This is a genomic window from Eisenbergiella massiliensis, from assembly GCF_003435485.1.
Genome location: NZ_QVLV01000004.1, coordinates 346,539 through 393,724 on the forward strand (window position 1 = coordinate 346,539; position 47,186 = coordinate 393,724).

Sequence of the window (47,186 nt, forward strand, 5' to 3'; positions counted from 1 at the left end):
CTGAAACGGATTTGGCATATTACCCTGCCGGGAATAAAGGGGGCGATTGTCACCGTCCTGATTTTATCCATTGGAAGCTTCCTGGGAGGCGGTATGGTGGGATCCAACTTTGAACAGTCATTTTTGATGGGGAATACGGTGAATAACGCTGCCTCTGAAATTATCCAGACCTATGCCTTTAAAATGGGAATGGCGCAGGGACGCTTCTCTTATGCAACAGCAGTAGATCTGATACAGTCACTTATTTCAATTATCCTGGTGATCATCAGCAATCAGGTAGCCAAAAAAGTATCAGGTGAAGGCCTGTTTTAGGAGGTGGGAGTATGAAGGGCAAAATAAATGAAGATAAAGTGGTAAATGTGATAGTATACATACTTCTTGCTTTTATCGGGATTGTTACATTATATCCTTTTTATTACACAATCATATGCTCCTTTAATGACGGGCTTGATTTAATGAAAGGCGGCGTTTACCTGTGGCCCAGAAAATTTACGCTGTCCAATTATGAACTGTTTATCGGAGATGAAGGATGGAGGCATGCTTTTTTTATCTCCGTGGCGAGGACGGTAGTGGGAACTGTATTATGTACGGGCTTTACCAGTATGTTCAGCTATGCGCTGTCGAGAAATAATCTGATGTTTAAAAAGGGGTACAGGTTCCTTGTCATATTCACCATGTATTTTTCCGGCGGACTGATTCCTTATTATGTGCTGCTCAGAAGTCTGGGGCTTCTGAATACCTTTTGGGTATATGTGGTTCCCGGGATGGTGAATACTTTTTTTGTCATGACAGGTATTAATTTTTTCGCATCCATTCCGGAATCTATGATTGAGGCGGCCAAGATTGACGGGGCAAGGGAAATTAAGGTGCTTACGAAGATCGTGCTCCCCGTTTCCAAACCCTTTCTGGCTACGCTGGCTTTGTTCGCCGCAGTGGGCCAGTGGAACAGCTGGCTGGACTCGGCGTACTATGTGAGGGATGCAAGTCTGCAGACGCTTTCCTTTAAAATGATGACCACAATTAACCAGACGCTGGCAACAGCGGCCAATGCAGATGTGGCCGGACAGATGTCACAGGCGAATACAGCTACGTCATTTACCGTACAGGCCACGGCTATGGCAGTATCAATGATTCCCATCATGTGTGTATATCCGTTTTTACAGAAATATTTTGTACAGGGTATGATGATTGGGGCGGTCAAGGAATAGACTGGTTAGTTTTTGAAATTTCATGGAGGAAAATTCTCTGCGCAGACAGAGTTTGTATTTTACTCCGTAAAACAAGATGGGTAGCATCCTGACCGGGTGTCAGGAAAATTAACCATAAATATATTGTAGCAGGAGGATGAGTGTATGAAATGTAAAAAAGTATTAGCAGTTCTGCTGACTGCTGCCATGACAATGTCTTTGGCGGCATGCGGCGGTTCACAGGAGACGCAAAACGAGGTGAGTACCACGGGGGGAGGGAAGGAAACCACAGCGGCCGAAGCATCGGTTCAGGAGACGGATGGCCGGGCGGATGCCGGAGATGTTCCCACATTAACCTTATTTGTGGACGAAACATGGTGGCCTTATGATAAGTGGGAAGGTGCGGTGCCCGAAGAATTTGAAAAGAGACTGGGGGTAAATATTGAAGTAACCAGGGCGGCAGATAACAATCAGCTGTCATTAATGGTGGCTTCCGGGGATATGCCTGATATTATCTGCTCCGGCCGGTATCAGTATCTTGCGGATTCCCAGGTATGCTATCCTTTGGATGAGCTTCATGAAACTTATCCTGAGGTTGCATTTGAAGTAGATCCGGTATATCAGTTTGTAAATAAGGCGGCTGATGACCATTATTATACCATTGGATGTGGTTTTTCCCCCAGCGGCGCTTATTCGGAATATGATAAAATTTTGACGGAAGGCCCTGGTTTCATGTACAGGACGGATATTGCAGAAGAACTGGGACTGGAATTCAAGACACTGGACGATTTGGATGCAGCGTTTGAAAAGGTGGCGCAGTCTTATCCCGATTATACGGTATGCTCTTTTAACTGCGCACATAAATTTAACTGGCTGATGCAGCAGATGGGAGTGAAAAACGGCGGCTTCTATGAAGCGGAGGACGGCAGCCTGAAATGGTGGCTTCGTCAGGATAAGCTGCTGGACTTTTATAAAAAGGTAAATGAGTGGTACAGAAAAGGTTATTTGAGTGCGGAAAATTTTGCATATCAGTCCGAAGACGAAACAAAGGAAATCTGTGTAGGCGGTAAGGTATTTGCTAATTTTGGATATGATAACCATGCAGATAATTACAATACGGCAATTGCCGCCAACGGAGATGATTTTACATTTTCTCTGGTTACCTCGGAACTGAGTGATGATTGTGTGGCCTATGATACCGGCTGTGGCGGCCGCGGTCTTTATATCACTCGTTCCTGCAAGGATGTGGAGGCTGCATATAAATTATTGGCCTATGCCTATGGCGAAGAAGGAATGAAGCTATTAATGTGGGGAATTGAAGGGGAAGACTATACTGTTGACAGTGAAGGTTATCCTGATTTTACATATGATTTTCAGGGGGACAACACAGTTCTTCAGCCCAGAGGTCTGAAATACTGGGGATGGCTGGTACACAATGCGATTGTAACCAGTATTGCGGAAGCAAACTCCGAATCACAGACAGCGCAGGACAGAAAAAATCTGACTGCATATGTCAAGAGGAATCCCGTTATCGGAATGATCCGGTTTGTAACAGATTCCGATGAGGCAAATATCAATGCCAAGCTGGATGAGATGGTAAAGAATCAGCAGACCAATATTTTTATGGCGGAAACCGAAGAGGCCTGTGAAGAAGCATTCCGGGAAATGGTTCAGCAGGCGGAGCAGATTGGTATGGACAGGCTGGAGGAGTTTGGCAATCAGAACTATCCGGAACTGAAGAAGCAGTATGATGAAATAATTGCAAAAGCAGAATAGTAAAAAGTATCAGGGAAGCAGAAACCAAGCTGCTTTCCTGATATTTTGGTCTTTAAGTATGATTATTGATGTTTTGCGCATTTACCCTGGTCACAATAAGGCCCTCAATAATTTCTTCCGCCCGCTTGTGTGGTGGATTCTTTTATCCAGCCATAGGCTTGTTTCACTTTTCGGGAAAAACAAGACTGTCGTTATCTTTCTCTATGAATGAATTGGTTTCCGCAATATATTTCATCCTTTTCCTGTATTGGTATGTCTGTTCAATGACTGCAGTTAATTGCATTTCGCAGGCGGCTAATACCTCTGTCATCCTATAAGATATACCGCAGCCAACGTCATTTCCGCACTGTCATCATCTGCATCAGCAAAAAGAGCCCTTTCAAATCTGAGCCCCTCATGCGCCAGGCATAGTTCAAGAAACAACAGGAAAATCCCCATATCAATCCTGTTATAATACGCCACCTTGGCGGCAGGCATAATTCCCCGCTTTCCCGGCTGCTTATACCGGTATACGGTCAGTTTGTTTTCCTCTGCCACAACCTTCCAGGGCTGCGTATTGCAGGCGCTTGGCGCAAATCTTACAATATTGCCAATTTCCTGATAGCAGTTTCCTTCCCATATCTGTTCCAGGGGTTTCCTTTTGCTCTTAAACATATCCTTCCGGAATTTGCTTTCCTCCACTCTGGCAATTGCTATCATAATAACAAAATCCAGCCCGTTGTAATTCCCGGCATCTGTTTTGCCGATCCCAAACCACAGGGCGCCGATGTTAAGAGAGGCCAGGTATAAATCAAGCTGCTCCCCGATATAACCGATATTGCGGAGATAATCCCCTTTCTTTTCACTGTAAAGCAGGATACAATACTCCTCTCCACGCTTACAGGACGTTTTCCCTGCGGGCACAATCTGGAAAGCTGTTTTTATACCTTCATCCAATGACTTAAAATTTTTAATATTTTCTTCGATATTTCTTAACTCTATATCCGATATGGTCTGTCTGTCCTTAAAAATATGAAACGACTTTCTTTTAAATATCATCTGATACCATAAATCATCCATCCTTTTACCCTCCTGAAACCAGAATAGTTTAATTTAAAATTATTTACAAGAACAATTATAAAAATTAATTATTGTATTTCAGCCTGAAATTGTTCAGATGATAATCGATCAGTCCATCCCGTTTCATATTAGACAACTCCCTGGAAAGTGCGCTGCGTTCAATATTCAGATATTCGGACATCGCATTCCGGTTGAGCGGAATTTGAAAGGAGGTACTTTTTTGTTCATGTGATATGCGCAATAGATAGGTCATAATTTTTTCGCGGACTGTGGACTTCAGAAGACAGTCAATACGCTCATGTAGAACAAGTCCCTTTTGGGCGACGATGGAAATGTAATTTCTCAACAGTCTGTCATGCTTTGGACATGCCTTTATACAAGGGGCAAGGACACGGTCATACGGGATCATCAGCACGGAAACATCGTCCTGCGCCTGTATGGAAACAGGGCTTTCCTTTTCCGGCTGTGCAGCCAGAAGTACACCGATTTCACTCCCCTTTTCAAGCAGGGTCAGTATAATTACCCGGCCTGAGGTGTCCCATTTTATGGAGCGGGCGTGCCCGGATAAAATAATGCCGAACTTGCGGACCCGGCTGCCTTCCTCCAAGATCATTTCACCGCTGGCATATTGGATGCGCCTAGCCTGAAGGCAGTTGAGAAGCTTCGCTATTTCTCCCGGCTCAATACCGGAAAATAAGTTCATCTGCGCTAAATCTTCCAAATATTCATTCACTGCTTTACCTCTTCCTTCTTCTTCATTTGTTGCAGGTGCAACAGGTGATTTGACTGAATTATAGTATAGTAATTACAAACAAACAAGGAAAAGGTGAAAAATATGGAACAGAAAAACAGAATATTCCGGATTACGCGTACGGCGGTTTTAATCGCTTTGCTGGTCGTATTGCAGGCGGCTTTGATGCCGTTGAACAATTCCCTGATTACCGGTTCAATCGTTAACCTGCTGCTTATCATTTCAGTAATGACCTGCGGCCTTTCATCGGGGCTGTGCGTTGCGGCAGTTTCACCGGTGATTGCACGGCTTTTCGGGATCGGGCCGCTTTGGAGTCTGATTCCGTTTATTGCGGCGGGAAATGCAGCGCTTGTGGTGCTTTGGCATTTCATAGGAAACCGCAGCATAGGCGGGAAAAAGTATAAAGCCCGTCTGGCTGCGCTGTTCACCGCTGCATTTGCCAAATTTCTGGTATTGTATGTGGGAATCGTACGCATTGCCATACCTGTATTTTTAGGCCTGCCGGAAAAACAGGCGGCGGTCATTTCAAATATGTTTTCAATTCCGCAGCTTATCACAGCTTTGACAGGCGGGACATTCGCGTTCTTCCTGATTCCGCGGTTAAAAAAAGCGATTGGGGGAGAAAAAGGATAAAAATGGACAATTTATTTACTTATTCCCTGTACGGCGTGACAGCTGTTTTGCTTGCAATATCTTATGTAAAAGACAGGAATAAAACCATGCTATCCCTCAAAAGAGCCTGGAAAATGTTTATCAATGTGCTGCCGCAATTTATTTCGATTCTCTTTCTGGCAGGGCTTTTGCTGGCGGCAGTTTCACCTGAAACAATTCAATACGTCATAGGCACACAAAGCGGCTTTCGCGGTATGCTGACCGCAGCGTTGCTTGGCGCGGTAACGCTGGTGCCTGTCTTGGTGGCCTTCCCTGTCGCCGCCAGGCTGTTGCAAAACGGTGCAGGGGTCACACAGACAGCGGTTTTTATTTCCACGCTCACCATGGTTGGGTTTGTGACTCTGCCGATGGAAATCAAATATCTGGGAAAAAAGGCCGCGGTGCTTCGTAATGCGCTTGCATTTTTATTTTCTTTTGCCGCAGCCTTTCTTATTGGAGTGCTGCTGACATGAAAAAACTTCTGAAAAAGAATTGGCTGCTCTCCGTGGTGGCCGTCATTAATATAATCATGCTGGTTTGGCAGCCGCAGAGAGAAATTTCCGTCCTGCGTTTCACCGGCAAAAACTTTTTGAACTTCCTGTTCATGCTCACTCCCATTTTTATCTGTATCGGACTGATGGACGTCTGGATCGAGAGGGATTCCATGGTAAAAATCATGGGAGTAAGGTCCGGCTTCAGAGGGGCGCTTACTGCGTTACTGTCAGGGATGGTGACGGCCGTTCCTCTGTATGCGCTTTTGCCTGTGGCAGGCGTTTTACTCAAAAAGGGAAGCAGGGTTTCTAATGTGATTCTGTTCCTGTGCGCCAGTTCAAGTATCCGTATACCGTTGCTGTTGTTCGAAATTTCCTCTTTTGGCTGGCGTTTTACCTTTGTGCGGTTTGGGCTGAATATCCTTGTGGTGGCCGCGATTGCTTTTATCACGGAAAAGCTGTTGACGGACGCAGATAAAAATGAAATTTTCAGAAAAAACGAGGAACTATGAAGCAAAACGAGTTCCTCTTTGCCTCTGCCGATTAACACCCCGCATATCATGCTCAGGAGGATGTAATAAATGTAATAAACCGCGATGGCCCCAAGCAGCGGAAGAGGCGTACAGCCATCTGGCAGCCAGCTTAAAACCGGCATAAACCGGATTGATTCCCAGACCCTGGCAAAGAGATACGGTTCTCCGGAAAGCCAGATCATTCTGACGCAGATGTAGTGCCGGATGTCCGCTAACTCTTTGTACGATCCCGATATGCAGAAGGCCGGTTTTACCGCGCCTCAGAAGTTACTGAATCCACGGGCATTTCATTGCGCCGGAAATTCCCTGTTTATTTGTTCTGAGCATCCTTGCGGTAGAGCTTGCTCAGGGTAAAGCCCCTTCCCCGCACTTCATTGATTTGGCTGACAATCATAAAAGCCTCCGGGTCCACCTCCAGAACCAGCTGGTTCACTTTAGGTAGATCACGGTTTGAGATCACGGCCAGCACCATATTCTGTTCCTGATGCAGAAAACCGGTTTCCATGTGAAGCAGCGAAGTTCCGCAGTCAATTTTTTCCGCCAGCAGCCGGTTGATGGCGTCGTGTTCACGGCTGACGATTTTGACCTGCATTCTAGCCCCGCCCAGCATCAGAACCTTGTCAAGCACCAGGGTGTAAACAGCGATCAAAAGGATACCGTACAGGATGGATCCTGCGTCGGAGGCGGACATCTGGAGCGCCAGGATAATGCAGTCACACAGATAAATGACAGCCGAAACATTGATATTTTTCTTCTTTTTCAGTATCAGCGCTGGAATATCCATCCCTCCCGTGGAGGCTCCCGCCCGCATAACCACACCGATTCCGGCGCCGATGAGAAGCCCGGCATAGAGGACCGCCACCAGCCGTTCCTCAGTCACAAAGCCCGTTATGCCGGCGCCCTCCAGCAGCCCTAAAAGGAGGGGATAGATTACGGTACTGAGCACCGTAGTCAGTGCAAACTGTTTTCCAAGCACCCACGCGCCGAGCAGGAACATAGTGATATTGAACACCGATACAAAGGCGCTGACGGGAATCCCGGCCGTCCGGTAAAAGAACAGCGCCAGTCCGGTAGTGCCTCCTGTAATCAGGTGGTTCGGCATGATAAAAAGTGTTACCGCCAGTGCGTACAGAAGGTTGCCGAAGATAATCATACCCAGCTTTTCCGCCGCATTCATCCATTTTTTCTGCATTTCATTACTCCTTTTTCACTCTACCACAGTAAAATTTCCAATAAAAAAACGGCAGGAAGCCTGCCGCCGGTCATGTCTGTTTATTTGTGGATTTTTGTGGGCCGCAGCCCTTTTTGTTTTCCTGTACATTTATATCTGTCCTTTTTTCCGGCCAAAGCAATGGTACAGCACTTTGATCCGAAGTTATGCTAACACCATTTCCTGCAGGTGTCAAGGGAAGGTTAACTTCCCCTGTTATTAACTTCCCCATAAAACCTTCGTCATAAAACCTGGCTGTGTGGATTATTGTATCCGGTGCATGATGGCTTACATTATAGAAAACAGTGCTGAGTGGAAAACCGCCCAGGGGGAGCCTGTCAGCAGTATTTTCAGGTGAGGACCGTTTTTAATAGGAATTGCCTGACATAGCTGCCTGATCAGAGCAGCTCCTTCAGCCGTTCCCCCTCCACATGGAGCAATCTTTCCTTATCCAGACGAAAATAGCCTTCCCGTTCCATCTGTTTTAGCTCCTGGTTCAGGGAAGAACGGTTGACATGGAGCATATTGGCGAAAATCCGCTGGGAGCGGGGCATATGAACCTCCTGCTCCTGTCTGGCTTCTATTTTCCGGACGCCCATGATCCAGTAAGCAATGCGCTCCCGGACGGTCTGGTAATTCAGGCAGTTTAAATACAGCTGGTTTTTCAGCCCCCGCTGGGAGACATAGCATAAAAGCGCGCTTACCAGTCCGGCATCCGCAGACAGCATTTCCTCCAGAAGAAAAATGGGAATCCACAGTACCTCCGCCCTTTTCTCCACGTACAGCAGGTAAGTATAATGCCGGTTGCCTGTAAGATACAGGAATTCCGGGAAAACATCCTCTTCCTCAAAATAGGCGTTGCACAGCTCCTCGCCGTCCCTGGAGTAGCTGACCGCTTTCAGTATTCCGGATACCACAATGCCGAAGTGGGTGATGGTATCTCCCTCCGACTGTACACATTCCCCGGCCCGGTAAGTTTTTTTTGCAAAATGGGTACGCAAATCCTCATATCGGCTGTCGCTGATGCAGAACTGGGCAAAAGAGGGCAGGTTCTCATTTTGTAGAAAGCTGATGTTATGCATATAATGTCCACCTTAAAAAAAGGCCATAAGAAAGAACTGCATGAGCAGCTCCTTCTTATAGCTTTATGAAACAGCGGATGTATGAAAACAGTATAATTATACGTATTTATCCAAAAAATCGCACAGATCGTCGTAATCCTTTTCCCCGTTGAAACGTACGGCCTCAGCGCCGTCCCTGTAGACGGCAACCACCGGGATTCCGCCGATATGGCAGGCCTGCGTCAGATCCGGATTGGCATCCACATCCACATAGCGCACCGCATATTTACCAGCATATTCTTCTTTCAGGGCCTCTTCAAGGACAGGGTGCAGCGCCTTGCAGTGAGTGCAGCGTTCGGCGCCGAACAGCACCAGCACCGGCATACCCTTTACCTTCAGCACATCCGTATCCCAGTTTGCATGGGTTACAGGAAGGAAGAAGTCCTTATCCACGGAAAATACCTTTTCCCGTTTTGTTACATCCTCTTCGTCGTCAGTAGCGACACACAGAGCCACATCTTCATAATACGGCAGCGTGCCGGGAACATCAACTACTTTTTTCGCTCCGAAGGCGCCTGCCCCGGGAACGCGGTAGGTGCTGTTGTCGATGCGGGGGATGGGGATCTCCTGTGGTTCCGGCTCCATAGGGACGTAGCTGTAGGGATAACGGTAGGCCCTGTAAATCATGTTGCTTTTGGGCCCTTTTGCATTGTGGCTGTAATAAGGGGAAATCCATTCCCAGACGATTTCATGCGCCGGCGTCACTTCTATGACACGGCCGTCAGAGCCTTCGTCAATCATGGTATTCCCGTTGGGAAGACGCTGGACGCTGCTCACATAAGGGCTGTAGAATTTACTGGCGTCCGTGGGGATTGCATGGCTCAGCTCCTTGGGGGTGAGCTTCCACACCACTTCCAGTGTTATCGGATCAAATTCCAGGACACGGCTGTAATCGCGCTGCGCATTTTTCGCGCCGAGGGCAGAGCCGGGATTGGGCATGCCGTAGCCGGCCCAGCCGCCGTTGTCGAATACCAGCAGGTTGCCTTCCCCGGGCAGGCCTTTGGGGATCATGTGAAAATGATGCTGGCCGATGATCCAGCCCAGCTTGCGGAGCTCCGGTGAGGCGTTGAAGTCCGGCCCGATTTTCCAAACCAGCTTTCCGCTGGCTTTGTCCAGGATCGCCAGGATGTTCGCTTCCCGGCAGTCGAAAATAATGTTGTCCGGATGGAAACGGCTGTCGCCCTGATCGTACCATTTATTCGGCCCAAGATAGCTTGCGCAGTTCACATGCAGATAATCGCCTACGCCGCCGTCCGAGGAGCGCATATTCGGATCACGGAAGAGTACATTTTTCGCTGCCTCGTCAAAACCCAGTTCCTCAAAATGATCGCTGATGGACCATTTCCAGAGGATATTCCCTTCCCAGTCCACTTCAATCATCATGTCATCCAGAAGTTTTTTGTCGGAAATCAGCGGATTGCGGATGGTCTGATGACATAAAATCAGGGTTTTCCCGCCCAGCGGATTGGCATCCATGCCGGGTACATAGTAGCCCACCGGGTTGCCCTCCCGCTGGTAATCGTGATGCTGCCTTGCCATCCAGCGGTGATCCCGGCCGGGATCATCAATTTCCTCCAGGTGGTCAAATTCCCAGACAATGTTGCCGTCATAGTCGATTTCCAGCAGATTTACACCGTCCTGCATGCCGTAATCCGGGTGACGGTAGCCGGAAAGCCCCATCACATAGCCGCCCGGCAGCATTTTCGCAGGCATGGCCTGCATATTCCAGCGGCGGATTTCGTTGCCGTTCATATCAAACAGCAGGACACCGTCATTAATCAGCGGAACCAGAGTATATCCGTTCCAGCATTTTTCAGGATCATAAACCGTGACCCCATGCGGAAAAACAAGTGGCTGACCCATTATAAATTCCTCCTGTCCATAGATTTTGCAGAAATTATCTGCATCTGTAAGTTATAGTTGTTTATTCCCGCTAGCAATGAGCCAAGTAGCCATGCTTGCATGGATATTTGGCGACTGCCGCGAGGGGCGCTATGTGCCAGTGGCACATGTTTGGCACCGGCCGAAGCGGAGCGTAGACCAAAGGCCCGGACGTTTTCATGGCATTGTCCGGCCGTCTTTATTAGCACTGTTCAGCCGCCTTTACCTCCAGCAGCTTTCCGTCCTGGTAAAATGCCACGGAAACAGTGGCCTTTACCTGAAGCTCCCGGTATAAAAGATCCTGTCTGGAAATATCCTGGCGGTAAAACTTCCATTCGCCGCCAAGCTTCTTTTCCAGTTCACCTACGCAGCTGATATCCTCGTTCCGGTAAGGGTTATAGAAGATAAATGCGGTTTTGGGTGAGCCGGGGGAGAGGATTTCATCCAGCTGGCCGCGTTCCTTCACATACCGCTCTGATGCGGTGGCAGCCACCGCGCCGTCTGCCGCCGAGGTCACCACCTGGCGCAGAAAGGTCTGGGTGCAGTCTCCGGCAGCATATAGTCCGGGAAGAGACGTTTCCATTTTTTCATTGACTTTCAGATAACCGGCTTTGTCGCACTCTGCAAGCTCTTTTACCAAATCCGTCTGCGGCACCATGCCTACGAAAAAGAACAGGCCGTCGGCCGGAACCTCGGAGACTTCTCCGGTTTCTACATTTTTCAGGACCAGCGCTTCCACGTGGTCCGAGCCTTTGATTTCCTGCACTGTGGTGCTCCAGACGAATTCAATCTTCGGATTTTTGTAAGCCCGCTGGGCTGAAACCTCATTGCAATCCAGATGGCCTTTTTCATGCAGTACGATAATTGTGACTTTGGAGGCGAAGCCTGTGAGGTAATCGGCTTCCTCCACCGCCTGGTCTCCGGCGCCCAGGACATAGATATTTTTTCCTTTGAAAAATTCCGCATCGCAGGTTGCGCAGTAGGCTACGCCGTGCCCGACGAATTCTTTTTCTCCGGGAATTCCCAGCTCCCGCGGCTTGGTTCCCAGCGCCAGTATCACGCTGCGGGCCGTAAAGCTGCCACGCCGTTTGGTATCCACGGTAAAAAGCCCCTTTTCCTTTCGGATGCCTGTCACTGTGGAGCGGCAGAATTCCACGGTGGGATAGCTCTGTGCATGCAGATGGAATTTTTCCATCAGCCCCTGGCCGCTGTCTGAAATGGTGCCCGGATAATTGCGGATTTCCCCGGTATCCTTAACGCGCCCGCCGTAGCCGCCTTTTTCCACCACAAGCGTATCCCGCTGGGAACGCCCGGCATATATAGCAGCCGCCAATCCTGCAGGACCGCCGCCGATAATAATTAAATCATATGTTTTTTCCATGATATATCCTTCCTTTCTGTATATAAGCTGGATATCATCCTTTATGTATATTCTAACAGCCGGGATAGAAATAACCTGTTGGATAGGCAACAGATTTTGTTTTCGCCGGAAATTAATTCCGCCGGTTTACGACAGCTTTCATTCCATCTATTTCCGACGCCTCATTTGCGTGTATACAATGATGTGTTACAATGAATATATCTAACGAAGGCAGAGAAGGGGATAAGAAAATGGAAAAGCTTGAGAAGTGTGATTATGGTAAAGTTGCCGGATTATTTGAGGGAACCAATCATGGAATCCCTTTGATTTATTCGGTGCTTGAAGGAAAGGGCGCGGGAAATCTTTATGTCGATTCGGTATCGGAGCCGCAAAATGCCTTAATATTGCCCCAGGGAGGTTTTTTCTATCTGGCGTCAAAAGACCACAGCAGGAATTTCCTTTTGCAGGTGAAAGAATTTATTTTTCAGGAACTGATGCCAGCTATGATGGAAAAAGAAATGGTTCTTTTTGCTCTGGATGAACAGACGGGAAAGATTTTGGATGAAATCATGGCAGACAGAGGTATTATTCGGATAAAGAGAACATTATTTGACTTCAATGAGAAGAGGTACCGCGAAATACAAAGAACGATAGTTCTCCCTGATGGTTATAAAGTATTGAGAATGGAAGATGCCCAACTAAGAGAATATGAAGCAGCAGGAAATCTGGGTGGGCACCTGTCTGACAGAATTGGATACAGAATAGTAAAAGGAGAAGAGATTATAAGCCAATGCATTTCAGTATTTATCGGCGGAGGGCAGGCGGAAACAGATATCTGTACCTGCGAGGGTTACCGCAGAAAAGGCTTTGCCATGGCCTGCGCCTCTGCATTTATTGATGAATGCCTTAGCAAAGGACTGATCCCGGTATGGTCATGCTGGCCATTCCGCACAGAATCCGCGGCGTTGGCCAGAAAGCTGGGATTTGAAGAAAAAGGGGCAGCGGATGCTCACTTCTGGGCTGAGAATATGTAATTTTATATTGCTGGTGATATCAAATATTAAAAATAGCGATTTAAAAAATGTAAAAAACATGGGGTGAGGGAAAATGACCGAAAAAGAAATTATAAAGTATATTGATGTCGGGGCAAACTTTTATGTAAGTATGTTTGGGCGCGCAGAGCATATGGAAGTGGTTGATAATGGTTTTTATACCTATGTAAAGCCTAAAGCCGGTGAATATGGGATAACATTTATCTATGACATCCGCATTGGGGAGCTTCCGGCCGAAAGACAAAAAATACTCATTGATGAGATAAAGTCACTCAATATGCCTGTTTGGCTTGATTTGCTCGCGGAGGATGAATTGTACCGTTTGGTTTATGGAAATGCCAAAGTACATGGCCAGACTGCTTTATCCGATGAGGATGAAGTTTATCTGGCCATGCTGCCTGAAGAAAAACCTCTTTACCATACAGGGAGCACTAAAATCGTACAAGTACAATCAGCCGGGGAATTTGCAGTATGGGCCAAAATCGCAAATGATATTCTTGCGGGTGGCAAACCGGATATGCACCCTGTTTATCACTATCCCTTGTGCGAAAAAGGCTTAATGCAGTGCTATGTGCTGTATGATGGAAATACACCTGTTTCTGTTGCCTCCATTATGAACAACGATGGCATTGCCTCACTTGAACTATGATGTTTATTTTGGGGCAGCAGCCAGACAGGCAAGAAATTCCGCCTCTGGCATGGGGCGCCCGTACAGAAAGCCCTGGGCATAGCGGCAGCCCAGTTTCCTTAAAAGTCCGGCCTGATCTTCGGTTTCCACACCCTCCGCAATCACCTGCAAATGAAGCTCCTTTGCCAAATCAATGACGAACTGCATGACCTTTTGTCTGCGGGGATCATTTTCGGCCTGGTACAGAAACAGGCGATCCAGCTTCATGACATCTATGGGAAGCTCCGAAAGCGTATTAAGGGAGGAATAGCCGCTTCCAAAATCATCCATTTCAATAATAAATTCCATTTCCTTCAGCCGCCTGATGGCATCAGGCAGCTGCCGGCTGTTCTGTACGTAGGCCGATTCCGTAATTTCCAGGTGCAGTTCCTCCGGTGAAAGACCATAAGCCGTTATCATGGAAGTGAGCGTTTCCGGGAGAGCTTCATGGTAAAGATCCGTCCTGGATACATTTACGGAAACCGGAATGCCTGTGATGCCTTTACTTTTCCAATCCCGGAGCATGCGGCACACTTTTTCCCATACAAATAAATCCACACTGTAGATGAAACTGTTCTTTTCAAAAACCGGAATAAAATCTGCAGGAGAAATCATTCCGAATTCGGGGTGTTTCCAGCGAATCAGGGCTTCCGCCCCGATGATGCGGGAGGTATCCACTGCTACCTTAGGCTGAAGATAGACAAGAAATTCCTCTCTTTGCAGGGATTCCACCATTGTATTTACGATTTTTTGCTCAAAAATCAGTTTTTCACGCATGGATCTGTCATAGGAAGCGAAGCGTTGGCCGAAGTTTCCTTTGATGCTGTTTGCAGCCAGCAGTGCCAGGTCACACATGCGGGCGACCGACAGCGCCTTTTCTTCCACATGGTATATTCCGATTTTAATCTGGATGCGCATCGGAAGAGGATAACCATCCAGAAAAAGAAGGATATTTTCATCCAGTTTTTTATAGGTGTCGGTATTGCGCGGCAGGATCGCAAAAAAAGTGTCTGCCCGGGCTCTTGTAATAAGTGTCAGGGCATCGGTCTGGATTGTCAGGAGACAGATCGCCAGATGGGAAAGCAGCCTGTCAGCGCTTTCCGTTCCGAACACCGCATTTACAATTTTGAAATGCTCAATATCCACCGCAATAATATCGAAAGCCGTCTCCGGATTTTGAGCCAGTACGCCGGCAGCTTTGTCATAGAATGCCTTTTCCGTGTACAGCCCGGTGAGCAAATCCCGTTCCAGTGTTTCAATAGTGTTCTGGGCCTTCCGGGATTCCTCCAGCAGGCCCTGCAGCCGTACGTTGTTTTTTGCTAAAGTCCGCTGGTAATTAATCAGGCGGCTGTTCAGCTTCTGAATTTCATAATATCCGGAGCCGTAGGGTTCCTGGCCGGAAAGCTCCGGCAGAGCCGCGGCGTTGAGAGACATTTCAACCAGCCTGGATATCTGTGACGGATCATCAATGTCATATGCCAGGACAAGCCTTTGCTGGTTCATAGCCATAACCGTAACAAATACGATTGGATTTCCTTCCATTTTCATTGTGGCCCGGCAGGATTGTCCGATCCCGGAGTCCTGCCGGAGAATAGAATCCAGTTCATTTTCCCCGGTAAAAAGCTCTCTGATATCACTGCCCTCATTGATAATGCCAAGAGGCGTGCTGTGTATGACTCTGTTTATTGTTCCGGTGCTGCCGCATAAAGCGATGTAAACGATCATAATGTATTATCCGCCCATTGTACGAGAGCTTTTGCGTCTTCTGTATATATATCAACGTTCCAGCTCTTCCATATTTTTGTATCTGTAAAAGCATTGCCGCCGACGGCAATTTTGGGCTTTGGGAATTTTTCCCGCAGCTGTTCCACGGCATTCCGGCAAAGCGGGAGATGCTGCGGCATTGTAACGGAGAGCGCGATGAGATCCGGCTGGTATTTCTCAGCGGCGGAAAGCAAGGTTTCCACCGGTACGGCTGCCCCCAGATAGATACTGTCCCAGCCGCTGTATTCGAATAAATCGGCAATCATCCGGGCGCCTATTTCATGAAGCTCGCTGCCCACACAGGCTATCAGCACGGTTTTCCCCTTTCGCGGCTGTCCGAAGATCAGAGGATAAAACTGGGAGAGAGCCATCTGCGTGACGGAAGTACAGTAATGCTCCATATCCACGGAAATCAGATGAAGATGCCACAGCTCGCCTACCCTTCGCATGGCCTCGGCCACGATATCCGAGCACACATCGTCCAGGGGGATTCCCTCCTTGACACAGCCGGTCACCAGCGCCAGCGCGCCTTCGGTATCCGACTGCAGCAGACAGTCAAGATAACGTGTGACCTCTTTCTCATATTTAACCGGAGCGGAGGAGGGAGCCGGAGGACCGGCGTCACATTCCTCTGCCGTCGCTTTTATTGCCCCGTTAAGCAGCCGGTGAAGCCGGTCATGCTTCTCATAAGACAGCGTTTTTGACATGCAGGTTCTGATAAGCTCATAATGTTCCGTCATGATATCACGCAGCGATTCACGGCTGCAGCCGGTCATCAGCGGTGTGAGCAGCTGGTAAAGCCATCTGGCATAGCGGGCATAAATTCCGTCGTCCTCCAGGCAGAGGGCGGTATAAAGAAAATCTATATTATACTTCACGTCCTGATACATTTTCTGCCTGGCACGATCAGTCAGCATATTGTTAAGCGTATGATTGGCAGCGAGCTGCCGCGTAAAGATTTCGTTGGTTAGTTTCAGGAAGTCCGCATCCTGCTCCATGAGAAGTAAACTCATATGGCACCGCCTTTCTGCCGCGGGAAGAAGCTTTTTCCTGCGTAAGTGTATCTTAAGTATAGCATGTGGAATGGAGTTAGTCGAGAAGTCTCTTTATATAACTTTATTGGCAGGATGCCGAGCTCCGGGAAGAATGGCTCAGGAAAACCGGTTACTCATATTATTTAAAAAAAATAATTGTGTGGCATACAATTATCCGGTTTTTGCAGGGCAGGGTTGATGCTATAATAATCGTAAATTGAAACCGGTTGTCTGGTTTATAAAAATAACCGGAAGGAATGATTTTTATATTATGGAGATCATGCGGAGAAACAGACGGGGTATGACAGTAAAAAAGAACCATTACGGAAATGGGTGGAAGAAGACCAGCAAAGAAAGGGCCGGAAAAAAGAAAAAAGGCGTAAAAGCTGCAGGCGCCTGCGGCCAGAGAAGGACGGGAGGCGGAAAATACGCAGGCAGCAGGCCATGGATACAGCCGGGCCGGCGGAGGCGCAGAAGGAAAAAAGCCGAAATGCGTTCCTGCATACCGCTTCTGACGGAGCCATTGTTTTTAGCCGCCGCTTTTTATCTGCTGTTCAGCCTGAACTTCATCCATACTTATCTGCCGAATACAATAATCCGCGGAATATCCGTATCAGGGTTGACGGCGGAGGAAGCAAAAGAGAAGATTGCGGCCCAAATGGGCAGTTACGAATTAGTGCTGGAAGAACGGGGCGGGAGAAAAGAAATCTTGCAGATTTGATGGAGCGTGATATTAAGTGTGGTAAGCTGTCCGCTAATACAAAGCTTCCGCCGCAGAGAGAGCTTGCGGATTATCTGGATTTGAATCTGAGCACAATCACCAAGGCTTATAAGCTTTGCGAGATGCGGGGGCTTATCCACGCCGTGACGGGAAAAGGGACCTTTGTAACTCCCTATGCCAATGTCCCCACCTCCACAGTGGAAAAGAATATGGCGCCGGGAATCGAACTGGCCGTCATACATCCGTTTTATGAATCCAATGAAGCAATCAGGGATCTTACAATAGATATCCTGAAAAAACCTTTTTCAGAGCAGCTTTTTGAATATTCACACCCCCTGGGTGACAGAGGGCAGATTCTGACTGCGGCCAGATGGCTTCAGCGGTTCGGGCTGGATGCGCCGGAACATTGCATCTATGTAAGCGGCCTGTCCAAACCGCTCTGTCCGGGTCTGCGGATTGCTTATCTATATCTGCCGGATAAATATGTGAATCCCATGGAACAGGGGATTTTCAGCCAGAATCTGAAAATTTCCTCCCTGAACATGGAAATTGCAGCCGAGATTATCCGAAGCGGCCTGGCCTGGAAAATAATCCAGAAAAAAAGAAACGCCGCCTTTGCCCGCAATGAAATTTATGCTTCCTGTTTTCCGGAAAGCAGCCTGCGAAAAGAGTCCTATTACCAGTGGCTGGAGCTGCCGGACAATCTTTCCGGAAGGTTGTGTGAGGCGGAGCTTTCCTGCCGGGGAGTAAGCGTCTTTGGCGCGGAGCGTTTTACCGTGGGCAACCAGGGAAAGACAAATGCGGTCAGAATCGCTACCTGCTCCGCAGAGAATGAGGAGCAGCTGCGCAAAGGGCTGGAAATACTGCTAAATTTCATCCGGCAGCAGGAGGACAGGGAGCCGCTGTTCATTGTGTGAAAACGGTGGCTGTTCCGACCAAAAGGCAGAATCAGTCTAATAAATACCATCTGCCGGAAAAAGCCGAAAGGGTAAACTCCGCCGTTTTTTTACGGAAGAGCAGTTCTTTTTCAGGGTAGTCACAGGTTCCGCCGAACTGTGTCATGTCGCTTGCAATCAGCAGCCGGAAGGTACGGATTCTGTCACAGGTGAATGTGTAGCTGCGGGTCATATCGGAAAAATTGAAAATGGCGAGAATCGTCTGGCTGCCGCTGATTCTCTCAAATACATAAATACATGCTTCTTCCTGGTGACAGTCGATCCATTGGAACCCTTCCCTGGAGCTGTCCAGTTCCCATAAGGCGGGGCAGGTGAGGTAGCAGTGGTTCAGTTCCCGGAGAAAGCGGTGAAAGGCTTTATGTAGCGGATAATCCTCCAGTTCCCAGTCCTGTTCCCTTTTCTCATCCCATTCCCTCAACTGTCCCAGTTCATTTCCCATGAAGCTTAATTTGATGCCGGGATGGGCGTACATATAAAGGTAAAGAGCTCTGGCCTGCGGAAATTTATCCTCATAACCACCGTTCATTTTCTGTACAATGGAAGCCTTTCCATGCACCACCTCATCGTGGGAGAGTGGGAGCAGATAATGTTCATTATAAAAATAGTGCATGGAAAAGGTGAGCTTATGGTAAAGCTGTGTCCTCTGGGAAGGAGCTGCCTGAAAGTAGGAGAGCGTGTCATTCATCCATCCCAAATCCCATTTATAATCAAAACCAAGGCCGTTTTGCGATACGGGTGCGGTAACACCGGGATAAGCAGTGGAATCTTCGGCAATCAACAGCGCATGAGGAAATCTTTTCTTTAGCCCCTGGTTCAGGTTTTGCAGAAACCGGATTGCAGATTTGTTTTCCCCGCGCTCCGGACGGCCCTGCCAGTAAATCAGGTTGGATACGGCATCCATACGCAGACCGTCAAAATGAAATTCCCTGAGCCAGTAACAGGCGGCCGACTGGAGAAAGCTGCAGACCTCCCCGCGGGAGTGCATGAAATTACAGCTTCCCCACTCATTTACGCCCACATCGGCGCTGGGATATTCATAAAGGGAGGTGCCGTCATATTTCCAGAGCGCATAGTCATTTACGGCAAAATGGACCGGTACGAAATCCAGAATCACACCAATCCCGTTTTGGTGGCATTGGCTGATAAAAGCCTTCAGGCCGTCCGGTGTCCCGTAGCGGGAGGTAGGGCTGAAAAATCCGGTTTCCTGATAGCCCCAGGATTCATCACAGGGATGCTCCGCAAGAGGCATGATTTCCAGATAGTTATAACCATTTTCTTTCAGATAAGGAATGAGCAGAGCGGCCAGCTCCTGATAGGAATACCAGCCATCCGGGGCATCGGTTTTCTTTTTCCAGGAACCAAAATGCAGTTCATAAATATTTATAGGCTTATTGTAGGAGGCGCTCCTGCTTCGGTTCCATTTTTCATCGTGAAAATGATAGTCGGAAAGTCCACATATGACAGATGCCGTACCCGGCCTTACTTCGGAATAAAATGCATAGGGATCGGCATGATCCAGAAAAGAACCGTCTTTTTTGTAGATCCGGTATTTATAACGCATGCCCGGGGCTGCGTTGGGGATCATGCATTCCCAGAAATTACCGTCATAAATCTTTCCCATTCCGGTGTCCGTCCAGCCGTTAAAGTCCCCGATTATGCTGACATGCTGTGCTGCCGGAGCGAAGGTACAAAAGGTTACCCCTGAATCAGAGGGGTGCGCTCCCAGAAACCGATAGCTGTCGAAGTCCTGTCCCGTATAAAAATCATAAAATTCCATGGCTGCTCCTGTCTGCGCCAGAAGGCGCGCGTCTTAATAAAATTTCATATAAATCCTGCAGGATGAGAATAAAAAATACAAAGATAATAGACACGAGTTGGATTTCCAACTATAATTGATTATATATTTTTTGATAAAGAAGTACTACCAACGAACCTGAGGAAAGATTGGATATCCAACGGTTTGGGAAAAGTGTCGGGGGAAAACGGACAATGGATATCAGAATAGAAAAGACGAAAAGAAGTATAAAAAATGCTTTTATAGAACTGCGCTCCAGGAAGTCTCTGGAAAGGATAACAGTGAAGGAGGTATGCGAAAAAGCGGAAATCAACAAATCTACCTTTTACTCCCACTATCAGGACATTTATGATCTGTCGGATAAGCTGGAAACAGAGGTGGTGGAATCCATTATCGGCTCGCTCAACCATCCGGAAAACCTGCTGAAGAATCCGGAGGAATTTACGAAGGAGCTGTACCTTGGCTATGCGGCAAAAAATGCTCTCATATGTATTCTTTTTTCAGACAGCCGCAGCGGTATCCTTGTGCAGAAGCTGGAAAAAACACTGAAGGAGCTTGTTTTTTCCGTATGTCCCGAATACCGGGAGGACCCGAAGGAGAATGTAAAGCTGACCTACAATATTTACGGTGGGTATTATGCTTATTTTGAAAACAGGGAATATGGGGATGAGCTGGTAATAAGCACGATTGGAAGGCTCTCGGGGAATATGGATATCTGACCGTTATTTAATAAAAGAGGCAGGGCCTGCGGAAAAAACGTATTTTTGGCCCTGCCTCTTACATATAAATGACGATTGAAAATTATCCGCTTTCTGTGCCGTGTATGAATTCCTGAGATTAATCAGCCAGAATTTCATGCACCTGACGCATTGTGACTGCACAGGCCGCGGCAATGTCTGACTCTGACAGGCCTTCCCCGGCCAAGCGCAATACACGCTTTGTCAGACGAATCCCCTGTGAAATCCCCTGTGTCTTGCCCTTTGCAATGCCCTGGGCTTTTCCCCTGGAAAATCCCTGTTTGATTCCCTTTTTTAATCCTTTTTCCAGTGCCTTTTCTTCAATGGCTTCACTTAAATTACACATCTGCTTCAGCTCCTTTTCTAATTCCTGTTCCATTGCCAGGCCATAATTTTCTGCCAGAATCCTTTCTTTTTGTGCTGCATCCATATCCGGAGACAGCAGGGTATTCAGAAAGCCATGCAGCTTTCCGGAATTTCCGGCAGGCGCCTTTTCATTCAGGCAGATAACAATTACCGACAGCTTGTCATAGCTTGCCTTCCGTTCGGGAATCCTTCCGATAAGATCCCTTTTGGAAATCCGGTATTCAGACATGGCATTTCCGATATGATTCGGTGCGTTCATACATATCCAGATACTGTATACTTTTTTCAGCGAATCATAATCGGAATCCTTGAATTCCCTGTCCAGCTGTTCCGACAGCATTCTTGCGCCATAGAAAATCCCTCTGGTCACAATCCGGTATTTCTGATAAAATTTCTTCTGTGCTTCCACATTGAGCAAAAGCTTAACCATGGTAATATTTTTGTGTCCGGGAAGCATGGCACAAAATCGGATATCAAATGTGATGCGACCCTCACCGGGAACCACGCTTTCCGTATTGTTCCCTGTAATTAAAAGCTCATTTCCTTTCTTCCCTCCGGGCTTTAAGGGCACCCTGGCGACCTCAATTCCTGGTTCAATCCATTCCGCAATTTCCTCAACATCGAAGTCTGCGTATTCGGCGGCAGCACCCTGCAGGATACGGGCCAGAACCTGTCTGTTGCTCAGGATTCTCTTTACATGTTCATCATACTGCACTTTGATACCGGCTGCGTCAAGTTCTTCTGCGATCAGCGTCTTTTTCTTCATTGTACCTCCTTTTGGCGGCAGGAGTGCAGATCGTATATGAAAAAATTGACGCCTGCGGTTCCTGCCGTTAAATAAAATGTGATTTTGCGGCAGAAACTGCCAGAATGTGCGAATGCACAGAAATATAGTAAGACTACTTTGATGATACTTTATGTCTGATAAAAAGTCAATTAATAAATATTATTTTTCTTTCGTTTTTTCCACTTTTTTCCCGGAAAATATTTCGCTTAATGCGAGAAACTGTGATATAATAATTCCGGCAGCGGATAGCAGGAGCGGAAGTAAAGAGATAAATATATCCGCAGAGGAACAGCCGGTTTATCCGGCTTATAATACCAAGGAGGAAAAAAGAATGCAGATAAGTAAAGATATGTTAATCGGTCAGTTGGTCAATATGGACGAATTAATTCCCCAGATGCTGATGCGCGCGGGAATGCACTGTCTGGGATGCCCGTCTGCCCAGGGGGAAAGCCTGGAGGAAGCATGCATGGTACATGGAATTGACTGTGACGGGCTTGTAAGCCAGATGAATGAAATCCTGGCCACCAGATAATACAGTAATAGTAATATAAAATAAAGGAGCAGCAATGCGGATGCCGGACGGTATATCCCCCGGAGCATCGGTATTGCTGCTTTTTTATTACCGTCAGGAAGCTTTATTCGGCTGAAAAGTCTCTCGCAAATTTTATAAAGTTTTATAAATAAAGTATTTTTTGTATTGAAAATAATACGGGCGTATGTTATAGTACATATAGAACAAATAATGCAGAGTATAATATAAATTTATGAAAGCAACTGTCCGGACCTCACCGTTGTGTGAGGTATTTTGCAGGCCGGGGATGAAGCAGGCGGCATACATAGTTTATGTAATGCACCGGCTGTAATGCCTGACAGGCCGGAACCAAAAGCGGCGGACAGCCGCGCCTGAGAAAAGAATGAAGGTGAATAGAATGGCAGCAAAAAGAGATTATTATGAAATTCTCGGAATAGAAAAGGGAGCGGATGAAAACGCGATTAAAAAGGCTTACCGTAAGCTTGCGAAGAAGTACCATCCGGATGAAAATGCCGGCAATACCCATGCCGAGCAGCGGTTTAAAGAGATAACCGAGGCTTATTCCGTATTAAGTGATCCGGAGAAGAAAAAACTGTATGATCAGTTCGGGCATGCCGCATTTGACGGTTCAGCGCCCGGCCCGGATGCATTTACGGGACAGCAGAACGGCGGATATCGGGAATATCATTTTGAACAGGGAAATATGGACGATATCTTCGGAGATATTTTCGGGGATTTGTTCCACAGTAAAGGCGGTAAAAAAGGCGGTTCCCGCAGCAGCCGCTTTTCAGGAGGCTTTCATAACGGAAGCCATGGCTATGGCGGATTTGAGGACAGTTTTTACGGAGGAGGTTTTTCGCAGGATAGCTTCCGCGGCAGGGGCCGGGATCTCCAGGCGGAGGTAGAGGTCAGCTTTGACGAAGCGGCCTTCGGCTGCGATAAGCTTATCAGTCTGCAGAATGCGGATGGCATGGGCGGACCGGCGCAGTCCCTGCAGGTCCATATCCCTGCAGGGATTGAAAACGGCAAAAAGGTAAGAATCCGCGGGAAAGGAATGCCGGGATACGGCGGCGAGGCGGGAGATTTGCTGCTTAAGGTCAAGGTGGGTGAAAAACAGGGCTTTGAGCGGAAAGGAATGGATGTGTATTCCACCATTACCATTCCGTTTACCACGGCCGTATTTGGCGGAGAGGCTCCCGTACAGACGCTTTCCGGTAAAATTATGTGCAGAATCAGGGAAGGAATCCAGCCGGGAACTAAAATCCGGCTGAAGGGAAAAGGAATCGTTTCCATGAAAAACCCCGGTGTATATGGGGATCATTATGTCACAGTGCAGATTCAGGTTCCGCAGGATCTCAGCCCGGAAGCGAAGCAGAAGCTGAAGGAATTTGAAGAGCTCCTCAATAAGGATCGGCGGGGAGGGAAAAAGAAGGGCGCGGCATAGGCGGGAAGCAGATTCCGTTATGACGAATCCACGGTAACAGCCCGGACATCCGGACTGTGGCAGGCTTCCGGCTGATGGTATCGCTGTGCGGCATCCTGCCTGCCCATAGTGTATATTTGTGCGGCCTGCGCAGTATATGCGCAGGCCGGCAGAAGAGTAAACGGCAGAAAAGTAGGAAAAAGTAAAATAAAAAACTTGACAAATGCCCAAAGGCATTTTATAGTCAAAATATAGTATGTAACTCTTACGAGGCATTCACTATACATGACACTTAGGATGGTTATGTGTATTGATGCCCTTTTTTTATTTCTGCGGCAAATCCACTGCAATTCAGCGCATAAATACCATGCATCCGGACAAAAACAGAACAGGGAGGGGACGCTTCGCGTCCTGCCAACGAAGCCGGGGATGCTTCTGCCCTGATTTTCATGCGGTCTGCGGCCGTGAAAGGAGAGAAAGAAAAATGAAAGACAAGATTTTTGGTGTTTTGCAGCGTGTCGGACGGAGTTTTATGCTTCCCATTGCTATTTTGCCTGTGGCGGGACTGCTTTTGGGAATCGGCAGTTCTTTTACCAATGAAACCACAATTGCAACCTATGGGTTAGGTAAAATACTGGGTGACGGGACATTTCTCCATGCCCTGCTGGTAATTATGAACAAGGTCGGGAGCGTGGTATTTGACAACCTTCCCCTTATTTTTGCCATTGGCGTATCAATCGGTATGGCAAAGAAGGAAAAAGAGGTAGCCGCCCTTTCCGCGGTAATTGCCTATTTTGTAATGAACACGGCAATCAGTGCCATGCTGGTGCTCCATGGCGACATCCTTTCCAACGGAGAAACTGCCGGACATGTGCTTGGCGGGACCATCGCCTCTGTCTGCGGAATCCAGACGCTGCAGATGGGTGTATTCGGCGGTATCATAGTAGGGTTGGGAGTGGCAGTCCTGCATAATCGTTTTTATAAAATCAGCCTGCCGAATGCGCTGTCCTTTTTTGGCGGGACAAGATTTGTACCTATTATCTCAACACTGGTTTACATGTTTGTGGGAATTGCATTATACTATATATGGCCGGTAGTGCAGAACGGGATTTATGCGCTGGGCGGCCTGGTGACAGGCAGCGGCTATGTGGGAACGCTGATCTTTGGCCTGATAAAAAGAGCGTTGATTCCCTTCGGTCTGCATCATGTATTTTATATGCCGTTCTGGCAGACTGCTGTGGGCGGAACCATGGAGGTTGCGGGACAGATGGTGCAGGGGGGACAGAATATATTCTTTGCCCAGCTGGCTGATTCTGCCAATGTGGCCCATTTCAGCGCGGATGCAACAAGGTATTTTTCAGGAGAGTTTATTTTTATGATTTTTGGCCTGCCGGGAGCGGCCCTGGCGATGTATCGCTGTGCGAAGCCTGAAAAGAAAAAAGCGGCGGGAGGTCTGCTTTTATCCGCGTCCCTGGCCTGTATGATGACAGGGATTACGGAGCCTCTGGAATTTTCCTTCCTGTTTGTCGCCCCTGCCCTGTTTGCAGTACAGGTGGTGCTGGCAGGCTCCTGCTACATGATTGCCCATATACTTAATGTCGCGGTTGGCCTGACTTTTTCCGGCGGCTTCCTGGATTTCTTCCTGTTTGGAATCCTGCAGGGCAATGAAAAAACAAGCTGGCTGAGAGTGATTCCCGCAGGAATTATTTACTTTTTCCTTTACTATTTTATTTTCCGTTTCCTGATTGTAAAATTCGATTTCAAGACGCCGGGAAGAGAAGAGGATACTGCTGAAATAAAGCTGTATACCAGGGCGGATGTCAATGCAAGAAAGGACGGAGCGGAAAAAGAGACGGCAGCGGCGGATACTGATTCTGTCAGCACTGCTATTACAAATGGCCTGGGCGGCAGGAAAAATATCAGCGACGTGGACTGCTGTGCAACGAGGCTGCGTTGCACGGTGAAACGTCCCGAGCTGGTAAATGACGCACTGTTAAAGTCCACAGGGGCCTCAGGAGTAGTGCACAAAGGCAATGGCGTGCAGGTAATCTACGGTCCTCATGTTACGGTAATCAAATCAAATCTGGAGGATTATCTGGAAACTGCGCCCAACGAGGAATATACGGGCGGAGAGCAGGAAGCGGCTGTGGATACTGTGGTGTCTGAGGAAAAGCAGGAGAAAGAACAGGACGGCGAAAAAAAAGTAAAAACCATTGTAATCTCCAGCCCGGTTACCGGAAAGGCGGCAGATTTATCAACGGCGCCGGACGAGGCCTTCGCAGGGAAAATGATGGGCGACGGCGCGGCCGTAACGCCTGAAGACCCAATTGTGCGGGCGCCGGAGGACGGAGAAATATGTTTTGTTTTCGATACCAGGCATGCGATTGGATTTTTAACGGATTCCGAAATCAGCCTTCTGATTCATATCGGAATTGATACGGTAAAGCTTGGAGGAAAGGGCTTTGAGGCGCTTGTTGAGAACGGGCAGAAGGTGAAAAAGGGAGATCCCATGCTGAAGCTGGATTTGGAATATCTGAAGGCCAATGCGCCTTCTATTGTTTCACCCGTGCTTTGCACGGAGCTTCAGGAGAATGAGAAAATCCGGCTGCTTAAAACAGGAAACATTACAGCCGGGGAGGCACTTTTCGCGGTAGATATATACGAATAACGACAGGGATAAGACGGCAGTCCGCCGGAACGCTGGAAATTGCCGCAGCAGCCGCTTTTTCCGGGCGGTACAGGAGGGGAATATGTACAGAATCAGGAAAGTTTTGAATCATAATGCGGCAATTGTAATCGGGATGGAGGATAACGGGGAATATCTGCTCATGGGAAAGGGAGTGGGATTCGGAAAGAAAACGGGCGAGCGGGTGGAGGCGGGGCCTGAGACCACCGCTTACTGCCTGCAGCAGCTTACGGACAGAGGGGATGCGAAAGAGGTCATAAAGTCGGTTTCCCCGGTCTGCCTGGAGCTTGCCAACGAAGTGCTCAATGAAGCGGAAAGAGTTTTCGGCAGGATCGACCGTTCCATCCTTTTCCCTATGGCCGACCATATGGAATACGCGGTCAGGCGTATCAAAAACCGGGAGCAGATCAGCAATCCCCTGACAGAGGATATCAGGCTTCTGTTCCACCGGGAATATAAAGTCGCCCAAAGTGTTCAGCCGCTTTTGTGGGAGCGGATGAAGGTGAAAATTGACGAGCATGAAATCGGTTATATAGCGCTCCATGTCCATGCGGCCATTGAGGATGAAAAAGTATCCCAGGCCATGCAGATTGCGCGCGCCGTCCGGGAATGCGTCACTCTGGTGGAGCAGCAGACGGGGATGAAAATTGATGTCATGTCCCTGGCCTACAACCGGCTGATGAACCATGTGCGCTATATGGTGGCAAGGGCTCTGAGCGGGGAACGGCTCAAGCTGAATATGAATGACTATATGCGGGTAAAATTTCCTGAAGCCTTTGAAACGGCGGCTGTTATATGCGAAGAAATCGGCAGGAGCCTGAACAGAAAACTGGATGATGTGGAAACAGGATACCTGGCGATGCATATTGAGCGGGTGAAGGATGATGAAACAACGGGAAGCGCAAATAATAAAGCAAAAAAGACAACGGAGGAATATCATGCTGGATGCGGTCATTAAAAGAAGGAGTATCCGAAAATATAAAGAGGAAGAAATCCCGGTCCATATGGTGGAGGAGGTTCTCCGGGCGGGGCTTCTGGCGCCTTCCTCAAAGAACCGCCAGCCCTGGAAGTTCATTGTGGTAACGGGAAGGTCAAAAGCAGAGATGCTGGAGGTGTTCAGGCAGGGGCTGGAAAGAGAAAAGAACAGCCCTCTGCTGCCGGAAAGCGCGCCGTATATCGGCGGGGCGGAATACACCCTTCAGGTTATGAAGCAGGCTCCGGTGATTATTTTTATCGTCAATACATTAGGCCTGGAGGTAAACCGGGGCTTAACCCCGGATGAGAGGATTTTTGAATTATGCAATGCGCAGTCCATCGGGGCGGCGATTGAAAATATGACGCTGGCCGCGACAGATCTGGGACTGGGAAGCCTGTGGATATGCGATACCTGTTTTGCATATCAGGAGCTGAACGGCTGGCTGAATGCAGGCGGGGAACTTATTGCGGCGCTGGCCCTGGGATATGCGGATGAAGCGCCGGCCGTAAGGCCGAGAAAAAGCCTGGAAGAAGCGGCGGAATGGAGATACTGAGCTGGCAGGGCATAAAAAATAAAGCATTCCTGACGCAGAAAGGGTGAAAAAGATGTGGAAAAAAGAAATTATCTATGATTCGGCAACGCCGGTTCTCTATTATCTGGTGCAGGAAAAAGGGGAATTATTCCTGAAACATACCTATGACTGCGCCTGTGAAAATCCTCAGGTGGAGGAGTGCTTCATCGTCCCTTCAAAGAATACGGAAAGAAATAAGGCCTGCCGGATCAGCGCAAAGCGTCCTTTCCAGGTAATGGTAAAGGAAGACGGCCATAAGGCGGAGATATTGTTTGACGGAGCGGAGGAGGAAATCAGCGTCACCATTTATCCGGGCATACCCCACTGTGATATTATGGGAAACTCCATTTCCCTGGACTTTGAAAACGGAAAGGAGTTTGAAGAAGCTGTTTATCAGTTTTACTGGAGGACGCTTCTTCCTTCCGTTGCGGAACGCACAGCAGGAGCGGGCTATCCGGTGCGGGACGGCTATGTGGTGAGCACGCTTCAAAAAGAGGTATATGCGGGTACTTATCCTGATGTGGATCATGAATTCCAAATCAAAGGACGCGCGGCCATGGCGGATAGCTTTGATCTGGGGTTGATCCGCCGGATGCTGGAGCTGCAGCTGAAGCTGATGGCGGAGGATCCGGAACAGCTGTACCGGGATCCCTGCGCCCTGCAGCCGAATGGGGTCAGGGAATACCATGTGAGAAGAAACAGCAAAGATCTGCAGACCAACGCGGTAATGTTCCTTATTACCGGAAATGTGGAAATTATAGAATCCGCATGGCTTTATGTGGCGGCCTCCAAAGACTTGGCCTGGTTTGAAAGGAATAAGGAAGGGCTGGAAAATTCCCTGACTCTTGTGGAGGACTGCATGGACAGGCAGGGGCGTCTTTGGTCCGATGTTTATTATGAAGATCAGATTATCAAGGACGGAAGGGAATGTATGTCCGCCGCACTGGCAGCCGATGCCATGAGGAGGATGGCGGATCTGGAGAGAAGAGCCGGGGACAGCGAAAAAGAAAAGCATTATCTGGCGCTGGAAAGAAAGCTGGCCCGGGCCATGACGGCGGATCTCCCGGCAGGCTTCTGGGACCGGGAAAACGGACGTTTTGCCGACTGGGTGGACAGAAGCGGCGTCAGGCATGATCATATCCATCTGCTGGCAAATGAACTGCCGCTGCTGTTCGGCTATGCGGATGAGGCGCAGGAAAAAGCGGTGCAGAAGCTTGTGGAAGAGTGCTTCGGAGAGTTCCAGCGGTTTCCCACCTTTTTATCAGCCAGGATACAGGACTATACCGATTCGGAAATAGGAGTGCCCTATGACCTGTGCGCGGCAGGAAGATACTGGTGCTGGGATTTTGCTTACTGGGTGTCTCAGGGCAGGAGGGATATGCTGGAGCAGCAGCTCCTGGCCGTCTGCCGGCAGGCAAGGCTGGATGATTATCTGATGGGTGAACGCTATGATATGAATTATATCTTCTACCAGGATGATAAAAACTGGCACGGCGCCGCCCACTATTATGAATATCCCTGCGTATTTATCTGGAACCTGCTTAGGGGGTATCTGGGGGTGCAGCCCGATCTGGATGTGGATCTGAGGATTGCCCCCATGCTCAATAAAACAGGCCGGGTTCGGCTGGAGGCAAAGCCCTACGCTTTGGAATATGAAATGAAGGAGAACAGTTTTTCTTTAACCAATCTGCTGGACCGGCAGAGGACATTCCTTCTGTGTATGGACGGAAAACAGAAAAAAGTTGCATTGGGTGCGGGCGAAAGCCTTGTATGGGATATGACCGAAGGATGATTGCTGTGCCTTTCATTGTCAGGGCTTAAGATATTCTTAATTTGCCAGCCACTGCCCGGAATGATAAAATTTCTGTATATAAACAGAACAGAGGAGGTATCTTATGTACCAGATTTCGAATTTTATGGATAATGATGATGTGAAAACACTTGCGTCTGCCGGCCCGTTTTCAGTGATTGAATATGTCCGGGATCTGAGCGTTATGCCATCATCGGCAACGGTTGCTTACTTCAGCAGCCAGATGAATGTGAGAAAACGTCAGGTGGTATGCGACCTGAGCAAAGCCAGTGTTACGATTCAGGCAGGGGCCATGCAGTGGATGCTTGGCAATGTAAATGCGACAACCGGCATCAAAGGCGTGGGAGATCTGTTCGGGAAAGCGGTGCGCGGCAAGGTTACCGGAGAATCAGCAATTAAGCCGGAATATACGGGGGACGGGCTTCTGGTGCTGGAGCCAACCTATAAACATTTGATTTTAATGGATGCGGCGGACTGGGGAGGCTCTGTTGTACTGGATGATGGACTTTTCCTGGCCTGTGATTCCAGACTGAAGCACAAGGCGGTTATGCGTTCCAATCTTTCTTCCGCAGTGGCCGGCGGCGAGGGCCTGTTTAATTTAAGCCTGAACGGAAGCGGCGTGTTCTGTATTGAAGCGGACTGCCCGCGCGAGGAGCTGGTGGAAATCACCCTGCAGAATGATGTGCTGAAGGTCGATGGGAATATGGCGGTTGCCTGGAGCGGAAGCCTGGAATTTACGGTGGAACGTTCCGGCAAATCCCTCATCGGTTCGGCGGCTTCCGGCGAAGGTCTTGTCAATGTGTACCGCGGGACCGGCAAGGTGATGATGGCCCCCATTTCCAAGATGCCGAACGTTTAAATTATCCTGTAGGAGCTGCCTTGCTATCTGGCGGGAGGCGTCTGCTTTTCCCTGGCTGAGTTTGCCGGGAAAAAGTCTGCCGCTATAGGAAAACCCAAAACGGATATAATATGAAATAACAGAAAACCACTGGCTCATAAACCGGTGGTTTTCTATTCTTTATCCCCACAAATTTCGAAAAAAGGAGAAAAATATGAAGCTGCTGATTGCCGAAGACGATCCGGATATGCAGAAAATCCTGAAGCTCTATCTCCAGCGGGAGGGCTGTCAGGTGAATATTGTTGACAACGGCCGCGCCGCCATTGATTTTTTGTCAGAGGATCAGGTGGATCTTGTGATTCTGGACTGGATGATGCCGGTTCAGGATGGTATCCAGACCCTTAAGGAAATCCGGCTTTTGAATTTTCCGGTTAAGGTTCTGATGCTGACAGCCAAAGGCGAAATCGAAAATGAAATTACCGGGCTTACCTGCGGCGCGGATGATTATCTGCGCAAGCCCTTTGATATTGAGGTATTCCTTCTGCGGGTGAAAAAGCTGTGCCGGGCGGAAAATATTATGAAATACCGGGAGCTTCTTTTGAACCCGGCAACGATGGAGGTGTCGAAAAACGGACAGCGGCTTACCCTTACGAAAACGGAATTTGAGCTTTTGCATTGCTTTCTTGGCAACCTCAAAACGGTGCTTTCCCGGGAATGGCTTTTAAATCATGTATGGGGGATGGATTTCGAAGGGGACAGCCGTACCGTAGACACAAATATCCGCCGCCTGCGGAAAAAAATCGGAGAGGATTATATCCGGACGCGCGTAGGGATGGGTTATGTAATGGGGGAAGAAAATGCATAAAAACAGGAAACGCTTTCACAGGCTGTCCGTAAAATTTATATTTGGGATTACAGGCATTCTCCTGCTGATTCTTACGGCCACTCTTTTTATTAATTCCCGCGTCATGGAAAGATATTATCTGCACAGACAGAGAGAAAATGTCCGGCAGGCAGGAGAAACCTTAAAGGAGGCACTGGCACGGGGATGCACCCCGGAGGAAGCTGCCCTGGAGCTGGAAGAAAGGGAAAATGTGCTGGTGGCTTTTTCCCGGAATACGGATAATTATGACAGCTTAAGCAGTGACCTGCGGGAAAAATTCAGACAGAAAGGCCTGGGCTTTCAGAAGTTCTGGCTCTGGGAAGAGGATTATATTTCAGCAGTGCAGAATGGATACCGCTTCCGGCTGTATGGGCAGGAAAAATTAAATTACGGAATTCTGGTGGAGTATATGCCTGTAGGGGAACAATTATATGCGATTGCTGCAATAGTGCCTGATGCGGCGGATTTTATCCGCCTGGTTAACCGTTTCAGCATTGTGCTGTATGCGGTTTCCCTGGCGGCGGCTGTGGGGCTGATCAGCCTGTTCGTAAAGCATATCACCAATCCGCTTCGGCAGATGGAACACTTTTCCCGGCAGCTTTCCCGTCAGGAATATGCCGTTTTGGATATCCGTACAGGAGATGAACTGGAAACCGTTGCAGAGAGCATGAACCAGATGAGCCGTTCCCTTCGTGAATATGAAAAGCAGCTGCTTAATAAAAACAGGCAGATGAAACAGCTTCTGGATGATGTGGCCCATGACATCAAAACGCCGGTCTCCCTCATTGGCATGTACGCCTCCGGCATAAAGGACGGCCTGGATGACGGCACCTTCCTGGATACAATTGAAGAACAGAACGCCAGGATTTCCCGTCTGGTGGAACGGCTGCTCAGCCTGTCCCGGATCGAAAGCAGGGAATACCCGTTTTCGCCCATCGCCCTTGATACGATACTGCATAAATGCATGGAGGACCAAAGAATGGCCCTGCATGCCCGGGGAATGTCTTTTCAGGAGGAGCTTGCCTGCGATGTGCAAATCATAGGAAACAGTGAGCTTGTTGCCCTGCTGTTTTCCAACCTGCTGTCAAACGCGGTAAAATATGCCTCTTCCGGCGCCGTGGAGGTGACGCTTTGCAGGATGGGAGAATGGTGCCGGTTCCGAATATCCAACGGGTTTAATAATGCCGCGCTGGATCCGGAACGGATTTGGGATCCATTTTATGTAGGGGAGCCTTCCCGCAGCAGGGCACTGACCGGAACCGGCCTTGGACTTGCTATTGTAAAAAGAATTGCAGAGCAGTATGGCTATTCTGTCCGATGTGAAATCGGGGAGGGAAGGATATTGTTTGAAGTATTGTTTCCGGCTGCATTGAAAAATGAAAATTAAAAGCAAAACAAAAGAAGAGATTCGAAAGGCATAAACGGATATAAAAAAGTATCCGCTTATGCCTTTTTTGTCACATGGTTGTAACAGCCCTCTGTTAAACTTCCTGATATCGGGCAGGATAAATCTATAGGATCGGCTTACAGAAGGAGGAATATAAAAAACGATCGCAGACTGCCGGATTATTTTATTAAAAAAGAAAAATTGCAGCTGCTTAATGAGTAGGCGCATTTACTGTGCCTGCCGCAAAAACAGCTATGAAAACTGATGGAGAGAAAGAGATGAAAACAGTAAAGCTTTTAAAAAAATCCGTCTGCCTTATACTGCCGATTGCGTTGATTTTGGGCGGATGTGCCGGAAAAGCTCCGTCTGTGGATCAGTCAGCGCAAGACGGGAAGGAATCTCCGGCGGACATTGCAGATGGGACAACGACAGACTCATCGTTAGAAACACAAACAGATGCTTCAGGCGGCCGGGTTTCCGGACTCCCTTTTGATTTCCAGGTAAATCCGGAAAACTTTGAACTGACTATGGAAACCAGGGGAACGCTGCTGACCGTTTCACAGGGAGGTAAAGAGCGGGAGTATTCAGATTATCAGGAAAAAGACGGTACTGTCAGCTGGCGGTATCCCGGGGAAAGGACATCTGTCGCCATAACGCCGGCGGAGGACTATTTAAGCGTAACAATCACTTCGGAAACAGAGGAAGATAATACCTTTGTATGGCCGGAAATTTCAGGGGAAACCTATTATTTTCCCTTTGGAGAAGGAAAACGGGTGCCGGCAGGGGACGCGGTCTTTAGAGAATATCTGAACGGACAGGAATTTTCCGTGCTGGAACAGCTTTCCATGCCTTTCTGGATTACCTCGTCCGGAGAATTTTCCATTCTGTATATTGTGGAGGATCCCTTTCGGACGAACCTGCAGTTTTCTGCAGATCCCGCTATCACCTTCTCTGTTTCCCATGACTATCCGGCAATTGATAGGAGCAGATCCAGCAGTTACCGGATTTATCTGACCGGCCCGGATCCGGTAAGCGCAGCCAGGCTTTACAGGAATTACCGCATGGAACAGGGTGATTTTATGACACTGGAGCAGAAGGCGCAGAGCAATTCGGATATCCGTAAGCTTTATGGCGCTCCGTTCATTTATCTGTGGGGAGAATTCCTTATTTCCCCTGATGATATTGACTGGAAGGCTTTCCGGCAGGCGGCGGATTCTCCGCTGACAGTGTATCTTTCATCCTTTGCCGGCAGCCAGGAAAACGGTTCAGAATTTACAGCAGCGCTGGAAGAAATAAAAAAGCAGGATTATGTAGCTGAATATCAGAAAAATACAGTATGCAGTTATCTCAGCCAGCTGCTGAAAAGGGGAGATTTCTGGGATCCAGCTGTTTTTACACAGCATTCCCCGGCGATGACGCAGCTTTTGGCAAAAGGGTATGAAAATCTGACCGAAACAGAAAAAATTCAGGTGAAAAAAGAGGCATTGGCCGTTAACTGGCCGGAGATTTTTACCGACGCAAAGCAATGGACGGATTCCGGGACGACGGAGTTGCTTCAGGGACTGAAGGAGAGCGGCATTGACCGGGCCTGGATAGGCCTCAACAGCTGGGAGCAGGCGTACGCAAAACCGGAGCTTGTGGAGAAAGCCGCCGCGCAGGGGTATCTGATCGGAAGCTATGATTCCTATCACTCCATTCACGAACCGGGCAAAGAGCAGTGGATAACGGCGCAGTTTGAGGATACAGCTTTATATGAGGAAGCCACGATTACGGACAAAAATGGAGAAAAAGTGGGCGGCTTTCAGAATGTGGGGCGCAAACTGAATCCTGTTCTGGCTTTTCCTGCGGTGGAAGCACGCATGGAGGACATTATGTCGAATTCGCTTCCGTTTAATTCCTGGTTTATTGACTGTGATGCAACCGGGGAAATTTATGACGATTATTCACCATCCCACCCTGCAACCCAGGAAGAGGATCTGGCGGCCAGGCTGGAAAGGATGGCCTATATCCGGGATCAGTATCGTTTTGTAGTGGGATCTGAGGGCGGCAATGATTTTGCGGCTTCCACGATTGCCTTTGCCCATGGAATCGAACTGAAGACCTTTTCCTGGATGGACGATGACATGAAAAAGAATCGGGACAGTGAGTACTATATCGGAAAGTATTACAATCCCGCCGGCGGAGTTGCCGAACATTTTTCAAAAAGGATTCCGGTGAAAGATAAGTACTATACATTGTTCGTGGACCCCAGGTATGATATTCCACTGTACAAGCTGGTATACAACGATTCCGTTATCACAGGCTATCACTGGGACTGGTCCACCTTCAAAATCCAGGGGGCGACGGCGGACCGCATGGTAAGAGAGGTTCTGTACAATGTTCCGCCCCTGTACCACCTGGATGCGGCGGAGTGGAAGCGGTATCAGAAGGATATTGCCGCACATCACGCCGTGTGGTCAGAATTCAGCAGGAAGGCAGTGCTGCAGGAGATGACAGACTTCAAATATCTCACGCAGGACGGGGCGGTGCAGAAAACTGTTTACGGAGAAAACATTGCCGCGGTGGCCAACTTTGCAGAGGAAGCATATGAATATGAAGGAAATAGTATCCCGGGACATTCCGTATGGATACAGATGGACGGGAAAAGCATGATTTACACCCCTTCCCTCCAGTCCGGGAATGCATAAACGCTTATGATAACAGGAGAAGCAGAGCTTTTGATTTGGAGAATACATTGCGGTTAAACTTCAAACAGGGTATAATCAGAGAAAAGATGCATCTGGGAAATGCAACTGTAAAAGCATAGGATAGTTATGTAAAGGGAGTCAGTGAAAGACAGTCAGTGAAAGGCAGAAAGCGGGGATAAAATGGACAGACCATTGCCAATCGGAATCGAAGATTTTAAAAAACTGAGAGAAAACAACTTTTACTATGTGGATAAATCATTGCTGATAAAGGAACTGCTGGATAACAGAAGTGAAGTAAGCCTGTTTATGAGGCCGAGACGTTTTGGCAAGACATTAAGTTTAAGTATGCTCAGATATTATTTTGAGCAGATGCCCGTGAGCGATACGAATACAGATAATAATAACTTGTTCAAAGGGCTTAAGATTATGGAAGCCGGTGAAAAATATACGAAACATAAAGGTCGGTATCCGGTAGTTAACCTTTCTTTAAAGTCTGCAAAGCAGCCGGACTGGAATATGGCTTATGATGCAATGGTAAATGAAATTGCAAAGGAATTTGAACGCCATGACGATGTGCTTGAAAGTGCAAGGCTGCTGCCGGACGAAAAAGAACTTTTTTGCCGGATCAGAGGAAAAAAAGCAGCCAGAATTGATTATGCGATGGCAATGGAATTCCTTACCCGTTGTTTGAAAAAGGTTTATAGAAGAAATGTAATTGTCCTTCTGGACGAGTACGATGTTCCACTGGAAAATGCATATTTTAACGGATTTTATAAACAAATGACAGATTTCATCCGTTCCTTTTTTGAATCGGCGCTAAAAACCAATTCCAGCCTGGAATTTGCCGTAATCACTGGCTGCATAGTCTCGGCTAAAGCCGAGCCATTGGGAGAATCTCCGATTCTCCTGTGCAGGGGTAATGACTTCTGTCGAAGTCATTCGGAGAGTATATTTACCGGACTGAACAATCCGGAAATGATTTCAATCCTTAATGTAAATTATGCGGAGCATTTTGGTTTTACCCAGCCGGAAGTGGAACAGCTTTTGGAAGCCTATGGAATCAGTAACAAGAAAGGTGAAGTCAGGCGCTGGTATGATGGCTATGTATTTGGAAAGACAGAAGTATATAATCCGTGGAGCGTACTGAACTATACGAAAACGGCGGCTGTTGATAAGAATGCTTTTCCGAAGCCATACTGGGCGAATACTTCCTCCAACAGTATTGTCAGGGAACTGGTGGAACGTGCTGATGGCAGCGTAAGGCAGGAAATGGAAGCATTGATTGAGGGAGAAGTGATAGAAAAGCCGGTTCACGAAGAGATTACCTATGATGAAGTATATAAATCAGAAGAAAATCTGTGGAATTTTCTGTTTTTTACAGGATACCTGAAAAAAAAGGGTGAACGGTTTGACGGTGAAACTGTTTACCTGGAATTGGCGATTCCAAATACAGAAGTAAAGCTGATTTACAGAAATACGATAATGGACTGGTTTCAGGAAAGAATTAAAAAGACGGATTTCTCGGCTTTGTATCAGGCCGTCCTTGGGAAAAATGTGGCGGTTATGGAAAAAGAACTGTCCGGGAATCTGATGGAGACCATTAGTTTTTATGACTATAAGGAAGATTACTATCATGGTTTTCTTGGCGGGCTGTTGAAAATGATGGACGGATATATAATAAAGTCCAATCGGGAAAGCGGCCTGGGGAGAAGTGACCTGCTGCTGCTTTCCGCACCCTATGAGGGGAAGGCGATTATAATTGAAATAAAAATCGCAGATACCTATGCAGAGCTGGGAGCTAAAGCAAAAGAAGCATTGACTCAGATCGAAGACAGGCAATATGATGCTGAACTGAAACTGGAAGGCTATCATACCTTTATTCTGTATGGAATTGCTTTCTATAAAAAGCTTTGCAGAGTAGCCGTAAAAGAGTGATATGTCAGCCAAAATTCAGGGTATCCCCCATGCGTCTGCTTATGCATGGAGGATACCTGTTCATTACTTCACAGTTATTGCTAAAATCCATCCTGAATCGCCTGCGGCGATGGATTTTGGCACTTCTGAATCACTTCCTTACGGTCAGCGCGAAGCGCTGTCCTGCCGATTAGTTCCCCTGGAGGATACCTTCCTTATATTTGCCGGGAGTCGTTCCCTTGAGCTTCTTAAATATGCGGATAAATGCGTTGCTGTCCACAAAGCCGGTCATCTGCGCGATGTCCGCAATTTTTAAATCCGTTTCATTCAACAGGGAAACGGCGTTTGAAATCCGCACTTCATAAAGGTAGTCGATAACGCTTTTCTGATACTGCTCCCTGAATTTACGTGACAGGTAGGACGGGGTAATCTGAAAATGTTCGGCTATTGTATTCAGATTGATGTTAACATCAAAATAGTTATTGTCTATAAAGCGGCAGATATCCTTTCCCCATTGTCCATAGGAGGGATTTTTGCAGTTTTCCGCAATCTCCCGGCAGGCCGCCAGATAAGCGCGGCAGGTCTGGGAGAGCGCTTTGGGCAGAGACTGGGAAAAGAAGGACTCATCCAGGAAGCTTAAGGACTCCGGCTGCAGGCCGTAATGCGTCTGGCAGTATAGCCGGAGCTTGACAGTGGCCTGATAAAAGAAATAATAGCAGCTTTTGGCGTCGGCCCAGGAGAGTTCACATTTTTCGAGATTTTTTTCTATATCATTAAAATATTCGGTTATCTGCGCCTGATTACACGTGGTGACAAGATTTACAATATACTCGCTGGTGTTCAGCGGGATGGAGCCTATGATCTGTTTCTGGGGAATCGTCTCATAGAGACAGATCCTGCCCGTTTCAAACAGTCTCTGGTATTCCAGCGCGGTATCCGCCTGCAGGCAGGCTTCCGGTATCTTTTCCTGGGACTGCAGGCTGCTGATTCCGGCTTTCAGGGAAAGCTGGAAGGTATCCGACAAAAATCCTATCAGCCTTTCCGTGAGCTGTTCGATCTGTACAAGCGGACGGTCAAGCTGGCCGGAAACCGGAATCAGGACCGAAATCTTTCCTTTGCGGATTCCGAAATGGCTGTCAGGGAACTGTGGGGAAAGAAGCTCCTGGAATACATTTTCAATCGTAAAGGCGGTCAGTCCCGCCAGTCCCTCCGGTTCATTCAGGCTGCCTGTCCCTTCCACGGAAAGCAGCACGACGCAGACCGTGGGAAAGGAAAGGTTAAAGGAAAACTGTTCGGCAACCTGCTCCGGTATCTGGCTGAATTCTATTTCTCCGGAAAAGATTTTCTGGAGATAATTATTTTTCAGCATCATTTTTTGTCTGGCTATTTCATTCCGGTTCTCGGTAAGTATTTTCATGATCAGATGATATTCGTTTTGGGCCGGCCCCACAGATTCGTCCGTATCCCCTATAAATTGCAGGATCTGGGACACCGGCTCATAATTTTTACGGGAATAATACATGATTACCACAAGGCCTGTAAAAATACAGATCAAAATCGTAAGCAGCATGATTTCCAGCAGCCGGGTCATCTGGGCCTGGTAGTCCTTCTTTTCCGTAATGGATATGAGCGCCGTACCGGAAATCTGTAACGGATAATAATCTATAATGACCTTTCCCTGGTTTTTTGTCTCATAAAAGGACGCATCTGGCCGGTCTGTGAAGTAAGAGGCGATTTCCGCTATGGGCAGGGCGGAAAGGCTGTCGTCTTTGCTGCCGGCGGCCAGCAGAAGCTGTTCCTGATCCACCAAAGCAAAGGCGCAGGAATATTCCAGAAGAAGCCGGCTTTGCAGCCGGGTCAGCAGGCTTTTGTTGTCAATCTGGATGCACAGCACAGCCAGCGGCTTTCCTGTGATATCCGTCAGAAGGTTCTGGGCTATAACGATGAAGTTTTTCTCCCTGTTTGCATAGCATATGATACGGTTTTCCTGCAATGCGCTGCCGATCGCATCCCAGTCGCCGTCCGTCATGGTATTGCTTTTTGCTTCCATGGCAGGCAGCAGGGACTTTTCAAAAGTGGAAACAGGGTTTACGATATAACCGGAATCAGGAAAATACAGGTTGATTCGCTGGATGAGCGCATTGGATATCTGCATGGCCGCCAGATCCTTTTTCAGATAATAGCGGTCCATGACAGGCGTGGATCCAGGCGTGCTTTTGCTGTTGGCAAGAGCGACTACATATTTATTCAGCTGAATATGGGAGCCAAGCGTAATCGCATCACGGAATACGGAATTGATCTGCTCACCGGAATTTTCCAGCATCAGATGCTGGCTGGCAATGGTTCGTTCCTTTAAAGCATTATAGCTGTGAAAATAATAGAAGGAACAGATAATGATGGGAAGCAGCAGAACGCTGGCATAGGAAATTAGTGTTCTCCAGAATAAACCTGTTTTTTTCTTTTTAGAATCAGTCTGCCGCCTCATAAATCAATCACCCTTTTTATTATTATTACTGTAAAATAAGTATACCATAGGCTGTAAAAAAGCCAGTATTATTTTTCTAAACAAATATTATATTTCTGAAATATTGCGGCAGATACATATGAATTTCCTTTTTCCAAGATTTACGCAGCCGGTTTTCCGGGCTATGCTGTAACTGACATTAACCGAAGCGAGGCGCGCCGGTTCGGAGTGATTTTCAAAAAAACATCATTTCATAAAAAGGAAGGACAGTAATTATGAAGAAGAATTTTCCAAGCAAATTAGGAACTGCCGCGCTGGCAGCCCTGCTGACTTTTTCGTCCCTGTTCACAGGCTGCGGCAGCAGCGGACAGACTCAGGCGGATGCATCCGTTTCCAATAAAGAAGAAACCGGAAGCGCAGCGACATCGGGAGAAGAGACGCCTGTGCTCACAGTCTGGTCTTATTGGACAAATGGAGATCTGTATAATGACCAGGGAGACTGGGAGTACTGGCAGGCTATCGAGGAAGCCTGCAATGTAGATCTTCAGTTTGTTGACAGTTCAGGCGGCAAAGATGCTCTGTCGCTGCTAGCAGGTACAGATGATCTTCCGGATATTATTATTGAACTTGAACCGACGATTCCGGGCGGTGTGCAAAAGCTGCTGTTGGACGGCTCCATTATCCCTCTTAACGATCTTATGGATAATGGATACATGCCTAATTTTAAAGCATATTTGGAATCCGATCCGGAGGTTGACAAGCTATGCAGAAATAATGAGGGACTGTACGCATGGGCACCTATGATCAGAAAGCCGGATTCCCCGCTTGTTTTCAATGGAAATATGATTAGGCAGGACTGGCTGGATGAACTGGGGCTGCAGATGCCGGAAACTGTTCAGGAAATGGAAGATGTTCTGGTTGCCTTCAAGGATCAGAAGGGCTGCGATTCCGCATTTTCCTTTATTTATGGAAACTATAACATTATGGTCAACAGCTTCGGAATCAGAGAAGGGATGTATGTAGACGGTGATAATAAAGTGCATTTCGGGGCAATTGAGGATGAGTATCTGGATTTCCTGACTCTGTTTAACCGCTGGATGAACATGGGAATCCTGGATCCTGATGCCTTTACCCAGGATACGGACGCTTTTTTTGCCAAAATTTCCAGCGGAAGAACAGGGCTTGTATGGGGCTATACCGGCGGAACTCTTGGAAAGATACAGACCATACAGGAAGAAAACAAGGAAATGAATTATCAGCCCACCCCCAACCCTGTTTTAAATAAGGGAGATAAATTCATTGTTGACCAGAGCAGCTACCGGATCAATAATATCGGCGGTGCGATTTCCGCAACCTGTTCCAACCCGGAGGCTGCGGCCCGCGTGCTTGACTATACCTATGGCGAAGAGGGAAATATGCTGGCCAATTACGGCAAGGAAGGCGTGACCTATGAAATGGTTGACGGCAAACCGGTATTTACGGACTTTGTCCTTCATAATCCGGACGGGCTGTCCATTGAAAAAGCGCTCTCCATTTATGCCGGCTGCAATAACAAGCCCTTCCTGGTGGAAAAGGATTATATGCTGGGCGGATATGCTTATGACGTGCAGAAAAAATCCCTGGAAGTCTGGGCAACTCCCGATGCCACAGTGAAGGATATGCCCCCTGCAACCATGACGGATGCGGAGCTGCAGGAATATAACTCCATCATGACTGATATTCAGACCTATCTGGATGAATTCAAGCTGAAATTCATCCTGGGCACGGAGCCTCTGGAGAATTTCCCTGAATTTGTGGAAAATATCAGGAACATGAATATTGAAAGGGCGATAGAAATCAGACAGGCGGAATATGACAGGTACCTGGCAAGATAATTGATACCGGCAGGCCCGGGCTTTGGGAAAAGCTGCGGGCCTGTTTGAAAGAAGGAGTCTTTATGAAAAAGGACAGTTATGCTGCCAGGCTCTGGCAGAATGTAAAAAGACATAAGGGACTGTATCTTATGATATTGCCGATTGTGGCCTATTACCTTGTGTTCTGCTATTACCCCATGTACGGAGCGCAGATCGCTTTCCGTGACTATACCCCCAAGCTGGGAGTGCTTCACAGCCCATGGGCCGGCCTGAAGCATTTTGCGGAATTTTTCAAAAGCGTGTATTTTGAACGTCTGATCCGCAATACCCTGAGCATTAATCTGAAAAATCTTCTTTTCGGCTTCCCTGCGCCGATTCTGCTGGCGCTGCTTTTAAATGAAGTGCGCAGCCAGGGATATAAAAAATTTGTGCAGACGGTGAGCTATATGCCGCATTTTATTTCCACGGTGGTAATTGCCGGAATGGTTCTTCAGTTTACGGCTACGGACGGCTTCCTGACACAGCTGATGACGTTATTTGGCTATCCCAAACAAAATCTGATGATGAACCCTTCCTTTTTCCAGCCCATTTATGTAATTTCCGATATATGGCAGGGGATCGGCTGGGGCTCCATCATATATATTGCAGCGATAGCGGGGATTAATTCGGAATTGTATGAAGCGGCGAGAATGGATGGAGCGGGACGGTGGAAACAGATGATACATGTGACGCTGCCGGGCATCCTTCCCACGATCATCACCATGTTTATCCTGAGAGTGGGGAATATGATGAATCTTGGCTTTGAAAAGATCATTTTGCTTTATAATTCCTCAATTTATGAGACTGCGGATGTAATTTCCACGTATGTTTACCGGAAGGGGCTTGTGGATCAAAGCTACAGCTTTTCCACAGCAGTGGGACTGTTTAATTCTGTCATCAACCTTACATTGCTTTTTATTGCAAATAAACTCTGTAAAAGGTTGACAGAACATAGCTTATGGTAGGAGTATATATATGAAAAAAAGAAATCTGGGTGAAGGGGTATTCCAGATATGCAATGGCCTTGTGCTGCTGCTTGTCTCGCTTGTGACGCTGTATCCCTTTTTATATGTCATTTTTGCTTCCTTCAGCGATCCTCTGAAGCTGATGGGCAATTCAAGCCTGCTGCTTAAGCCGCTGGGATTTTCGCTTGGCGCTTATAAGAAGGTATTTTTAAATCCTTCCATTTACAGCGGCTACATGAATACGGTTTTTTATGTGACCGTGGGAACGCTGGTTAATATCCTGGCGACCTGCATGGCGGCCTATGTGCTGTCAAGAAAGCAGTTTATGCTGCGCCGCGTGCTTACTATCATGTTTATTTTTACCATGTATTTCAGCGGCGGGCTGATTCCCGGCTATCTGCTGATTAAGGATCTGGGAATGATAAACAGCAGGCTTTCCCTGATTCTGCCCGGCGCTGTCAGCACCTTTAACCTGATGATTATGATAACGGGGTTTGAGGGGATTCCGGAATCGCTGGAGGAATCGGCGCGCATTGACGGAGCCGGGGACTGGACTATTCTGTTTCGGATCATCATGCCGCTGGCCAAGCCCACAATTATGGTAATCCTGCTGTATTATGCGGTAGGACACTGGAATGCCTGGTTCCACGCCATGATATATCTGCGGGATGCGGACAAAATGCCGCTGCAGATTTTCCTCAGGGATATTCTCACCAGAAGCCAGCTGGGAGCCATGACCGGGCAGACAGATGTGGAGGATGTGGGGCAGACGATAAAATATGCGACGATTATTGTTTCCACGGTGCCCATACTCTGCGTGTATCCGTTCATCCAGAAGCATTTTGTAAAGGGCGTCATGATCGGGGCTGTCAAAGAATAGCGGTTCTGCAGTTACTTTAAAAATAACAGTTCTGCAGTTACGTTAAAGAGTAAGAAAAGGAGGCTGTACGGATGGTACGGACATTTGCAACACACAGAATCAGGAAAACACAGGAGTTGTCCTCCTGTCTGTGGGATTTTGAAACGCTGCCTGAAGAGGGAGGAACGGTTGGAGAGACAGCCGGGGGGAAAGAGACTGCCCCGGGTAAGGGGACGGCTCCGGTTAAAATGAAAACCGCAGTTCCGGGCTGCTGGGAGAACTGCCCGGATACGTTAACCTACCGGGGAAAGGCTGTTTATGAAAGAAGATTTGCCTGCGAAGGCAACATACGCCTGGAATTTAAGGGGGTCAGCCATACGGCACAGGTATATCTTGATGATATGCGGATAGCGGAGCATTACAATGCCTATACCCCGTTTTCGGCAGTGGTAAAGGAGCTTCCGGCGGGGGAACATACGCTGAGAGTCTACGTTGACAATTCCTTCGGCCCGGATTCGGCGCTGCATGTGCCCAATGATTACCAGACCTACGGAGGAATTACCCGTCCGGTGGTTCTGGAGGAGCTGAAGGATGCGTACCTTACGAAGCTGCATTTTACTCCCCTGCGCAGGGACGGGCAGTGGTATTTCGTGATAAAAGGAGAAGTAAAAAATTTATCCGCGGCGCCTTTTGAGGGCAGGATCCTGCTTTCCCTTGGGGAAGAGACGGTGGCGGAGGCTGCTGTGCGGGCAGAAGGAAACGGCGTATGCGGATTTGAAACGGAGGAAACACTTTTCCCGCAGGCGCAGGAGTGGTGTCCGGAAAATCCCGTATTATATCTGCTGAATGCGGTTCTGCTGGATGCGCAGGGCCGGGAAACGGACGATCTCATTGATCGGGCAGGCTTCCGTGAGGTCCGTATTGAGGGGAAGGATATCCTGCTGAACGGACGGAAGCTCAGGATTAAGGGCTTCTGCCGCCATGAGGATCATCCCCAGTTTGGCTGCGCCCTCCCTTTTGCGGCCATGCAGCAGGATTTGCTGCTCATGAAGGATATGGGAGCCAATTCCGTGCGTACCTCTCATTATCCCAATGATGAAATTTTCCTGGATCTGTGCGATGAAACAGGCATGCTTGTATGGGAAGAGAACCATGCGAGAGGGCTTTCAGAGGAAAACATGCGAAATCCCAACTTCGAACGGCAATGCGAGGACTGTATCCGGGAAATGATTGAGGCGCATTACAACCATCCTTCCATTTATATCTGGGGGATTCTGAATGAATGCGCAAGCCATACGGAGTATGGAAAGGAATGCTATCGTAAGCAGTATGAGCTGATCCGCCAGCTGGATCAGAGCCGGCCGCGCTCCTCTGCAAGCTGTCAGTTTAAAACGGATATCTGTTTCGGACTGCCTGAGGTGGTATCCTATAACATTTATCCCTTATGGTATCATGACACGCCTGTACAGGACTACCTGAAAGGCCTTTATGACTGGGTCCAGGAGGAATCGGAAGGCGCAGGAAAGCCGTTTTTGATAACGGAGACGGGCGCGGGCGCCATCTATGGCTGCCGCACACCTTCCCGGGTAAAATGGTCTGAGGAATACCAGGCTTATGCCATTGAAAAACAGCTGGAGGCGGTTTTCGGGCAGGAGGGCTGCAGCGGCGTTTATCTCTGGCAGTTCTGCGACTGCAACGTGTGTGACAGCTGGTTCGGCGGCCGGCCGAGAACCATGAATAATAAGGGAATTGTGGATGAATACAGACGGCCGAAGCTGGCTTATGAGACGGTTAAGAGAATGTTTGGCAGTGTGGATACGTATTTCTGACAATAGAGAAAAAAGATAAGGTTCTGTTGCAGATATTTTCGGGATGAACAGATGGATATTGTCCCGGAAGAAGCAGGGCAAAAAAGCAAGACGAAAGCAGCAGGGCGGACACAAAAAGAAACGGCGTGAAATATGCCGTTTCTTTTTGCGGTATGGGCAATATGGAGCATGACGCCGCAGCTTTTTTATACGGCGTCCGAAGCATTGGTGTGTTTGAAAATTGCTTTCAGGCACCGCAATATCAGTATTCCTCCATAAATTTTTGTAGGGCGTCTGCCAGCTTTCCTACATGAATCTCATCCACAAACGAATGGTGTGCCTGGACAGAGAAGGGCAGCAGGATTCTGCCGTCTCTTTCAAAATATTTTCCCCAGTCAAACAAAGGCGTGGCGTTTTCCTTTTTCCCGGAATTGGTGTGGGAAATATGGGTATAAGATATCCAGGGCATGGGGGAGCACTGAAACACATCATTTCCCAGCGGCCCGGTGAAATATTCCTTTTGATCGGCGGCGGTCCTGGCGGCCAGCGCCACATATTCCTCCAGGCTGTCTGTGAGAGCTACATTTACCACCTTAAAAAGCTCCGTTTCCCGGTTAAGATAGGTGAAAGCGGTGTCGATTTTGTCGAATAAAACCACCTTGCCATCCAGGAAGCGGTAGCGGAATTCTTCAATTGTATTTGCACAGCTGCAAGCTGCATAAACCATAGCCAGGGTAAAGGATAATTTCCGCTCTTTGATTTTTTTGAGAAAACCGGTAATATCCAGCTCAAAGGTTACGCAGAATGCGGGTTCTGTGCTGTTTCTGAAAACCACGCAGTGAACGGCCCGTTTCCAGTTTGTTTCATCGATTACCTGATACTGATTTGCCATGGGATACCTCCGGTTGGATTTTGTTTTTATGTTGTTTTGCCCGCCGGGACGGCTTGTTATTCGTTGTCCCTGATTACTTGGCAAGGGGAGCCGTAGGCTATCGTATTTGACGGGATGTCTTTGGTAACCACGCTTCCCGCGCCGATGACAACATTGTCGCCGATGGTAACGCCCGGAAGGATAATGGCCCCACCGCCGATCCATACGTTATTTCCAATGATAACCGGCGCTGTCCGGGTCTTGCAGAATTCAAAGGAGCCGTCAGCCTTTTGCTCGCCGAATCTTTCCCTGGCGCTGGTTGGATGGAAGGCTGTGTAAATCTGGACGTTCGGCGCGATGAGGGCGTTGTCGCCGACGATAATTTTATTGGAGTCCAGGAAGGTGCAGTTTAAATTCACCTCGCAGTTGTTTCCAAAATAAATGTTGTTTCCGTAATCCACATAAAAAGGAGCGGTAATCCACAGGTTTTTTCCGCGGCCGCCAAGCAGTTCCGATAAAATCCTATCCTTTTCTTCCGCATCCCGGGTATCGGTGAGATTGTAGTCACGCATGAGATTTTTGGCCTTGTGCCATTGGTTTAACAATTCGCTGTCCCCGCAGTCATACAGCTCTCCGGCCAGCATTTTTTCTCGTTCTGTCATAGAAATTCTCTCTATACTTTCTTATTTATTTTGCACAAAAAAGCCTTTGTTTTAGCCAT

Annotated in this window: 39 protein-coding genes (1 of these 39 only partly in view); 26 read left to right on the plus strand and 13 right to left on the minus strand. The window is 48.0% G+C overall.

Annotation, left to right across the window (positions count from 1 at the left end; genetic code table 11):
• From DXC51_RS08440 to DXC51_RS08450, 3 genes are all read left to right on the plus strand, one after another.
• Positions 1-312: the 3' end of an ABC transporter permease gene (locus DXC51_RS08440; protein WP_025489368.1), read on the plus strand. 642 nt of this gene lie to the left of the window's left edge; 312 of the gene's 954 nt are visible here — the last part of the coding sequence; its start codon lies beyond the left edge, outside the window; its stop codon occupies positions 310-312.
• Positions 313-323: 11 nt separating this feature from the next.
• Positions 324-1,208, plus strand: coding sequence for a carbohydrate ABC transporter permease (locus tag DXC51_RS08445; protein WP_021637151.1), 885 nt, complete (start codon positions 324-326; stop codon positions 1,206-1,208).
• A 144-nt stretch (positions 1,209-1,352) separates the two neighbouring features.
• Positions 1,353-2,963: an extracellular solute-binding protein gene (locus DXC51_RS08450; RefSeq protein ID WP_117531571.1), complete on the plus strand. Its 1,611-nt coding sequence runs from the start codon at positions 1,353-1,355 to the stop codon at positions 2,961-2,963.
• 306 nt (positions 2,964-3,269) lie between these two features.
• Here the strand turns inward: DXC51_RS08450 and DXC51_RS08455 are convergent, their stop codons facing one another.
• Both DXC51_RS08455 and DXC51_RS08460 read right to left on the minus strand, forming a co-directional pair.
• Positions 3,270-4,022, minus strand: a complete 753-nt coding sequence (locus DXC51_RS08455; RefSeq protein ID WP_025489370.1) for a nitroreductase family protein — start codon at positions 4,020-4,022, stop codon at positions 3,270-3,272.
• Between the two features lie 64 nt (positions 4,023-4,086).
• Positions 4,087-4,755 carry a Crp/Fnr family transcriptional regulator gene (locus DXC51_RS08460; RefSeq protein WP_025489371.1) on the minus strand — a complete coding sequence of 223 codons (669 nt, stop codon included), beginning with the start codon at positions 4,753-4,755 and terminating at the stop codon, positions 4,087-4,089.
• Positions 4,756-4,857: 102 nt separating this feature from the next.
• Here DXC51_RS08460 and DXC51_RS08465 point away from each other — a divergent pair, with 102 nt between their 5' ends.
• From DXC51_RS08465 to DXC51_RS08475, 3 genes are all read left to right on the plus strand, one after another.
• The gene (locus DXC51_RS08465) at positions 4,858-5,406 is read left to right on the plus strand and encodes an ECF transporter S component (RefSeq protein ID WP_025489372.1); all 549 of its coding nucleotides are present in this window, start codon (positions 4,858-4,860) and stop codon (positions 5,404-5,406) included.
• A gap of 113 nt (positions 5,407-5,519) precedes the next feature.
• On the plus strand, positions 5,520-5,897 hold the full coding sequence (locus tag DXC51_RS08470; RefSeq protein WP_330413819.1) for a permease: 378 nt from the start codon (positions 5,520-5,522) through the stop codon (positions 5,895-5,897).
• Complete coding sequence (locus tag DXC51_RS08475; protein ID WP_025489375.1) at positions 5,894-6,427, plus strand: permease; 534 nt, start codon at positions 5,894-5,896, stop codon at positions 6,425-6,427. Before DXC51_RS08470 ends, DXC51_RS08475 begins: the two co-directional genes overlap by 4 nt.
• A 331-nt stretch (positions 6,428-6,758) precedes the next feature.
• Here DXC51_RS08475 and DXC51_RS08480 read toward each other — a convergent pair whose 3' ends face one another.
• The 4 genes from DXC51_RS08480 to DXC51_RS08495 all read right to left on the minus strand — a co-directional run bounded on the left by DXC51_RS08480 (position 6,759) and on the right by DXC51_RS08495 (position 12,041).
• On the minus strand, positions 6,759-7,640 hold the full coding sequence (locus DXC51_RS08480) for a YitT family protein (protein ID WP_117531567.1): 882 nt from the start codon (positions 7,638-7,640) through the stop codon (positions 6,759-6,761).
• Between the two features lie 416 nt (positions 7,641-8,056).
• Entirely contained in the window at positions 8,057-8,740 is a 684-nt protein-coding gene (locus DXC51_RS08485; protein WP_117531565.1) for a Crp/Fnr family transcriptional regulator, read from the minus strand.
• 96 nt (positions 8,741-8,836) lie between these two features.
• Entirely contained in the window at positions 8,837-10,642 is a 1,806-nt protein-coding gene (locus DXC51_RS08490) for an aryl-sulfate sulfotransferase (protein WP_025489377.1), read from the minus strand.
• A 220-nt stretch (positions 10,643-10,862) separates the two neighbouring features.
• On the minus strand, positions 10,863-12,041 hold the full coding sequence (locus DXC51_RS08495) for an NAD(P)/FAD-dependent oxidoreductase (protein ID WP_025489379.1): 1,179 nt from the start codon (positions 12,039-12,041) through the stop codon (positions 10,863-10,865).
• Between the two features lie 230 nt (positions 12,042-12,271).
• Between DXC51_RS08495 and DXC51_RS08500 the strand changes: the two genes are divergently transcribed.
• Positions 12,272-13,054 (plus strand): GNAT family N-acetyltransferase, encoded by a 783-nt coding sequence (locus DXC51_RS08500; RefSeq protein ID WP_025489380.1) that lies wholly within the window; start codon positions 12,272-12,274, stop codon positions 13,052-13,054.
• Between the two features lie 73 nt (positions 13,055-13,127).
• Positions 13,128-13,721: a hypothetical protein gene (locus tag DXC51_RS08505; protein WP_025489381.1), complete on the plus strand. Its 594-nt coding sequence runs from the start codon at positions 13,128-13,130 to the stop codon at positions 13,719-13,721.
• Positions 13,722-13,724: 3 nt separating this feature from the next.
• Here DXC51_RS08505 and DXC51_RS08510 read toward each other — a convergent pair whose 3' ends face one another.
• Both DXC51_RS08510 and DXC51_RS08515 read right to left on the minus strand, forming a co-directional pair.
• On the minus strand, positions 13,725-15,464 hold the full coding sequence (locus DXC51_RS08510; protein ID WP_025489382.1) for a putative bifunctional diguanylate cyclase/phosphodiesterase: 1,740 nt from the start codon (positions 15,462-15,464) through the stop codon (positions 13,725-13,727).
• Positions 15,461-16,516 (minus strand): cobalamin B12-binding domain-containing protein, encoded by a 1,056-nt coding sequence (locus DXC51_RS08515; RefSeq protein WP_021637133.1) that lies wholly within the window; start codon positions 16,514-16,516, stop codon positions 15,461-15,463. Before DXC51_RS08515 ends, DXC51_RS08510 begins: the two co-directional genes overlap by 4 nt.
• A gap of 322 nt (positions 16,517-16,838) precedes the next feature.
• On the opposite strand from DXC51_RS08515, the gene DXC51_RS08520 reads away from it, so the two are divergent.
• The gene (locus DXC51_RS08520) at positions 16,839-17,258 is read left to right on the plus strand and encodes a hypothetical protein (RefSeq protein ID WP_147331914.1); all 420 of its coding nucleotides are present in this window, start codon (positions 16,839-16,841) and stop codon (positions 17,256-17,258) included.
• Positions 17,258-18,175: a GntR family transcriptional regulator gene (locus DXC51_RS08525; protein WP_117531563.1), complete on the plus strand. Its 918-nt coding sequence runs from the start codon at positions 17,258-17,260 to the stop codon at positions 18,173-18,175. Before DXC51_RS08520 ends, DXC51_RS08525 begins: the two co-directional genes overlap by 1 nt.
• 31 nt (positions 18,176-18,206) lie before the next feature.
• On the opposite strand, the gene glgB is transcribed toward DXC51_RS08525, so the two are convergent.
• The gene (glgB, locus tag DXC51_RS08530; protein WP_117531561.1) at positions 18,207-19,991 is read right to left on the minus strand and encodes a 1,4-alpha-glucan branching protein GlgB; all 1,785 of its coding nucleotides are present in this window, start codon (positions 19,989-19,991) and stop codon (positions 18,207-18,209) included.
• 212 nt (positions 19,992-20,203) lie between these two features.
• Between glgB and DXC51_RS08535 the strand changes: the two genes are divergently transcribed.
• Complete coding sequence (locus tag DXC51_RS08535; RefSeq protein WP_102289241.1) at positions 20,204-20,728, plus strand: TetR/AcrR family transcriptional regulator; 525 nt, start codon at positions 20,204-20,206, stop codon at positions 20,726-20,728.
• 118 nt (positions 20,729-20,846) lie between these two features.
• On the opposite strand, the gene DXC51_RS08540 is transcribed toward DXC51_RS08535, so the two are convergent.
• Positions 20,847-21,878, minus strand: a complete 1,032-nt coding sequence (locus DXC51_RS08540; protein WP_117544276.1) for a hypothetical protein — start codon at positions 21,876-21,878, stop codon at positions 20,847-20,849.
• A gap of 352 nt (positions 21,879-22,230) precedes the next feature.
• Between DXC51_RS08540 and DXC51_RS08545 the strand changes: the two genes are divergently transcribed.
• From DXC51_RS08545 to DXC51_RS08595, 11 genes are all read left to right on the plus strand, one after another.
• Entirely contained in the window at positions 22,231-22,431 is a 201-nt protein-coding gene (locus DXC51_RS08545) for a DUF1858 domain-containing protein (protein ID WP_025489386.1), read from the plus strand.
• 397 nt (positions 22,432-22,828) lie between these two features.
• A complete protein-coding gene (locus tag DXC51_RS08550) occupies positions 22,829-23,875 on the plus strand; it encodes a DnaJ C-terminal domain-containing protein (protein WP_117544277.1) in 1,047 nt (348 codons plus the stop codon).
• A 463-nt stretch (positions 23,876-24,338) separates the two neighbouring features.
• On the plus strand, positions 24,339-26,522 hold the full coding sequence (locus DXC51_RS08555; RefSeq protein ID WP_117544293.1) for a PTS sugar transporter subunit IIABC: 2,184 nt from the start codon (positions 24,339-24,341) through the stop codon (positions 26,520-26,522).
• 82 nt (positions 26,523-26,604) lie between these two features.
• Positions 26,605-27,498, plus strand: coding sequence for a PRD domain-containing protein (locus DXC51_RS08560; RefSeq protein ID WP_117544278.1), 894 nt, complete (start codon positions 26,605-26,607; stop codon positions 27,496-27,498).
• Positions 27,479-28,069: a nitroreductase family protein gene (locus DXC51_RS08565; RefSeq protein WP_117531557.1), complete on the plus strand. Its 591-nt coding sequence runs from the start codon at positions 27,479-27,481 to the stop codon at positions 28,067-28,069. The genes DXC51_RS08560 and DXC51_RS08565 overlap by 20 nt, the downstream gene beginning before the upstream one ends.
• Positions 28,070-28,121: 52 nt before the next feature.
• Positions 28,122-29,879, plus strand: coding sequence for a glucosidase family protein (locus DXC51_RS08570; RefSeq protein ID WP_025489390.1), 1,758 nt, complete (start codon positions 28,122-28,124; stop codon positions 29,877-29,879).
• 103 nt (positions 29,880-29,982) lie between these two features.
• On the plus strand, positions 29,983-30,756 hold the full coding sequence (locus tag DXC51_RS08575) for an AIM24 family protein (RefSeq protein WP_025489391.1): 774 nt from the start codon (positions 29,983-29,985) through the stop codon (positions 30,754-30,756).
• Between the two features lie 193 nt (positions 30,757-30,949).
• The gene (locus tag DXC51_RS08580) at positions 30,950-31,600 is read left to right on the plus strand and encodes a response regulator transcription factor (RefSeq protein ID WP_117531555.1); all 651 of its coding nucleotides are present in this window, start codon (positions 30,950-30,952) and stop codon (positions 31,598-31,600) included.
• A complete protein-coding gene (locus DXC51_RS08585) occupies positions 31,593-33,005 on the plus strand; it encodes a sensor histidine kinase (protein WP_025489392.1) in 1,413 nt (470 codons plus the stop codon). Before DXC51_RS08580 ends, DXC51_RS08585 begins: the two co-directional genes overlap by 8 nt.
• A 278-nt stretch (positions 33,006-33,283) precedes the next feature.
• A complete protein-coding gene (locus DXC51_RS08590) occupies positions 33,284-35,692 on the plus strand; it encodes a glycoside hydrolase (RefSeq protein WP_025489393.1) in 2,409 nt (802 codons plus the stop codon).
• A 180-nt stretch (positions 35,693-35,872) separates the two neighbouring features.
• Entirely contained in the window at positions 35,873-37,627 is a 1,755-nt protein-coding gene (locus DXC51_RS08595; RefSeq protein ID WP_117531553.1) for an AAA family ATPase, read from the plus strand.
• Positions 37,628-37,796: 169 nt separating this feature from the next.
• Here DXC51_RS08595 and DXC51_RS08600 read toward each other — a convergent pair whose 3' ends face one another.
• Positions 37,797-40,091 carry a helix-turn-helix domain-containing protein gene (locus DXC51_RS08600; RefSeq protein WP_025489394.1) on the minus strand — a complete coding sequence of 765 codons (2,295 nt, stop codon included), beginning with the start codon at positions 40,089-40,091 and terminating at the stop codon, positions 37,797-37,799.
• A gap of 254 nt (positions 40,092-40,345) precedes the next feature.
• Between DXC51_RS08600 and DXC51_RS08605 the strand changes: the two genes are divergently transcribed.
• The 4 genes from DXC51_RS08605 (at position 40,346) to DXC51_RS08620 (ending at position 45,615) form a co-directional block, all read left to right on the plus strand.
• A complete protein-coding gene (locus tag DXC51_RS08605; protein ID WP_117544279.1) occupies positions 40,346-41,944 on the plus strand; it encodes an extracellular solute-binding protein in 1,599 nt (532 codons plus the stop codon).
• Positions 41,945-42,006: 62 nt separating this feature from the next.
• Entirely contained in the window at positions 42,007-42,927 is a 921-nt protein-coding gene (locus DXC51_RS08610; protein WP_021637106.1) for an ABC transporter permease, read from the plus strand.
• Between the two features lie 10 nt (positions 42,928-42,937).
• A complete protein-coding gene (locus DXC51_RS08615) occupies positions 42,938-43,807 on the plus strand; it encodes a carbohydrate ABC transporter permease (RefSeq protein WP_021637105.1) in 870 nt (289 codons plus the stop codon).
• 71 nt (positions 43,808-43,878) lie between these two features.
• Positions 43,879-45,615: a glycoside hydrolase family 2 protein gene (locus DXC51_RS08620; RefSeq protein ID WP_117544280.1), complete on the plus strand. Its 1,737-nt coding sequence runs from the start codon at positions 43,879-43,881 to the stop codon at positions 45,613-45,615.
• A gap of 241 nt (positions 45,616-45,856) precedes the next feature.
• On the opposite strand, the gene DXC51_RS08625 is transcribed toward DXC51_RS08620, so the two are convergent.
• Together DXC51_RS08625 and DXC51_RS30575 are read right to left on the minus strand one after the other, a co-directional pair.
• The gene (locus DXC51_RS08625; protein WP_117544281.1) at positions 45,857-46,486 is read right to left on the minus strand and encodes a CatA-like O-acetyltransferase; all 630 of its coding nucleotides are present in this window, start codon (positions 46,484-46,486) and stop codon (positions 45,857-45,859) included.
• Between the two features lie 56 nt (positions 46,487-46,542).
• The gene (locus DXC51_RS30575) at positions 46,543-47,127 is read right to left on the minus strand and encodes a sugar O-acetyltransferase (RefSeq protein WP_117544282.1); all 585 of its coding nucleotides are present in this window, start codon (positions 47,125-47,127) and stop codon (positions 46,543-46,545) included.
• Positions 47,128-47,186: the final 59 nt, after the last annotated feature.

What these genes read in the sequence shown, in the direction of transcription:
- DXC51_RS08445 (WP_021637151.1), top strand. Translation starts at nt 324, where the DNA reads ATGAAGGGCAAAATAAATGAAGATAAAGTGGTAAATGTGATAGTATAC.
- DXC51_RS08450 (WP_117531571.1), top strand. Translation starts at nt 1,353, where the DNA reads ATGAAATGTAAAAAAGTATTAGCAGTTCTGCTGACTGCTGCCATGACA.
- DXC51_RS08455 (WP_025489370.1), bottom strand. Translation starts at nt 4,022, where the DNA reads ATGGATGATTTATGGTATCAGATGATATTTAAAAGAAAGTCGTTTCAT.
- DXC51_RS08465 (WP_025489372.1), top strand. Translation starts at nt 4,858, where the DNA reads ATGGAACAGAAAAACAGAATATTCCGGATTACGCGTACGGCGGTTTTA.
- DXC51_RS08470 (WP_330413819.1), top strand. Translation starts at nt 5,520, where the DNA reads ATGTTTATCAATGTGCTGCCGCAATTTATTTCGATTCTCTTTCTGGCA.
- DXC51_RS08475 (WP_025489375.1), top strand. Translation starts at nt 5,894, where the DNA reads ATGAAAAAACTTCTGAAAAAGAATTGGCTGCTCTCCGTGGTGGCCGTC.
- DXC51_RS08480 (WP_117531567.1), bottom strand. Translation starts at nt 7,640, where the DNA reads ATGCAGAAAAAATGGATGAATGCGGCGGAAAAGCTGGGTATGATTATC.
- DXC51_RS08485 (WP_117531565.1), bottom strand. Translation starts at nt 8,740, where the DNA reads ATGCATAACATCAGCTTTCTACAAAATGAGAACCTGCCCTCTTTTGCC.
- DXC51_RS08490 (WP_025489377.1), bottom strand. Translation starts at nt 10,642, where the DNA reads ATGGGTCAGCCACTTGTTTTTCCGCATGGGGTCACGGTTTATGATCCT.
- DXC51_RS08495 (WP_025489379.1), bottom strand. Translation starts at nt 12,041, where the DNA reads ATGGAAAAAACATATGATTTAATTATTATCGGCGGCGGTCCTGCAGGA.
- DXC51_RS08500 (WP_025489380.1), top strand. Translation starts at nt 12,272, where the DNA reads ATGGAAAAGCTTGAGAAGTGTGATTATGGTAAAGTTGCCGGATTATTT.
- DXC51_RS08505 (WP_025489381.1), top strand. Translation starts at nt 13,128, where the DNA reads ATGACCGAAAAAGAAATTATAAAGTATATTGATGTCGGGGCAAACTTT.
- DXC51_RS08510 (WP_025489382.1), bottom strand. Translation starts at nt 15,464, where the DNA reads ATGATCGTTTACATCGCTTTATGCGGCAGCACCGGAACAATAAACAGA.
- DXC51_RS08515 (WP_021637133.1), bottom strand. Translation starts at nt 16,516, where the DNA reads ATGAGTTTACTTCTCATGGAGCAGGATGCGGACTTCCTGAAACTAACC.
- DXC51_RS08520 (WP_147331914.1), top strand. Translation starts at nt 16,839, where the DNA reads ATGACAGTAAAAAAGAACCATTACGGAAATGGGTGGAAGAAGACCAGC.
- DXC51_RS08525 (WP_117531563.1), top strand. Translation starts at nt 17,258, where the DNA reads ATGGAGCGTGATATTAAGTGTGGTAAGCTGTCCGCTAATACAAAGCTT.
- glgB (WP_117531561.1), bottom strand. Translation starts at nt 19,991, where the DNA reads ATGGAATTTTATGATTTTTATACGGGACAGGACTTCGACAGCTATCGG.
- DXC51_RS08535 (WP_102289241.1), top strand. Translation starts at nt 20,204, where the DNA reads ATGGATATCAGAATAGAAAAGACGAAAAGAAGTATAAAAAATGCTTTT.
- DXC51_RS08540 (WP_117544276.1), bottom strand. Translation starts at nt 21,878, where the DNA reads ATGAAGAAAAAGACGCTGATCGCAGAAGAACTTGACGCAGCCGGTATC.
- DXC51_RS08545 (WP_025489386.1), top strand. Translation starts at nt 22,231, where the DNA reads ATGCAGATAAGTAAAGATATGTTAATCGGTCAGTTGGTCAATATGGAC.
- DXC51_RS08550 (WP_117544277.1), top strand. Translation starts at nt 22,829, where the DNA reads ATGGCAGCAAAAAGAGATTATTATGAAATTCTCGGAATAGAAAAGGGA.
- DXC51_RS08555 (WP_117544293.1), top strand. Translation starts at nt 24,339, where the DNA reads ATGAAAGACAAGATTTTTGGTGTTTTGCAGCGTGTCGGACGGAGTTTT.
- DXC51_RS08560 (WP_117544278.1), top strand. Translation starts at nt 26,605, where the DNA reads ATGTACAGAATCAGGAAAGTTTTGAATCATAATGCGGCAATTGTAATC.
- DXC51_RS08565 (WP_117531557.1), top strand. Translation starts at nt 27,479, where the DNA reads ATGCTGGATGCGGTCATTAAAAGAAGGAGTATCCGAAAATATAAAGAG.
- DXC51_RS08570 (WP_025489390.1), top strand. Translation starts at nt 28,122, where the DNA reads ATGTGGAAAAAAGAAATTATCTATGATTCGGCAACGCCGGTTCTCTAT.
- DXC51_RS08575 (WP_025489391.1), top strand. Translation starts at nt 29,983, where the DNA reads ATGTACCAGATTTCGAATTTTATGGATAATGATGATGTGAAAACACTT.
- DXC51_RS08580 (WP_117531555.1), top strand. Translation starts at nt 30,950, where the DNA reads ATGAAGCTGCTGATTGCCGAAGACGATCCGGATATGCAGAAAATCCTG.
- DXC51_RS08585 (WP_025489392.1), top strand. Translation starts at nt 31,593, where the DNA reads ATGCATAAAAACAGGAAACGCTTTCACAGGCTGTCCGTAAAATTTATA.
- DXC51_RS08590 (WP_025489393.1), top strand. Translation starts at nt 33,284, where the DNA reads ATGAAAACAGTAAAGCTTTTAAAAAAATCCGTCTGCCTTATACTGCCG.
- DXC51_RS08595 (WP_117531553.1), top strand. Translation starts at nt 35,873, where the DNA reads ATGGACAGACCATTGCCAATCGGAATCGAAGATTTTAAAAAACTGAGA.
- DXC51_RS08600 (WP_025489394.1), bottom strand. Translation starts at nt 40,091, where the DNA reads ATGAGGCGGCAGACTGATTCTAAAAAGAAAAAAACAGGTTTATTCTGG.
- DXC51_RS08605 (WP_117544279.1), top strand. Translation starts at nt 40,346, where the DNA reads ATGAAGAAGAATTTTCCAAGCAAATTAGGAACTGCCGCGCTGGCAGCC.
- DXC51_RS08610 (WP_021637106.1), top strand. Translation starts at nt 42,007, where the DNA reads ATGAAAAAGGACAGTTATGCTGCCAGGCTCTGGCAGAATGTAAAAAGA.
- DXC51_RS08615 (WP_021637105.1), top strand. Translation starts at nt 42,938, where the DNA reads ATGAAAAAAAGAAATCTGGGTGAAGGGGTATTCCAGATATGCAATGGC.
- DXC51_RS08620 (WP_117544280.1), top strand. Translation starts at nt 43,879, where the DNA reads ATGGTACGGACATTTGCAACACACAGAATCAGGAAAACACAGGAGTTG.
- DXC51_RS08625 (WP_117544281.1), bottom strand. Translation starts at nt 46,486, where the DNA reads ATGGCAAATCAGTATCAGGTAATCGATGAAACAAACTGGAAACGGGCC.
- DXC51_RS30575 (WP_117544282.1), bottom strand. Translation starts at nt 47,127, where the DNA reads ATGACAGAACGAGAAAAAATGCTGGCCGGAGAGCTGTATGACTGCGGG.